Source organism: Burkholderia sp. Ax-1719 (assembly GCF_011753055.1).
Taxonomy (GTDB): Bacteria; Pseudomonadota; Gammaproteobacteria; order Burkholderiales; family Burkholderiaceae; genus Paraburkholderia.
On sequence record NZ_VWWJ01000029.1, the window covers coordinates 1 to 56806 of the forward strand.

Sequence of the window (56806 nt, forward strand, 5' to 3'; positions counted from 1 at the left end):
CGCCGGCTCGCCGCCGAGCGCCGCGGCGAAGGCCGCTTCGAGCTCGGCGCGCGGCGTGCGCGCGAGAACCGCCATCCAGGCGCGGCGCGCGGCGGAAGCGGCGGCGGTGGACGGGGCGGAGGATGCGTTCATCGGAGTTCCTGTGTCGTGAACGGAATTGAACTGCGGATAAAACAGGGGCGAAGCGGATGAAACAGTTGCCGGATTGCGCACATCGCAAGGCGTCGCGACGTCGGGACATTGGAGCATCTATTCATCTAAACGTCTAGACGTTTCATGTTACAGTGAACCCGCACCGGCACTGGAGACGTTTTCATATTTCCATCACGCCCTGGCCACTACAATGCGCAAAACGCTATTGAAACCGAGGGGAATGACAGCACCATGACATCGAACGACGACGCGCAACACAGCACGCTCGAACGCGGCGCAGGGCTGGCGGTGTGGCGGCAGATCGAGCAGATCCTCGCAGCCGAGATCGCCGCGAAGGGTTTCGGCGACGACGGCCGCCTGCCGAGCGAAGGCGAACTGGCGAAGCGCTTCGACGTGAACCGCCATACGGTGCGGCGCGCGATGCTGGGTCTCGCGGCGCAGGGTCTCGTGAGCGTCGAGCAGGGGCGCGGCACGTTCGTGCAGCCCGGCGCGATCGACTACAGCATCGGCAAGCGCACGCGTTTTACGGAAAACCTGCAGCGCCATCAGCATTCGGCGGTGGGCAAGCTGCTGGCGTCGTCGCGCGTGAAGGCAGATCCGGCGGTCGCCAAGGCGCTGGGGCTGCGCGCGGGCGCATTGGTCTATCGGCTGGAAACGCTGCACGAGTCGGACGGCGTGCCGCTCACCTATGCGCGCAGCTGGTATCCGGCCGCGCGTTTTGCTGATCTCCCCGCGGTGATGGAGCGCGTCGACAGCACCTCGAAGGCGCTCGCCGAATTCGGCGTGAGCGACTATCTGCGTAAATGGAGCCGTATCGGCAGTGTGCTGCCCGAGCCGGAAGTGGCGCGGCGGCTCAACATCAACCGGCAGCAGCCGGTGCTATGGGTCGAAAACGTCGACGTCGATCTGGAAGGCGTGGCGATCAAATATGGCGTGACGCACTTCGCGGCGGACCGCGTGCAATTGATGGTGGAGCACGAAATATGACGACCTCGATGACCACCGCGATGACCACCGCGATGAGCGTCGCGCACGACGGCTGGGGCGCGGCGACGCGCTTCGCGCTCTATTACGCGCCGCCGCGCGAGAGCGCCTGGTGGCGCGCCGGTTGCGAGTGGCTTGGCCGCGATCCGGAAAGCGGCGCGACGCTTGCGCCGCCGCAGCCCGCAGAACTTGAAAAGCCGCTAGCGGCGCTGAGTGTCGCGCCCGCTCGATATGGCTGGCACGGCACGCTCGTGCCGCCGTTTCGTCTCGCCGATGGCGTGACGCCGCAGGCGCTGGTGGCCGCCGCGCAGGCGTGGGCCGCACGGCGCGCGCGCTTCGAGGTAGCGGCGCAGGCGGCCACACTGGGCCGCTTCGTCGCGGTTAAGGCAAGCGACGACGCAGGCGCGCAGGCGCTCCAGGATCTGGCCGCGGACGCCTTGCGCACCCTCGGCTCGCTGCGCGCGGCGCAGACGGCCGCCGAACTGGCGAAACGCCTGGACGCGCCGCTGACGCCGCGCCAGCGCGATTACGTCGAAACCTGGGGCTATCCGTATGTGTTCGACGAGTTCCGTTTTCATATGACGCTTTCCGATTCGCTCGACGATGCGCCCACGCGCGCCGCGCTGATGCACGCCTGGAACGCGCAGATGCACGACGCGGGTCCGCTGCCCGTGCACGGCGCGGCGATCTACGTCGAGCCGCAGCCTGGCGCGCCCTTCGTGCTTTGGAAGCGCGTGAATTTCTCGCAGCAGCAGGAGATAGCGGCATGACGGCCCGACTGATCTACGTAATGGGCCCGTCGGGCGCGGGCAAGGACACGTTGCTTGGCTACGCGCGCAAGCGGCTTGCGGCGGAAGGCGTGGTATTCGCGCATCGCTACATCACGCGCGAGGAAGGTGGCGGCGAAAACCATATCGCGCTCACCGATACCGAATTCGAAGCGCGTGCGCGACTGGGCCTGTTCGCGCTGCAATGGCGTAGCCACGCGCTGCGTTATGGGATCGGCGTGGAAGTCGAGCAGTGGCTCAAGCTGGGCTGCACCGTCGTGGTGAACGGCTCGCGCGCCTACGTGAGCGAGGCGCTGGCGCGCTTTCCGCGTATGACGCTCGTGCATGTGAACGCGGCGCAACACGTGCTGGCCGCGCGGCTGGCTTCGCGTGCGCGCGAGACGCCCGAGCAGGTCGCGGAACGACTGGCGCGGCGCGCGCCGTTCGAAGTGCCCGAGGGCGCGACGTTCGTGCAGATCGACAATTCCGGACGGATCGAGGATGCGGGCGCGGCCTTCGTCGCGGCGGTTCAGCGGGTGGCGCTGAAGGGCTGAGACGGCCGGTGCACCATGCGCCGCGCCGGGGCCCGGGTATTTTTGGTCGCGCGATGGGCTCATGAGAAGATGACGCCGAGTCGCAGGTCGCTACAAAATACCGCCACAAAACCTCAACGAGACCGCCCTTGGACCGCTTCCAGGAGATGCAGATTTTCACGCGCATCGTCGACCGCCGCAGTTTCACGCAGGCGGCCGAAGACCTGAACCTGCCGCGCGCCACCGTCACCAATTCGATCAAGCGTCTGGAGACGCGCCTGGGCGTGCGCCTGCTGGAGCGCACCACGCGCCAGGTGAAGCCCACGCCCGACGGCGACGCCTACTATCAGCGCTGCACGCGTTTGCTGGCCGATCTCGAGGAAACCGAAGAAGCCTTCCGCGACACCGACCCGCACGGCCGCCTGCGCGTGAACATGCAGGGCACGCTCGCGCAGTATTTCGTGATGCCGCGCCTGCCGCAATTTCTCGCGCGCTATCCGCGCATCGAACTCTTCATTGGCTCGGGCGACCATTTCGTCGATCTGGTGCGCGAGGGCATCGACTGCGTGCTGCGCGCGGGCGAACTCAGCGATTCGTCGATGATTGCGCGGCGCGTCGCGCTGCTCGAACAGGTGACGGTCGCGAGTCCCGCGTATCTCGAACGGCACGGCGACCCCGCTTCGATCGACGCGCTGCTGGACGGGCACCGCGCCGTCAACTACCTCTCGCCCGCTACGGGCCGCGCCCATCCGCTCGAATTCGCGCTGCCCGACGGCGTGCGCAATGTCACGCTGCCCGGCCCGGTGGGCGTGAATGGCGCCGAGCTGTACACGGCGGGCGCGATCGCGGGTCTCGGGCTGGTGCAGGTGCCGCGCTATCGCGTGCGCGAGCAACTGGCCAACGGCGAGCTGTGCGTCGTGCTGGCCGATCAGCCGCCGCCGCCGATGCCGGTGTCCGTGATGTTTCCGCAGGCGCGCCAGCTTTCGCTACGCGTGCGCACTTTTACGGACTGGCTCGTTCAGGTCTTCGCGGACGTCGGCTAAAACGACGGCGCGCGCCAGGCGCGGCGCGGTCAAGCGGCGTCTTTGGCCGCCTGGATCAGCTTCCAGCCATTCCCGGCTGGGTCGCGAAAGCCCGCATCGACACTGCCGAAGCGTTCCACCGGCTCCTGGGTGAACTCGACGCCTTTGGCTTTCCATTCGGCGTAGCGCGCGCGGCAATCGGCGACGGTGAGCACGAGCGGCGGCATCGCGCCTTTGGCGACCATCGCGCGCAGCGTCTGGGCGGTCGCTTCGTCGTGGACCGGCGGCCCCGGCGTGAATACGCCGAGCTGGAACGACGGTTGATCCGGATGCTGGATCGTCAGCCAGCGATAGGCGCCGTTGCGCACATCGGTATGGACCTTGAAGCCCAGTTTATCGACGTAAAACGCCAGCGCCGCGTCCTGATCGTCGACATAGATGCCTGCCACATTGATCCCTTCGTTCATGGTTCCTCCCTCTCTGGTTTGTCAGATCGATTTGATCGACTTGATCGATGTGATCGGGTCGATGGCTGGACTGTAGCCTTCGCCTCGCGGCGGCGCTTCTCCAAAACTGCGCTTGTGAGGTCGGGGCGTTGCGCGGCTTTGAGCACGCAGGCTGGCACGCGGTCGAGCTGGGCGGTGTCGGCGTGCGCCTGGGCTTCGCGGCGGGCGTCGCTGGGGCTCAGGCCCGTGATGTCGCGGAACGTGCGGCCAAAGGTGCCGAGGCTCTCCCAGCCGGTCGCGAAGGCGATTTCGGTGATGCTCAGCGCGGAGTCGCGCAGGAGCGTGGTGGCCTGTTCGATGCGGCGCGTCAGCAGATAGCGGTGCGGCGGGATGCCGAACGCGCGCTTGAAGGCGCGCGCGAAATGGGCTTCGGAAACGCCGCTGACTTCGGCCAGACGGCTGACCGGCCAGGCTTCGTGCGAGGCCGCGTCGATGCGGTCTTTGGCGCGCAGCAGGCGGCGCAGGAGGGCGGGGTCCTGAGGGGCCTGGCTGTCTGTCATGCGTACCTGGGGCGGAGGGACTGGGCTGAAGGGGGCTGACGCAGCCGGGCGCTTGACTTAGAGTGCACTCGAAGTCCTAACCTGAGATCCGTCATGTCAAAAGCCCTGACTATTGGTCAGGTGGCCGCGGCCACCGGCGTCACGACCCATACGCTACGTTATTACGAGCAGGCCGGCCTGCTGCGCGCCATCGGACGCACGCAGGCCGGGCATCGGCTGTATTCGCCGGCGGATATGGACTGGCTGCAGTTCGTCATGCGTCTGAAAGCGACCGGCATGCCGATCGCGTCGATCCAGGCGTTTTCCGGACTGCGCTCGCAAGGCGACGCGACCTACGACGCCCGCCGCGAGATGCTGGCTGCGCACCGCAACGAGGTGCTGGCGCGCATCGAGGACCTGCAGGCCAATCTTGCCGCGATCACGGACAAGATCGCCTGGTACGAAACGGCGGCGCGCAAGGTGACGCGCGAGGCGGCGCGACATGACGAAGACGCTCAAACCCATCGACAGGAAGAGGATTCGCCATGGATACCGGAAACAACGCAGCGCTCCAGAAGCGCGACCGCTATGCGCAAGGCTGGCAAAAACTGAAAGAGATCGACGGGGCGGCGGGCGAGAAAGTCGTCGCGGCACTCGCGCCGATCGCGCCGGATTTTGGCCGCTTGCTGATCGAGTTCGGCTTCGGCGACATCTATAGCCGGCCTCAACTCGATCTGCGCGCCCGCGAAATCGCCACGATTGCTGCGCTGGCCGCGCTCGGCAACGCGCAACCGCAGCTCAAGATCCATATCGAGGCCGCGCTGAATGTGGGCTGCACCCGCGATGAGATCGTCGAGGTGTTCATGCAGATGGCGCTTTATGCGGGCTTCCCGGCGGCGCTTAATGCATTGTTCGCCGCGCGGGAGGTGTTTGAGGCGAGCGAGGCGGTGGCGGCAGCCGACTGACCTGGCCTGAGCGATGCGCGCCGACGCCATCCCTTAAGTGCGCCGCGAAACCATCCCCGACACGCGCTGGGCCGCTTGCTGCAGCGGCTCCAGGAAGGTCTTGACCATCTGCTTCGCCGAGGTGCGCTGTGCATTGCCGCTGATGTTCATCGCGGCGATCACGCGCCCCTGACGGTTGCGGATGGGCGCGGAGATCGAGATCAGCCCGCCCTCCAGTTCCTGATCGACGATGGCCCAGCCCTGCTGGCGGACCTGGGCGATGATCTTCTTGAGTTCTTCCTTGTCCGTCACGGTGCGCGGCGTGTGCGCATAGAGCGGCGACGCGCCCAGTGTGGCGTCGAGCGCGTCCTCGTCGAGCGCGGACAACAGCACGCGCCCCATGGAAGTGCAATAGGCGGGCAGGCGGCTGCCGATCGACAGATTGATCGTCATGATCTTGTGCGTGGGCACGCGCAGCACGTAGACGATCTCGGTGCGATCCAGCACGGCCGCCGAGCAGCTTTCGTGCACCTCACCGGAAAGGGCTTCCATCACCGGCTCGGCCAGATTCCAGAACGGCATCGACGTCAGATAGGCGAAGCCGAGGTCGAGAATCTTGGGCGTGAGGCGGAACAGCCGCCCTTCGGCTTCGACGTAGCCCAGCGTTTGCAGCGTGAGCAGGATGCGCCGCGCGCCCGCGCGCGTGAGGCCGGTGGCGGCGGCAACGTCGGTGAGCGTCTGCTCGGGGTGCTCGGCGTTGAACGCGCGGATCACGGAAAGCCCGCGCGCGAACGACTGCACATAGGAGTCGCCCGGCTTTTCGGGAATGTCCGTCTGCTCGTCGGAAGGGGCGGGCGGAACGCGGTTAGCGGGGTTCATGGCGTCGTGGCGTCGGATCAAGGGCTGGAGGCGGCGCGAAAGGAACCCATGACGATAGCGCAAGCGCTTTGTTTCGCCAACCGGCGCGCGGCGGTGTTGTGGCGCATCGGCGCGAATAATGCAAGCGGGACGTGTCGTTTCTCCGAACAGGTCATTTGATTTTTCGCAAGCAAATTGCGGGGTAATCGAATTGACGCTTCGATTGAATATCGATAATGCGCATTAATTTATTTATTTGCGTCGTGATTAATTAAAAAGACCCGCTCGGTCATCACGGGTGCCGGTCATTTTCTGCTTTCTACGCTAATCACAACCTTTCGCCACATTCACGCGATTCTTCGCCTGGCAAGCAGTTGCAACGGCCTGCGGCGCCTTGTCGCGCTGGCGGCTGCGGCGGTGCGAAAGATAAATGAAAGATATGTGTGTCGTTCCGTCGCGTTGGGGGCTATACGCTTTAAGGCCTCAATAAACCTTAGCCTAAATCAAATTTCTGAATAAGTCGTTTCCGTAGAATTTCGCTAAAAACGGTACGGGTGCATTTTGCATGGCGGGTTTTGCAATGCGGATGCGTGACAGCGTTCAAAGTGATTAAACGGAAAAGCAGGCAAACATGAAGAGAAAAGCCTTCAAAAGGTGGTTAATCCCCCTCGGCGGCGGGCTCATCGCCACGCTCGCGGGATGTAGCGGCAACCTCACAGTGCTTGACCCCAAAGGCAGCGTTGGCGTGGCCGAAAAATCCCTCATCGCCACGGCCACATGGGCCATGTTGCTGGTGGTGGTGCCGGTGATCCTGCTCACGCTCTATTTCGCCTGGCGCTACCGCGCGTCCAACCGCAACGCCACCTACGCGCCCAAATGGGCGCATTCCACGGCAATCGAAGTCGTCGTCTGGACCATTCCGGCCATCATCATCCTGTTCCTCGCGGTGCTCACCTGGAAGACCACGCACGAGCTCGATCCCTACAAGCCGCTCGAATCGAACGTGAAGCCCATCAATGTCGAGGTTGTCGCGCTCGACTGGAAGTGGCTTTTCATCTATCCGGATCTCGGCATTGCCACGGTGAACCAGCTTGCTGTGCCGGTGGGTACGCCGGTCAACTTCCGCATCACCTCGGATTCGGTGATGAATTCGTTCTTCATCCCGCAACTGGGCACCCAGGTCTACGCGATGGCGGGCATGCAGACGCGCCTGCATCTCGTCGCCGACGAAGCCGGCAACTACGAAGGCATTTCAGCCAACTACAGCGGCAAAGGCTTCTCCGACATGAAGTTCCGCACGCTCGCCACCAGCCAGCAGGATTTCGACGCGTGGGTGCAAAAGGTCAAGGCCTCGCACGACGGTTTGTCGATGGACCAGTACGCGGGCGTCGCCCAGCCGACCGAGAAGGCGCCGGTGCAGTACTTCTCGACCGTCGACCCGAAGCTCTTCAACAACATCATCGCGAAGTACAACAACGGCCACGTCACGGACTTCAATGACCCGTCGTGCGTGACCAAGGGGTAAGCAGTCATGTTCGGAAAACTCACCTTAGAGGCGATCCCGTTCGATCAGCCGATCATCATGGGCGCCGCGGCGTTCATGGCGCTGATCGTGGTCGCCGTGCTCGGTCTCGTGACCTGGGCCGGCAAGTGGCAATACATCTGGTCCGAATGGCTCACGAGCGTGGACCACAAGCGCATCGGCCTGATGTACATCATCGTGGCGGTGCTGATGCTCGTGCGCGGCTTTGCCGACGCCGTCATGATGCGCATCCAGCAGGCCATCGCCTTCGACGCGCCAGGCTATCTGCCGCCGCATCACTATGACCAGATCTTCTCGGCGCACGGCGTCATCATGATCTTCTTCATGGCGATGGCGCTCATGGTTGGCCTGTTCAACCTCGTGGTGCCGCTGCAGATCGGCGCGCGCGACGTGGCGTTCCCGTTCCTGAACTCGCTGTCGTTCTGGATGACGGCAATCAGCGCGATCCTCATCAACCTGTCGCTGGTGGTCGGCGAGTTCGCGCAAACGGGCTGGCTCGCGTATCCGCCGCTGTCGGAATTGCAGTTCAGTCCGGGCGTGGGCGTCGACTACTACATCTGGTCGCTGCAGCTTTCGGGTGTGGGCACGCTCATTACCGGCATCAACTTCTTCGTCACCATCCTGAAGATGCGCGCGCCGGGCATGAGCCTCATGAAGATGCCGGTGTTCACGTGGACCGCGCTGTGCTCGAACGTGCTAATCATGGCCACGTTCCCGATCCTCACGATCGCGCTCGCTCTGCTGGGCTTCGACCGTTACGTCGGCACGCACTTCTTCACGAATGACGGCGGCGGCAACGTCATGCTGTATCTGAACCTGATCTGGGCCTGGGGCCACCCCGAGGTGTACATCCTCGTGCTGCCTGCGTTCGGCATCTATTCGGAAGTCATGGCCACGTTCTCGAAGAAGCCGCTGTTCGGTTACAAGACCATGGTGTATGCCTCGTGCGCCATCATGATCCTGGCTTTCCTCGTGTGGCTGCACCACTTCTTCACGATGGGCTCGGGCGCCGACGTCAACGCGTTCTTCGGCATCATGACGATGGTGATCGCGATTCCTACGGGCGTGAAAATCTTCAACTGGCTGTTCACGATGTATCGCGGCCGCATCCAGTTCACCGCACCGGTGCTGTGGACGATCGGCTTCATGGTGACGTTCTCGATCGGTGGCATGACCGGCGTGATGATGGCGATCCCGGGCGCGGATTTCGTGCTGCACAACTCGCTGTTCCTGATCGCTCACTTCCATAACGCCATCATCGGCGGCGTGGTGTTCGGCTACCTCGCGGGCCTGCACTACTGGTTCCCGAAGGTGTTCGGCCTCAAGCCGAACGAAAAGCTCGGCAAGGCGTCGTTCTGGTGCTGGTTCGTCGGCTTCTACGTCGCCTTCGTGCCGCTCTACGTACTGGGCTTCATGGGCGCCACCCGCCGTCTGAACCATTACGACAATCCCGCCTGGCAGCCGTATTTCGTCGTCGCAGCAATCGGCGCGGCGATCATTGCGCTGGGCGTGGTGTTCCAGGTGCTGCAGTGGGTGATGGCGTTCGTCAATCGCAACAAGGCGGAATGCCAGGACGTCACCGGCGATCCGTGGGATGGCCGCACGCTCGAATGGGCGACTTCGTCGCCGCCGCCGGTCTATAACTTCGCGGTCATTCCGCAGGTGCAGGAAATCGATGCGTTCGCCCATATGAAGGAAACGGGCCGCGGTCTGGGCCTGGCGGCGAAGTACAGCGATATCCATATGCCGTCGAATACGTCGGCGGGCTTTTTCGTCGGCATGTTCAGCCTGGTGCTGGGTTTTGCAGGCGTGTGGCACATCGTCTGGCTCGCCGTGCTGGCGTTCGTCGCCATCGTCGTGACGATCGCCGCGCGCAGTTTCAGCGACGACGACGGCTATTACATTCCGGCCGCGAAGGTTCGCGAGATCGAAGAGAAGCGCCATCGCGCGACGGTTGCCGTCGAGCGCGATCTGGCGGCAGTGGAGGCCTAAGCCATGCTACAGAAAACCAATGCGACAACGCTCGCCGAATTCGATCATCACGATCATCCGCCGTCGAACTCGGTGTTCGGCTTCTGGATCTACCTGATGACGGACTGCGTGCTGTTCGCCTCGCTGTTCGCGACGTTTGGCGTGCTCGCACACCAGTACGCCGGCGGCCCGACGGGCAAGGATCTGTTCGACGTCACCGGCGTGGCGATCGAAACCGCCGTGCTGCTGCTGTCGAGCATCACCTACGGTTTCGCGATGCTCGGCGCGCAGCAGCGCAAGAGTGGCGCGGTGCTGGGCTGGCTCGCCGTCACCTTCATTCTGGGTGCGACGTTCCTCGTGCTCGAACTGCGCGAGTTCTCGCACCTGATCGCCGATGGCGCCGGTCCGCAGCGCAGCGCGTTTCTCTCGTCGTTCTTCGTGCTGGTCAGCACGCACGGTCTGCACGTGTTCTTCGGTCTCGTCTGGATGGCCGTGCTGATGATCCAGGTCCTGCGCCGTCCGCAACTGGACGAGCGCGAAGTGCGTCGCCTGACGTGTCTGAGTCTCTTCTGGCACTTCCTGGATGTGGTGTGGATCTGCGTGTTTACTTTTGTCTATCTCGGGAGCGTGCTCTAAATGGCCCATTCTCATAGCGAAGCCCATGGCACCTTCGGCAGCTACGCGGCGGGCTTTATCCTCTCGGTGCTGCTGACCGCCGGTGCATTTGGCATTGTTCTGCACGGCGGCTTTGCGCCGGGCACCGGTCTCGGCATTCTTGCGGTGCTGGCCTTTGTGCAGGTGATCGTCCATCTGGTGTTTTTCCTGCACCTGAATGCGTCGCCGGGACAAGGCTGGAACGTGCTGTCGCTGGCTTACACGGTGCTGGCCGCAGCGTTCCTGATTTTCGGCACGATCTGGGTCATGCATAACGTTAGTATGAATATGATGTCGCGATAAGTTGCTCGGGTCTGGGAGCCTTGGTGTAGGAGGCGACTAGACCACTCTCCGGCAACGCGCCACCTCAAGCTTGCGATTCATCAATCCCGCTGGTTTACAGCGCAGTTAGTCTCGGCTAAGATTTTTTCGAGTCGAGAGTACTGACCGATGACGTTTTGCAGTGCGTTGGGCAATTGACCCACTCGGCTTACCGATTCCCTGGGCCACCTTCGGGTGGCCTTTTCATTGGTGCTACGGAAGCTGTATGTATCTCGCATACCTGGACGATTCCGGTTCCCCTGATGACCCCAATAGCCAGTTCTTCGTATTGGGTGGAATCATGTTGTTCGAGCGCCAGACGCATTGGCTGGAGTCGCGGATCAATCCAATCGCCGCTCGCTTCGAGGTAGACGGAAAGTATCGAGAGTTGCACGCCGGTCCCATGCGCGCAGCGAAAGACGGTTGGGACAAGTTTTCACCCGCTGAGAGGGCTCAGGCTGCCGCCGATGTTTTGCGTCTGCTGGAAAATAAGCAGTCCAAAGTCAGTGTTGTTGCCGCTGTTGTTGAAAAGTCGATGATGAAGCCGGCTGAAATCTTGCCGTACTGCTACGAGCTGCTGGCAAAGTGCTTCGATGATTGGCTCGCGTATCGCTATCAAAAGTATGGCGAGCCGGCACGCGGCATTTTCATTCTGGATCGCTCGAAATCTGCCGTCGAACAGAACGTGCAGACGCTACATCGCGTGTTCAAGCACACAGGGCACGGCAGCGGCAAGCTCAGGAACTTCGCAGAAGTCCCGATGTTCCTTGATTCAAAAGCTTCCCGGCTTATCCAGATGGCCGACAACGTCGCGTACTGGATCTATCGCCGGTATCAGTCGCTGGACAATCGAGGATTTGAAATCATCGAGCCGCACTTTTTCAAAACGGGTGCCGGACGGACGTCTTTGCACGAGTTGGTTACGCACGCTACGCGCGAAAGACTGAAAGACCTGCCCGCGCCGAAACATCCCTTTCCCGCGCCCCGCATGGCTGCCGCGCAAACGCAGACTGCTGCCCGACACGACTCGTTTCTGCAATTGAGCGAAATCGCCTGAACGAGGGCATTTGGCGATTCGCCATGCCCAAGTCCCCGGCCGCGCGAGACTTCCGTCTCGCGCGGCCTTCGTCGTTTTTGCGGCTGTAATCTTCTGGTATGGCCACCGCGACCTGCGGATACCCCTGCTTGACACTCGCGCGCCGCGACGCCTATCATGGGCGCCAAATGTTCGATTATCGACCATGAGTTCGTAGGTCGAACAAAACGCACGAGGACGTGCGCGTTCGATACCTCATTCTTCGCCCGCGCAGTCCGTCGATCCCAACTGGTTTTGCATGGGATTGCGTCCGACGCTCACATCGCGCGCGCAATCGACAGGAGACTCTTATGACGGAAGCATTCATCTGCGACGCAATTCGCACGCCGATCGGCCGCTACGCGGGCGCCCTTGCACAGGTTCGCGCTGACGATCTGGGCGCGGTGCCGCTCAAGGCGCTCATGGAGCGCAACAAGGAAGTCGACTGGGCGGCGATCGACGATGTGATCTACGGTTGCGCAAACCAGGCTGGCGAAGACAACCGCAACGTCGCGCGCATGTCGTCGCTGCTGGCGGGCTTGCCGCAGGCGGTGCCGGGTTCGACCGTCAACCGTCTGTGCGGTTCGGGCATGGATGCCGTGGGGATCGCCGCGCGCGCGCTCAAGTCGGGCGAAACCGGCCTGATGATCGCCGGCGGCGTGGAAAGCATGAGCCGCGCCCCGTTCGTGATGGGCAAGGCGAACACCGCCTTCGCGCGCGATGCTGCGATCTACGACACGACCATCGGCTGGCGTTTCGTCAACAAGCTGATGAAGCAGCAATATGGTGTCGATTCGATGCCGGAAACGGCTGAGAACGTCGCCGTCGATTTCAACGTGAGCCGCGCCGATCAGGACGCGTTCGCGGTGCGCAGCCAGCAGAAGGCCGCGCGCGCTATCGCCGACGGCACGCTGGCGCAGGAAATCGTCTCGGTCAGCATCGCGCAGAAGAAGGGCGATCCGCTGGTGGTGTCGCGCGACGAGCATCCGCGCGAGACTTCGCTCGAAGCGCTGGCGAAGCTCAAGGGCGTGGTGGGTCCGGACGGTTCGGTGACGGCAGGCAATGCCTCGGGCGTGAACGACGGCGCGTGCGCGCTGTTGCTCGCCAACGAAGAAAACGCGAAGCGCTTTGGCCTGATCCCGCGTGCGCGCGTGATCGGCATGGCGACGGCAGGGGTCGCGCCGCGCGTCATGGGCATTGGCCCGGGCCCGGCGACGCAGAAGCTACTCGCGCGTCTCGGCATGACGATCGATCAGTTCGACGTGATCGAGCTGAACGAAGCGTTTGCTTCGCAAGGTCTGGCGGTGCTGCGCATGCTGGGTGTCGCGGACGACGATCCTCGCGTCAATCCGAATGGCGGCGCGATTGCGCTGGGTCATCCGCTGGGTATGAGCGGCGCGCGTCTCGTGACGACGGCGATGTATCAACTGCATCGCACCGGCGGTCGCTACGCGCTGTGCACGATGTGTATCGGCGTCGGTCAAGGCATTGCGATTGCGATCGAGCGCGTGTAATTTGCCGCGTTGGATTCGCTTTTAGTTCGTCACTAATTCGGATCAATCGGCTCAACAAAGCCGCGAGTCTTTCAGGACTCGCGGCTTTTTGCTTTTCTGCTTTCGATATTCTTAAAATTCAACAATGAGCAACAATTGCCGTGAGAATTTCATTGGCGGTCGCCAAACATTTTCAAACAAAACACCTCAAATTAGCGGCGAATAATCTCGATCAACGCCGGTGCATTCAGCGGCCCGCGTTTTGGGCTCCCGCGTAGAATCGCTCGCACATCGGCCCAGCGCCAACGCGCCGGTCAGGCGAATGAATTCACCGTAAAGAGGAGAACGACAATGAAAAACGCATTGGTTTTGATAGCAGCACTAATGATGGACGTAGGCCTGTCGCAGGCGGCGTTTGCGCAAGACGCGCAGCCCGCATCGGCGCCGCAGCAATCGGCGCTGGCTGCGCAGGCGCAATCGGTTCTCGCCAATGCCGAACCGGTTCACGTCCAGGCCAAAATCGTCGGCATCGATCGCGGTGCGCGCATCGTCACACTGCGCGGTCCGCGCGGTAACGATCTCGATATCGGATTGAGCAAGCAGGTCAGCAATTTCGATCAACTCAACGTCGGCGATACGGTCGACGTGCTTTACAAGAACGCGCTGCTCGTGACGGCGGAGAAGGTGACGGGCAAGGACAAGGGCATCCGCAAGCGCGTCGATACCAACGTCTATCTGCCGGCGTCGTCGGGTTACGACGCGGCGCGCCAGGTCGAGGTGCAGGCGACGGTCAAGCACATCAACGCAAAGAAACGCGAGGTCACGCTGCGGGGTGCGTATCAGACCGTGACGGTGCAGGCGACGCCGGATGTCGACCTCAAGACGCTCAAGGTCGGCGACACGATTCACGCCGTTTTTGTTTCGGCCTACGCCACGCAGATTACGCCGGTCGGCGCGACGCAATAAGCCGTGCGCAAAAGCAAAACCGGCGCGCAGCGAACAGATCGCCACGCGCCGGTTTATCGACTTCTACAAGCACGGGCGCCTGTTATGGCGCCCGTTGTGCATCGGACGACGGCTTACATGCCGGCCATGCACAGGTACTTGATGACGACATAGTCGTCGATACCGTAGTGCGAACCTTCGCGGCCCAGACCCGATTGCTTCACGCCGCCGAACGGTGCGACTTCGTTCGAGATCAGGCCGGTGTTGATGCCCACCATGCCGTATTCGAGCGCTTCCGCCACGCGCCAGACGCGGCCGATGTCGCGGCTGTAGAAGTAGGCGGCCAGACCGAATTCCGTGTCGTTGGCCATCTTGATCACTTCTTCATCCGACGAGAAGCGGAACAGCGGCGCGAGCGGGCCGAAAGTTTCGTCGCGCGCAACCTTCATCGCGGGCGTGACGCCCGTGAGGATGGTCGGCTCGAAGAAGCCGTGGCCGAGCGCGTGGCGCTTGCCGCCCGTCAGCACCTGCGCACCCTTGCCGAGCGCGTCTTCGATGTGCGATTCCACCTTGAGCACGGCCGCTTCGTTGATGAGCGGGCCTTGCGTCACGCCGGCTTCCGTGCCCAGACCCACCTTGAGCTTTTCCACCGCATCGCGCAGTTTGGCGGCGAACGCGTCGTAGACGGCGTCATGCACGTAGAAGCGGTTCGTGCACACGCAGGTCTGGCCGCTGTTGCGATACTTCGAGGCGATGGCGCCTGCGACTGCGGCGTCCAGATCGGCGTCGTCGAAGACGATGAACGGCGCGTTGCCGCCCAGTTCGAGCGAGACCTTCTTGACGGTCGCGGCGCACTGGCTCATCAGCAGACGGCCCACCGGCGTCGAGCCCGTGAACGAGAGCTTGCGCACGATCGGGTTGCTGGTGAGTTCGCCGCCGATCGCCTTCGGGTCGCCCGTGACGACGCTGAACACGCCTGCCGGCACGCCTGCGCGTTCGGCCAGCACGGCCAGCGCGAGCGCCGAAAACGGCGTGGCTTCAGCGGGCTTGAGCACGATCGGGCAGCCGGCCGCGAGTGCGGGGCCGACCTTGCGCGTGATCATCGCGGCGGGGAAATTCCACGGCGTGATCGCGGCGCACACGCCGATGGCTTCCTTCGTCACGACAATGCGCTTGTCGTTGGCGGGCGTCGGAATAGTGTCACCGTAGACGCGCTTGCCTTCTTCCGCGAACCATTCGAGGAACGAGGCGGCGTAACCGATTTCGCCCTTGGCTTCGGCGATCGGCTTGCCTTGCTCGGTGGTGAGGATCAGCGCGAGGTCGTCGGCGTTTTCGATCATCAGATCGTGCCACTTGCGCAGGATGACGCTGCGCTCCTTCGCGGTCTTGGCGCGCCATGCGGGCCAGGCGGCGTTGGCGGTGGAGATCGCGCGGCGCGTTTCGGCGGCGCCCATGCGCGGCACCGTGCCGATCAGCGCGCCGGTGGCGGGATTGACCACGTCGAGCGTGGCGCCGTCTTCGGCGCCTTGCCATTCGCCGTTGATATAGGCGGCGTTCTTGAGCAGCGATGCGTCTTTCAGGTTCATCAGTGAACTCCGGACAATGCGTCTATTCGATTCGAAACGGTTAAGCGAAAACGGCACAGCGGCCAGCGCCGGTGTGCCGTTTTCGGGACTAGAGCCTAAAAGCTGTCAGGCAGAGGCTTACGCCGGCACGCCCACGGCTTCCTTGATCGACTCTTCGAGGATCGCGAGGGCTTCGTCGAACACGTTTTCCTGGATCGTCAGCGGGAACAGGAAGCGCACGACGTTCGAGTACACGCCGCACACGAGCAGCAGCAGGCCGCGGTTCAGCGCGGCGGTTTGCACGCGCTTGGTGAAGTCGGCGTCGGCTTCGTTGGTGCCCGGCTTGCAGAACTCGACGGCGTTCATCGCGCCCGGACCGCGCACGTCGGCGATCTGCGGGACTTCAGCCTTCATCGAGGTGAGCTTGGCCTTGATCTTGTCGCCCAGCTTGGTGGCGCGCTCACACAGCTTTTCTTCTTCGATGATCTCGATGACCGCGTGTGCCGAAGCGACAGCCAGCGGGTTACCGGCATACGTGCCGCCAAGGCCGCCAGGCGCTGCCGCATCCATGACTTCTGCGCGGCCGACCACGCCCGACAGCGGCATGCCGCCGGCCAGGCTCTTGGCGATCGTCATCAGGTCCGGTGCGACGTCGTAGTGTTCCATCGCGAACAGCTTGCCGGTACGGGCGAAGCCGGTTTGCACTTCGTCGGCGATCAGCAGGATGCCGTGCGTGTCGCAGATCTTGCGCAGGCCGCGCACGAAGTCCGCCGGCGCCTGGTAGAAGCCGCCTTCGCCCTGAACCGGTTCGAAGATGATCGCGGCGACGCGCTTCGGATCGATATCGGCCTTGAACAGCATCTCGATGTGCTTGAGCGAGTCAGCCGTGCTGATACCGTGGACCGAGTTGGGGTACGGAGCGTGGTAGACGTCAGCCGGGAACGGGCCGAAGTTCAGCTTGTACGGTGCGACCTTGCCGGTGAGCGCCATGCCCATCATCGTGCGACCGTGGAAACCGCCTGCGAAGGCGATCACGCCCGGACGGCCCGTCGAGGCGCGAGCGATCTTGACGGCGTTTTCGACGGCTTCAGCGCCGGTCGTGAAGAACGCGGCCTTCTTGGCGAAGCTGCCCGGAGCGCGTTGCGCGACCTTTTCGGCCAGCGAGACATACGACTCGTAGGGAACGATCTGGTAAGCGGTGTGCGTGAACTGGTCGAGCTGCGCCTTGATGGCGGCGACGATCTTCGGATGACGGTGACCCGTGTTGCAGACGGCGATACCGGCTGCGAAGTCGATGAAGCGGCGGCCTTCGACGTCCCACAGTTCCGCGTTTTCAGCGCGCTCGGCGTAGAAGTCACACATCACGCCCACGCCACGCGGGGTAATGGCGTTCTTGCGGCTCTGCAGATCGGCGTTCTTGCTCACGTTCATCTCCTTCAATGCTTTCGGTTCTGAGGTTGGTTGGTGGACCGCGTTGCCGACTCAATCGGTCGCCAGCAGTCCATGCCGCGACTATACTCAGGTTTGGCTCTAAAATTCAGAGCCATTCAGTGCAATATTTAGGAGCCAATTTCATGCGAGCGAGCGTCCTGTCCGACTGGTTGGCCCAGCGCCTTGAGCGTGGCGGCGCGCAGCCGGTGTACCGGCAACTGCACCGCTTGCTGCAGCAGGCGATCCTCTCGCGCGAACTGCCGGCGGGTGCGCGAGTCCCGTCCTCCCGGCTTCTGGCGGCGGAGTTGGGGATTGCGCGCAATACGGTGACGCAGGTTTACGAGCAATTGGTGCTCGAAGGCTATGTCACCTCGGCGACGGGGCGCGGCACGTTTGTGGCCGATACTTCGCCCGATGAGATCGTCGGCGCGGCGGAAATTGGCTCTACCGGATTGGTGAAAACCCCGAGTAAAACAGGCTCCATTTCGAACGACCAACCACGGGGCGTCGCAACTAACAGCCAATCGGCGGAGGCGCTTGCGGCATTGCCCCCGGCTGTGGGCGTGATTCAACAGCCGTCCCAGACCGCGCAGCCTCACCGACCGGCGGCTCGCGCATTGTCCGCGCGGGGAGCGCGCCTGATTGCTGGCGCGGGCGTCTCCAAGCGCCAGGGCGGTGCGTTCATGCCGGGCGTGCCGGACGTCTCGCGCTTTCCGGCGCGCATCTGGACGCGTCTGCACAACAAATACTGGCGCACGCTGCGGCCCGATCTGCTGACCTACGCGCCGGGCGGCGGCCTCGCGCTGCTGCGCCACGTGCTGGCCGATTATCTGCGCACCTCGCGATCGGTGCGCTGCTCGCCCGAGCAGATCATCATCACGACGGGAATCCACCAGTCCGTCGATCTGGCCGTGCGACTGCTGTCCGACCCGGGTGACACCATCTGGACCGAGGATCCGTGTTATTGGGGCGTGCGCAGCGTGCTGCACGTATCGGGGCTGAAGCCGCGTCCGATTGCCGTCGACAGCGAGGGCATCAATCCGTCGGCCGCCGATTTCGCAGCGCCGCCCCCTAAGCTGATCCTCGTAACGCCTTCGCACCAGTATCCGCTTGGCATGGTGATGAGTCTGGCGCGTCGGCGCACGCTGCTCGAATACGCGCGGCAGCATCAGTGCTGGATCATCGAAGACGATTACGACAGTGAATTCCGCTATGGGAGCCGGCCGCTTGCGTCGTTGCAGGGGTTGGATACGGCGGGGCAGGTGATTTACGTGGGGAGCTTTGGGAAGACACTGTTTCCGGGCTTGCGTGTGGGTTATCTGGTTGCGCCGGAGCCGCTCGCCGAGAGTTTCGCTACCGCGAGCGCCGAGCTTTATCGTGAGGGGCAGTTGTTGCAGCAGGCGGTGCTGGCCGAGTTTATTGCCGAAGGGCATTTCACGTCGCATATTCGCAAGATGCGGGCGCTTTATGGGCAGCGGCGGCAGGCAGTGCTGGATGTCGCTGCGCGGCGTTATGGGGATGCGTTGCCGGCGATGGGGGGCGATGCTGGGTTGCACGTTGTGATGCAGTTGCCTGAGGGTAGTGATGATCGCGCGGTGGCTGAGGCTGCGCTTGCACGCAATATCGTTGTGAGGCCGCTTTCAGGGTATTACTCGGAGCGCGAGCGTGCGGCTTCTGGGTTGTTGATTGGGTATGCTTGTGTGCCTGATGAGGAAATTGTGCCGGCTTTTGAATCGCTGAGTGAGGCTATTGATTTGAGTTTGCCTTTGGCTTGATGTTGGCATTTCCTTGTGTTCGTGTCGGTCTATTAGCGTCGCCCCTGTGCGGGGCGGCACCTACTTTTCTTTGCCGCGGCAAAGAAAAGTAGGCAAAAGAAAGCCGCTCAAACCGCTAATGCTTCGCGGTACACCTACAGCCTATAAAACAAAGTGGTGCCCGGGCAGCGCCCGCATCACTGGCCTAGTAACAGAGTGGTGCCATCCGCACATCCGGGGACGCTGCGCGCCCCGTGGGGTATATTTAAAACCGATGGTTTGCACTTTCCTTCGCATACCGAACCGTTGCGAGCGCAGCGAGCAACGGGATGAATGAGTCCTTTGTCACTTCGTTTTATGGCGCGAGGTGCGAGCAATGCCCAGTCACCACTCCGCTGAACGGTTAGTGGTGGACTGCGTCAAATTAGCGGTGTGAGCGGCTTTCTTTTGCTTACTTTTCTTTGCCGCGGCAAAGAAAAGTAAGTGCCGCCCCGCACAGGGGCAACGCTTGCATACCGACAACAAATCAAGGAAACGCCCGAATTCGTGCATTGCGTTTGAATCGGCGGCAAGTATCAGATCACCCGCGCCCGCAGCCGCGCCGAAACAAGATCAATTGCCGTCACCACAGCAATCACCATAATGAGCACCGCGCACGTCTGCGCATAATCGAACGAGCGAATTTCCTCGTAAAGCACCACGCCAATACCGCCAGCGCCCACCATCCCCACCACCATCGCGGAACGCACGTTAGACTCGAATCGATAGAGCGCATAAGAGATCCACAGCGGCATCACCTGCGGCAGCACGCCATAAATGATCTCGTCGAGCGGCGTCGCGCCCGTCGCGCGCACACCTTCGGCGGGACGCGGGTCGATGGCTTCGACGGCTTCGGCGAAGAGTTTGGCCAGCACGCCAGTCGTATGCACCCACAGCGCCAGCACGCCCGCAAACGGCCCAAGTCCCACCGCGACGATGAACAGCATCGCGAACACCATCTCGTTGATGGCGCGGCACGCGTCCATCAAACGGCGCATGGGATGCAACACCCACGCCGGCGCGAGGTTGTGCGCGGACATCAGCCCGCACGGCACCGCGCAGACGATCGCGAGCACCGTGCCCCACAGCGCCACGGCCACCGTCACCCACATTTCATGAGCGTAAGTGCGCCATTCGGTGAAGTCGGGCGGGAAGAAACCGCGCGCGAAGGTGCCCATGTTCGACGAGTCGGCGAGCAGGTCGAGCGGGCGCATATCTGCGCCCTGCCACGCCGCCCCAAGCAGCATGAACACGAACGCCCAAAGCACGATCGACGACCAGCTACGCTTGCCTCGCGCCGAAGCCGCTGCCGCGGACTCAGCAAGAGAAGGGGCCGTTTTTGCCTCGAAGTCCATCGAACTCATCACTGTTTGGCGGCTGCGTTGAGCGCGCCGATCTTCGCGTCGATGGCCGCGATCTGGCTCTTGCGGTCGTCGTCGGAGAGATGCGTGTCGGCCGTGATTTTCTGCTTCTGCTGGAACAGGGCGACCTGGCGGATCGGCAGCAGTTGCGCATCGGTGGCCGGTGCGAAGCCTGCGTAACCGGTGATCGAGGCCATCACGGCTTTTTCGCGCGGATCGGTCTTGGCGTAGTGATAGAAGAAGTCGCGCAGTTTCTGCTTGGTGGCTTCAGGCAGGTCCTTGCGCCACACCAGCGGGTCGGACGCGATCAGCGGCGAGGTCCACAGCACGCGCACCTGGGCAAAGCGGTCCGGATGCTTCTTTTGCAGGGTGGAAAGCTCGATGGTGTTGTTGGTCGCAATATCGACCTTGTTGTTGACCACGGCTAGCAGGTTCGCTTCGTGGCTCGACGGCAGCACCGTCTTGAAGGTCGTCGCATTCACGGAGAGGCCATGCTGCGCGAACAGGTAATAGCCGGGAATCAGCGTGCCCGAAGTCGAATTCGGATCGCCCCAGCCCAACGTCAGATCATTAGGATGCTTGAAGACGTCGTCGATCGTCTTCACCGGGCTGTTAACGTTGGTGATGAGCACCGATTTGTAGCCGGCGTCGCCGTTCGCGTAGAGCACCTTGGCGAAGATTTCGCCGTTCGAGCGGTCTACCGCCTCCATCGCCGAGGCGTTGCCGAAATAGCCGATCTGCACCTTGTTGAAGCGCATCGCTTCGATGATGCCCGAGTAGTCGGTGGCGAAGAAAGCATTGATGTGCAGACCGGTCTGACGGTTCAGATCGTCGATAAACGGTTGCCAGCGCTGTTTGAGCACCGCCGACGAATCGGTCGAGATGATGCCGAAGTTCAGGTCTTCCGCGTGGGCGGCCGTAGCGCCGAGCGAGGCGAAAGCAACGGCGCTGGCGGCGCACCAGGACAGCATGGAACGGAGCAGTTTCATGTGAGAGGCAATCCGGTTCGTGGGAAAAGAAAACGTTTGCTGGAGCGGAACAAAGAATGCGGGTGTTCAGGCGGTCTTGAGCTGGGCGCCAAAGCGTTGCGTCATCGCGTGGGCGGCGTCCGGTTCGAGCAGTTCGCGCGCGGCGCTGCCGTAGAGCTGCTGCAAAAGCGCGGGCGTGAGCGCAGCCGACGGGCCGTCGTACACCACGCGGCCATCGCGCAGCGCGACCGTGCGCGGGCAGTACTGCATGGCGATATCCACTTGATGCAGCGATACGACCACCGTCAGGCCGTGATTGCGGTTAAGCATGCGCAGCATGTCCATCACGCGGCGCGAAGATTCGGGGTCGAGTGAGGCGATCGGTTCGTCGGCGAGAATCAGGCGCGCACGCTGCACCAGCGCACGGGCGAGCGCGGCACGCTGCTGCTGGCCGCCCGAAAGATTGGCGGCGCGCTCCGCGGCCTTGTCGCCGATGCCCACTTCAGTGAGCGCAGCGGCGGACAGTTCTCGCTCGCTGCGCGGAAAGCAGCGGGTCAGACGCCGCCACAAGGGCAGGCGCGCCAGCGCGCCAATCAGCACGTTGGATTCGACGGTCAGGCGATGCACGAGATTGAACTGCTGGAATACGAAGCCGATGTCGCGGCGAATGCGCCGCACTTCGCGCACGATGCGCCCGTTCTGCTGGATAGGGCGGCCCAATATTTCGATCTGCGAAGGTTGTGGGTCGGAAGCCACGAAGCCTGCGATATGGCGCAACAGCGTGGACTTGCCTGAGCCCGATGCGCCGATCAGCGCGACCATTTCGCCGCTGCCTACGCGCAGGTTGATTTCGTCGAGCGCCTTGCGGCCTGCTGCAGATGTGCCCCCGTTAAAAGTCTTCGAGAGGCGTTCGATACGTATCGCGTCCATCGTGGCGTCCATTCCGATTCGTCATATGAGTCGGGCGTTAAGCCGCGAGTCACGGTTGAGTCGATGCCATTCTAGGAAGCGACTGTGACGGTTGAGTGAAGCTGTAGCGACGTCTAGACGACTAAACAGGTTGAGTGCTTTTCGGGGCGCGGAAAACCGTCATTGAACTAACAGAAAAATGTCGTTGCGATGACACCTTTCCTTTCGGGCGCGTGACATCTGTGTGACTCCGCACACGTGTCACGCTCAATGCACAGCGAACCGGATATATTGTGGAGCTGACGCGCAACAAAACACTCACGAACCGCGCCGCCATGCAGGCACTGAGCTTCCTACCCGACAGCTTTGCGGAATACGAGGACCTGAAAACGCTCCTCGATGCCGGCGCGCGCTGGTTCGACATTCGCAGCGCTGGCGAGGTCGAAGTGCGTGGCCGGCCGTTCTCGCTCTATGTGGCGTCGGTGGGCTCGCGTGATCCGGCCGCGCCCGCGATTGGCTTCTTCGGCGGCATTCACGGGCTTGAGCGCATCGGCTCGCAGCTCGTGCTCGATTACATGCGCGCGCTGGTGGGGCGTCTCGCCTGGGACGAACTGCTGATGCGCCAGCTCGAATCGGTGCGGCTCGTGATGATGCCCATTGTCAATCCGGGCGGCATGTGGCTTGCTACCCGCGCCAACCCGAACGGCGTCGACCTCATGCGCAACGCTCCGCAGGACGCCGATGAACGCGTGCCGTTTCTGGCGGGCGGCCAGCGGGTCGGCTCGTGGCTGCCGTGGTATCGCGGGCGGCGCGGCGCGGCGATGGAATGCGAGGCGAGCGCGTTGCTCAAGATCGTCGACCAGGAACTCGCGCATCGGCCGCTCGCGTTCGCGCTCGATTGCCACTCGGGCTATGGCTGGCGCGACAGCATCTGGTTCCCCTACGCGCGTACGCGCCAGCTCATGCGCCATCTGCCGGAGATGTACGTGCTCAAGACCATGTTCGAGCGCGCGCATCCGCATCATGGCTACGCCTTCGAGCCGCAGAGCCATCAATACCTGCTGCACGGCGATCTCTGGGATTGCGCCTACGACCGCGCGCCCCCTGAAAACGTGTTCCTGCCGCTTACGCTCGAACTCGGTTCGTGGCTGTGGATCAAGAAGAATCCGCGGCAGCTGTTTTCGCGCCAGGGCATGTTCAATCCGGTGATGCAGCATCGCACGGCGCGCGTGCTGCGTCGCCACGCGAATCTGTTCGATTTCCTCACGCGCGCGGCGTTTTCTTCGGCGCGCTGGCTGCCCGAGGGCGTGGCGCGCCAGCAGGTGCTGCAAAGCGCGATCGGCCATTGGTATCAGAATCCTCGCGCGCCCGGCTCATGAGCGCACCCTGGATCCTGCTGCGCGGCCTCACGCGCGAGTCGCGCCACTGGGGCGCGTTTGCGCCGCTGCTGGCCGAGCGTTGCGGCCCGGTGCTGGCGGTCGATCTGCCGGGCAACGGTACGTTCTCGCATGTTCGCTCGCCGCTGGCCGTCGAAGATTACGTCGATGCCGTGCGCGCCGAAGTGCAGCGCCTGGGCGTGCGCGCGCCCTGCAAGGTACTGGCGATGTCGCTGGGCGGCATGGTCGCGACCGCGTGGGCGCAGCGTTATCCCGACGAGATCGCGCAACTCGTGCTCATCAACACCAGCATGCGGCCCTATAGCCGCTTCTACGAGCGACTGCGCCCCGGCGCGTGGCCCGCGCTGCTGCACGCGGCGTGGCATTGGCGCGCGAGCGGTGGCGACTGTTTCGCGGAGACGGCAATCCATGACCGTACCTGCTCGCGCCTCGACACGCTCGCCGCCGATCTGGACGTCTGGCGCGCGATCCGCGCGAGTGCGCCAGTGAGCCGCGCCAATGCCGTGCGGCAGTTGCTGGCGGCGGCGCGTTATACGGCAAGCGGCGTGCCGCGCTGTCCGACGCTCGTGCTGTCTTCCCAGGCCGACCGTCTGGTCGATCCGGCCTGCTCGGCGCGGCTTGCGCGCGCGTGGGGCGCGGAGCAGCGCGAACATCCGTGGGCCGGACACGATCTTCCGCACGACGACCCGCAATGGCTGGCCGATGCGGTTTGCGCCGCGTTCCCCCGTTCGCCGTGAGCGGCGCTGCCCGCCCGCCCGGCCTGACGCGCCGCCCGCGCAAGGCTCGCTGGGCGATTGCTCCATAATAGGGGACGACTTTTCCGCCTCTTCTGGAGCCCCCCGCATATGACCGATCAAGAACGCCAGGCGTCGCCCCAGTCCGCCACGGCTGCGCCGCGCCTCACGAGCCTTTCGCACGGCGGCGGCTGCGGCTGCAAGATCGCGCCGGGCGTGCTCTCCGCGCTGCTCGCGCGCAGCACGCCGCTCACCGCCGCTTTTCCCAACCTGCTGGTGGGCACCGAAACCGCCGACGACGCCGCCGTCTATAAGCTCAACGACGAGCAGGCCATCGTTGCGACCACCGACTTCTTCATGCCGATCGTCGACGATCCCTACGACTTCGGCCGCATCGCCGCCACCAATGCGCTCTCGGACGTCTACGCGATGGGCGGCAAGCCGATCCTCGCGCTTGCGCTCGTCGGCATGCCGATCAACGTGCTGCCGCATGAGGTCATCGCGCAGGTGCTGCGCGGCGGCGAAGACGTCTGCGCGGCGGCGGGCATCCCCGTCGCGGGCGGCCACTCGATCGATTCGGTCGAGCCGATTTACGGCCTGGCGGCCCTGGGCGTGGTGCATCCTGAGCGGGTCAAGCGCAACGCGTCAGCGCGCGCGGGCGACGTGCTGGTGCTCGGCAAGCCGTTGGGTGTGGGCGTGCTCTCTGCCGCGCTCAAGAAAGACCTGCTGGACGCCGAGGGTTACAAGGCGATGGTCGATGCCGCCACCATGCTCAACAAGCCGGGCGCGCCGCTTGCCGAACGCGAAGGCGTACACGCGATGACCGACGTGACCGGTTTCGGCCTGCTCGGCCATACGCTGGAAATCGCGCGCGGCGCGGGTCTCACGGCGCGCCTGCGTTATGCCGATCTGCCATGGCTGCCGGGCGTGGAAGCCTTCGTCGCGCAGGGCGTTTATACGGGGGCTTCTGGCCGCAACTGGGCTTCGTACGGCGATGGCGTCACGCTCGCGGCGCATCTGCCCGAAACCGCGCGCACGCTGCTGACCGACCCGCAGACTTCGGGCGGCCTGCTGGTCGCCTGCGCGCCGGAAGAGGTCGACGCAGTGCTTGCGTTGTTCCATGCCGACGGGTTTGCCTCGGCATGTGTGATTGGCGAAATGAGCGAAGGTTTGGCGCGCGTCGAGGTCGTATGAGCGGCGAGTCCCCCAAAGCCATTTTTTACGCGCTGGCCGCCAACGCCGGGATTGCTGTCTGCAAGTTCGGCGCGGCGGCTTTCACGGGCTCGGGCTCGATGTTCGCCGAGGCGATCCACTCCACCGCCGATTGCGGCAATCAGCTTTTGCTGCTGTTCGGCCTGCGCCAGTCGCGCGAGGCGCCCACGCCGCTGCACCCGATGGGCACCGGCCGAGCGATCAATTTTTATTCGCTGCTGGTGGCGCTGCTGCTGTTTTTCGTGGGCGGCGCATTCTCGGTGTACGAAGGCGTGCATCGGCTGATTCTGCGCGAGCCACTGCAATACGTGTATGTCGCGCTGGGCGTGCTGGGCATTTCGGTCGTGCTCGAAGCGTTCTCGCTCTACGGCGCAATGAAGGAAATCCGCAAAGGCTCGCCCACCAAATCGCTTTGGCGCTGGGCGCGCGAAACGCGCGATTCCGATCTGCTGGTGGTGGCGGGCGAAGATATTGCCGCGCTGGCGGGTCTGGCGATCGCTTTTATTGCGGTGCTGCTCACGGTCATCACGGGCAATCCGGTGTGGGACGCGTGTGGATCGATAGCGATTGGCGTGCTGCTGATGTTGATCGCGTGGTTCATCGCACGCGAAGTGAAGTCGATGATCGTGGGTGAATCCGCGAGCCCGGAAATGCGCCGCGATATTGAGACCTATCTGCGCGCGCGGCCCGAGATTCAAAGCATCATCAGCCTGATTACCCTGCAATGGGGTAAGGAAGTCATGGTGGCGGTGCAATGCGAGATGCTCGACTACGAGCACAGCCGCACCATGGTCGAAGCGATCAACGAGATCGAGGCGGATCTGCAGGCGCGCTTCCCGGTGGTGCGCTGGGTGTTTTTTGAGCCGGATTTCGTCAAGCGTTGAAGTAGCGCTAAACGAAGCACAAAAAAGGAAGCACGAAAAAGCCCAACACACGTTGGGCTTTTTGCTTTTGCAATGCTTAATGACGGAACGGCGTCCACACGGGCGTGGTGTTGTCCCAGTTGTCGAGTTCAGACGATTGCGGAATCATGATTCGGTATCCTTATCGAAAATAATGGATCAATGTGACCAGGCAGCGTGATGTTTATTCGCCGGCGCGTGCGACGCGGGTCGTATCGTTCGTGTGGCTTTCCTGCAGCGCGATACGTTGTGCCTGCGTGCGGCCAATCAGGCTTTGATCGGGGTAGCTCGTCTTGTTTAGCGCGGGCAGCGTGCCGTCGCGATACGCTTCGACGATTTCCGCCTTCACCTGCGCACGGGTCTTCGGTGCGCTGTTATCGACGGTTTGCACCTGTTCGACTTGCGCCGTGGTTTGCGTGGCCGGCTGCGTATCGCCTTGCGGACCGTACGTTCCTGCGCGGCCAATGCCGCCTGCGAATGCCGATGCGCTGGCTGCCAGCGTAACGATAAGCGTGGCGCCGAGGGTGGTTGCGAGAGTGCGTTTCATGATCTGCTCCTGTTATGGGTGCCTTGAGCGCTGATCTCTGAAACGGAAGCGCTGCGGCGACAGGTGCAAATGTAGGCAAATCGGCGCGTGCGATAAACGGCACGAACGCGAAAGCAATTGTCGAAATTCCGGAACAATCGGCTTTGAAGTCGATTTAATACCGCTGCGCAAATGTAATCGCACGCCGGCGAAACCTTGCACGGCGCGCGATTCAGCGGGGACAGAACCCCGGTTGAGTGCCTGAAAACAGAGGCAAAAGAACTTAAGCCGCCCACTCCGTAATCACCGGCGTTTCCAGATTCGGTGCCGATTCACGTTCTTCCAGCGTGCGCAGCGTGCAGGTCTTGTCGAGCGAAGCACGCCCCGAAAGCAGCGGGCAACGGTCGAATACTTCCGCGATCCAGTCCACGAATACGCGCACCTTCGGCGAAAGATGGCGGCTATGTGGATAGACCGCCGAGATCGGCATGGGCAGCGGTTTGAAGTCGGGCAGCACTTCGACGAGCTGGCCCGATTTCATATGCGGCAGCACCATGTAGCGCGGCGCCTGGATCAGGCCGAAGCCTTCGATGCCGCACGTCACGTAGGCGTCCGCATCATTTACGGACACCATGCTCTTGAGCTTGACTTCGACTTCCTTGCCGTCGACCAGAAACGCCCAGTCGATCACGCGGCCCGTGCGGCTCGAAAAATAATTCACGGCGCGGTGCTCGGCCAGTTCTTCGAGCGTGTTTGGCGTGCCGTGGCGCTCCAGATACGCGGGCGCGGCGCATGACACCCCTTCGAACAGGCCGATGCGACGCGCGACCAGCGACGAATCCTGCAGCGCGCCCACGCGCACCACGCAATCCACGCCTTCCTGCAGCAGGTCGACGGGGCGGTCGGTCAAGCCCAGTTGCAGATCGATATCCGGGTAGCGCGTATGGAATTCGCAGAGCGACGGAATCACGATCAGCCGACCGATCGAGCCCGGCATATCGATGCGCAATTTGCCGTGCGGTTTGCGATTGCGGTCCTGGAATGTGGTCTCGGTTTCTTCGACGTCCGCAAGAATGCGCACACAGCGCTCGTAATACGCCGCGCCATCCGGCGTGAGCGAAAGGCGACGCGTGGTGCGATGCATAAGGCGCACGCCGAGAAACGCTTCGAGATTCTGGATGATCGTCGTGACCGAGGCGCGCGGCATGTCGAGCGTTTCGGCGGCGCGGGTGAAGCTGTTGGTGTCCACGACGCGGGTGAATACCTGCATGGCCTGAAGGCGGTCCATTACCACTCTCCAAAAGTCATCGGACGCACGTCCCGCGGCGCTCAATGATGCGCGGCGGGCGACTAAAGGAAACACATTGTTCAGGTGCGCCGAATTGTGTTGCCGGATTATAGGCATTTATTTGCAAGTCTGCCGAACCCACAATTCGCACCATTCGAATTTACTTTCGCGCTTTGCGCCGTTTCGACATGGATGCTTTTAAACGCTCGACGCCGTGGACGATTGCCGATCAGGCTGAGAATGACGTGGCCCCGGAGGTCGTGCCTGTCGCGCCCGCCGCCCCTGTCGCGCGCCATCTGTCCGCCGCGCCCGCGCCAAAAGGCCGTGGCGCAGCCGCGATCGACGTGAGCGAAGTGACGATCGCCGGTCACGCGCAGGATATCGTGCTGCGGCTGTATCGACCGCAGGGCGCGAGCAATCTGCCGGTGCTGCTTTATTTTCATGGCGGCGGTTTTGTACGCGGCACGCTCGACGACGCCGAAGCAGCAAGCCGCTTTTTCGCAAAGCACTTACCGGCGCTGGTGGTTTCGGTGGGCTATTCGCTCGCGCCGCAATTTCCGTTTCCCGCTGCGCCTGAAGATGCGCACCGCGCCGCACTGTGGGTGCTCACGCGTGCGCGCGCGTTTGGCGGCAGCGCGAAACGCATTGTCGCGGCAGGGCACGACGCGGGCGGTCAGATCGCCAACGTACTCGCTTTTATCGGACGAGATCGCGGCGACGTGAAACTCGCGGCGCAAGCATTATTCGCGCCGATGCTCGATCCCAGTCTCACGCGTCTGGGCGACGAAGCACGCCTTGCCTCCGATATTTCCGCGAGCGAATGCGCGGCCTGTTACCGCGCTTACTTGCCCGAAGCGGCGCAGCGCATGCACCCGTATGCCGCACCGTTGGAGTGCACGCGGCTGGCCGGATTGCCGCCGACTTTCATCGTCACTGCACAAAACGACGTACTGCATATCGAAGCGGAAAAATACGCCGCGCGCCTGATCGAAGCGGGCGTGCGCACGCACGTGATGCGTTATCCGAGCGTCTCCCATGCGCAAATTGGTGCGCATCAGGATGCGCTCGCCGAAGCGGTGCGGTTTTTCCGCTGCTGTTTCGAGGCCGGCACGCCTTCATAGCACGCGCCTTTATTCGCGGCAGTTTCGCGCGCCGAAGATCGAATTCAACGAACAAAAACCACTCACTATTCTGGAGCCCGCCATGTCACTCAACTCGCATTCCCGTACGCGCATCGCGCTCGCGGTGGTCGCCGTTCTCGTCGTCGCGGGACTCGGCACCCTGGGCGCCATGCGTCTGAACACGCATACCGCTGTTGCCGCCGAAGCACCGCCCGCGCCTGAAGTGGACGTCGCCGCCGTGGTCAAGCGCAATATCACCGACTGGCAGACCTATTCGGGCCGTCTGGCGGCTATCGAGAAGGTCGATGTGCGTCCGCAGGTGTCGGGCACGATCGTCTCGGTGAACTTCCGTGATGGCGCGCTCGTGAAGAAGGGCGACACGCTGTTCGTGATCGATCCGCGTCCGTATCAGGCCGCGGTCGATCAGGCCGCCGCGCAGGTTGCCGCCGCGCAGGCGCGCACGGGTTACGCGCAGAGCGACTGGGAGCGTGCGCAACGCCTGATCGGCGATAACGCCATCGCGAAGCGCGATTACGACGAGAAGCAGAACGCCGCGCGCGAAGCGAGCGCGAATCTGAAGGCCGCACAGGCGGCGCTCGAAGCCGCACAGATCAATCTGGGCTTCACGCATATCGTCGCGCCGGTGTCGGGCCGCGTCTCGCGCGCGGAAATCACCGTGGGCAACGTGGTATCGGCCGGAGCGAGCGCGCCGCCGCTGACGACGCTGGTGTCCGTTTCGCCGATTTACGCCGAATTCGACGCGGACGAGCAGACCTACCTCGACTACATCGGACATATGAAAGATGGCTCGAAGGTGCCGGTGGATCTGGGTCTGGCCAACGAAACGGGTTATTCGCGCTCGGGCACGATCGAATCGATCGATAACCGTCTCGATACCTCGTCGGGCACGATCCGCGTGCGCGCACGCTTCGACAACGCCGACGGCGCGCTTGTGCCGGGCCTTTACGCACGCATCAAGGTGAGCGGCAGCGCCCCGCATCCGGCGCTGCTGGTGGACGAAGCCGCCATCGGCACCGACCAGGACAAGAAGTACGTCTACGTGGTCGATGGCGCGGGCAAGGTGGCCTATCGCAATGTGCAGATCGCTGGACAGCAAGGCAATCTGCGCGTGATCGTGGATGGCCTGAAAGCGGGCGACAACGTGGTGGTGAACGGCACGCAGCGTGTGCGGCCGGGCGAGGCCGTGCGCTCGCACATGGTGCCGATGAATGGCGACCCCGACGGCGACGCCGCTTCCGCCATGGCGACGCCTTCCCAGGCAAAGGACGCAAAGGCTTCCTGACGCGCGGCAACCCGCGGGCAGCGTAGTCGTAGTCGATGTGCGCTGCCTGCGCGATCCTCGCATCCAGTTAGTCATCCGAATCAAAAGAGCGACCCATGAACATATCGAAATTCTTCATCGACCGGCCGATCTTCGCGGGCGTGCTGTCCGTGCTGATCCTGCTGGCCGGCGTGATCGCGCTGTTCCAGTTGCCGATCTCCGAATACCCCGAGGTCGTGCCGCCCTCGGTGGTGGTCCACGCGCAGTACCCGGGCGCCAACCCGAAAGTGATCGCCGAAGCGGTGGCCGCGCCGCTCGAAGAGCAGATCAACGGCGTCGAGAACATGCTGTACATGCAGTCGCAGGCGAATAGCGACGGCAATCTCACGCTCACCGTCACGTTCCGTCTGGGCACCGATCCGGACAAGGCCACGCAACTGGTGCAGAACCGCGTGAATCAGGCGCTGCCGCGCCTGCCGGAAGACGTGCAGCGTCTGGGCATCACGACCATCAAAAGCTCGCCGACGCTCACGATGGTGGTCCACCTGATCTCGCCGAACAACCAGTACGACATGACGTATCTGCGCAACTACGCGCTGCTCAACGTCAAGGATCGGCTCTCGAACATTCAGGGCGTGGGCGAAGTGCAGCTGTGGGGTTCGGGCGACTACGCGATGCGCGTATGGCTTGATCCGCAGAAGGTGGCGCAGCGCAATCTGACCGCGCAGGACGTGGTCAATGCGATCCGCGAGCAGAACGTGCAGGTGGCCGCTGGTGTGATCGGCGCATCGCCTAGCGTCCCTGGCACGCCGTTGCAGCTGAACGTGAACGCGCGCGGCCGTCTGCGCACCGAAAGCGAATTCGGCGACATCATCGTCAAGACCAATCCCGATGGCGGCGTGACCTATCTGCGCGATATCGCGCGCATCGAACTCGCGGCTTCGGAATATGGCCTGCGTTCGCTGCTGGACAACAAGCCGGCTGTTGCGCTCGCAATCAATCAGGCGCCGGGTGCGAATTCGCTCGCGATTTCCGAGCAGGTGCGCGCGGCGATGAAGGACATCAAGCAGGACATGCCCGCAGGCGTGGACTACAAGATCGTCTATGACCCGACGCAGTTCGTGCGCTCCAGTATCGAGGCGGTGATTCACACGCTGCTGGAAGCCATTGCGCTGGTCGTGATCGTGGTGATCGTGTTCCTGCAGACCTGGCGTGCTTCGATCATTCCGCTGATCGCCGTGCCGGTGTCGATCGTCGGGACGTTCTCGCTGTTGCTGGCGTTCGGTTTCTCGATCAACGCGCTCTCACTGTTCGGCATGGTGCTGGCCATCGGTATCGTGGTGGACGATGCGATCGTGGTGGTGGAGAACGTCGAGCGCAATATCGCAAGCGGCTTATCGGCGCGCGATGCGACGTATAAGGCCATGCAGGAAGTGAGCGGGCCGATTATCGCCATTGCGCTGACGCTGGTAGCCGTGTTTGTGCCGCTGGCGTTCATGAGCGGTCTCACCGGCCAGTTCTACAAGCAGTTTGCGATGACCATCGCCATTTCGACGGTGATCTCGGCGTTCAACTCGCTCACGCTGTCGCCTGCGCTTTCCGCGCTGCTGCTGCGTGGTCACGATGCCAAGGAAGACTGGCTCACGCGTGCGATGAATCGCGTGCTGGGCGGTTTCTTCGCGCGCTTCAACAAGGTCTTCCATCGCGGCTCGGAAAGCTATGGCCGCGGCGTCAATGGCGTGCTGCGCCGTAAAGGCGCGATGCTGGTGGTGTATGTGGTGTTGCTGGGCGCGACCGTGCTGATGGCGCGCATCGTGCCGGGCGGCTTCGTGCCTGCGCAGGACAAGGAATATCTGATCGCCTTCACGCAGTTGCCGAACGGCGCATCGCTCGACCGCACGGAAAACGTGATCCGCGAGATGAGTGCGATTGCGCTCAAGCAGCCCGGCGTGGAAAGCGCGGTGGCGTTCCCGGGTCTTTCGGTGAACGGTTTCACCAATAGTTCGAGCGCGGGCATCGTGTTCGTGACGCTCAAGCCGTTCAAAGAGCGCAAGGGCAAGGCATTGTCGGCGGGCGCCATTGCGGGCGCGCTGAACCAGCAATATGGCGCGATCAAGGACTCGTTCATCGCCGTGTTCCCGCCGCCGCCGGTGTTGGGCCTGGGGACGTTGGGCGGCTTCAAGTTGCAACTGGAGGATCACGGTGCGCTGGGTTATGAAGCGCTCAACCGCGCGACCCAGGACTTCGTGAAGCGTGCATCGCAGACGAAGGAACTGGGCCCGACGTTCTCGAACTATCAGATCAACGTGCCGCAACTGAACGTCGATCTCGACCGCACCAAAGCCAAGCAACTTGGCGTGCCGGTGACGGATGTATTCGACACGATGCAGATCTACCTGGGCTCGCTGTATGTGAACGACTTCAACCGCTTCGGACGCGTCTATCAGGTGCGTGTGCAGGCCGATGCGCCGTTCCGCCAGAAGGCCGACGACATCCTGCAACTGAAGACGCGTAACGCTGCCGGCGATATGGTGCCGCTCTCGTCGCTGGTGACGGTGTCGCCCACGTACGGCCCCGAAATGGTGGTGCGTTACAACGGCTACACCGCCGCCGACATCAACGGCGGCCCGGCTCCGGGTTATTCGTCGGGGCAGGCGCAGGCGGCGGCTGAACGCATCGCCGCGGAAGTGCTGCCGCGCGGCGTGAAGTTCGAATGGACCGATCTCACGTATCAGCAGGTGCTGGCGGGCAACGCTGGCGTGTGGGTGTTCCCGATCAGCGTGCTGCTGGTGTTCCTTGTGCTGGCTGCGCTGTACGAAAGCCTGACGCTGCCGCTCGCCGTGATCCTGATCGTGCCGATGAGCGTGTTGTGTGCGCTGACCGGCGTGTGGCTCACGCAAGGCGACAACAACATCTTCACGCAGATCGGCTTGATGGTGCTGGTGGGGCTGGCGTCGAAGAACGCGATTCTGATCGTGGAATTCGCACGCGAGCTGGAGCATGACGGCCATACGCCGCTGTCTGCGGCCATCGAGGCGAGCCGTCTGCGTCTGCGCCCGATTCTGATGACGTCGATCGCGTTCATCATGGGTGTGGTGCCGCTCGTGCTGTCTTCGGGCGCTGGTTCGGAAATGCGTCATGCGATGGGTATTGCGGTGTTCTTCGGCATGCTGGGCGTGACGGCGTTCGGCCTGCTGCTCACGCCGGTGTTCTACGTGGTGCTGCGTACGCTCGCGGGCGGCAAGATCCACGTCGCGCAGAAGGACAATGCGCGCCATTCGCCGAGCACGGTGGACGCGTAAGAGGGAATCATCAAGATGACTAACTATTCATTCTCGAAAAGCATCAACGGTCCGTTGTGGCGGCGTACGCGTCTCGCGCTGGGCGTGGCGCTGTTTGCCTGGCTTGCGGCCTGCTCGGTCGAGCCGACCTACAAGGTGCCCGACGCGGGCGTGCCGAAGGCTTATAAGGAAGCGCCGCTCCAGACTGACCAGGCGCAGCAGCAACAGCAGCAACCGCTCGGCCCGCACGACACCGGTTCGTGGACGCCCGCACAACCCGCCGACGACGCGCATCGCGGCCAGTGGTGGACCGTGTTCGGCGACCCGACGCTCAATCAGCTCGAAGAGCAGGCGCAGGACGCCAATCAGGACCTGAAGGCGGCCGCCGCACGCGTGCAGCAGGCGCGGGCGGTGACGCAGGCGGCACGCGCGTCGTGGTTCCCGTCGATCGACGCGGGGTTCGGGCCGACTTACGAGCACGCCTCGCCAGCCTCGCAGTATCTGCCGCAGAACACCCAGGTGCCGACGCAGACGCTCTGGCGCGCGCAAGGTACGGCGAGCTATGAAGCGGATCTGTTCGGCCGCGTCAGCTCGAACGTGAACGCGGCGCGCTCGGACGCGCAGCAAAGCGAGGCGCTGTTCCGCTCGGTGCAGCTTTCGCTTCAGGCCGATGTCGCGCAGAACTATTTCCAGCTGCGCCAGTTCGATTCCGATGTCGATCTGTATCGCCGCACCGTGACGCTGCGTGAAGACGCGCTCAAGCTGGTCGAGCGCCGCTTCAAGGAAGGCGATATCAGCGAGCTGGACGTTTCGCAGGCACGCAATGAGCTTGCGAGCGCGCGCGCCGATGCGGTGGGCGTGGCGCGCCAGCGGGCGGCGTCGGAGCATAGCCTCGCGATTCTGCTTGGCAAGGCGCCCGCCGACTTCACGTTCACCGAAACGCCGCTCGTGCCGGTGACGGCGCGCGTACCGGCAGGTTTGCCGTCGACGCTGCTCGAACGCCGCCCCGACATCGCCGCTGCCGAGCGTGCGATGGCCGCTGCCAACGCACGCGTCGGTCTGGCGAAATCGGCGTTCTTCCCGAAGCTCGATATCACGGGCGCGTTCGGCTATGAATCGACCACGCTCGGCGATCTGTTCATGTGGTCGAGCCGCGCGTTCTTCCTCGGGCCGCTCGCGGGCACGGCGCTCACGGTGCCGCTGTTCGACGGCGGCCGCCGCAAGGCCAATCTGGCCCAGGCCCGCGCGAAGTATGACGAGGATGTCGCGCAGTATCGCCAGCAGGTGCTGGTGGCGTTCCGCGAGGTCGAAGACAACCTCTCCGATCTGCGCTTGCTCGACGACCAGATCCGCGAGCAGAACGACGCTGTGAACGCGTCGCAGCGCGCCGCGCATCTGTCGCGCACGCAGTACGAGGAGGGCGAGGTGAGCTACTTGAACGTGATCGATAGCGAACGTTCGGTGCTGGTCTCGCAGCTTCAGGCGAGCCATCTGGAGGGCTCGCAGGCCGTGGCGACCGTCAACCTGATCCGCGCGCTGGGCGGCGGCTGGGGCGATGCGAAGCCCGCTGCGCAGCCCGATGGCGCGCCGCCGCCCGCGCCGCTCGCGTCGCGCTAATCGCTGCCTTGCTGTGCTTTCGCGGCTGGCCGATATGCCTGTGCATATCGCCAGCCGCGATTTCATTTGCGTAAACGATTCGTAGCCTGCCCGGACGCGCGCCACTATCATCGTTCGATCGAAGCTGGAGCGGATGGCGCGCTGACGTGCGTGGCGTCCCCGTGACGGCCCGCGCAACTCATTCGGGAACCTCAGGTATGAACGATCCACGGCCGCCGCAGACGCACCCGGCGCAATCCCAGCACGACGCACGACTCGCCGCGCTGATCGAGACCTTGCGCGCGAGCGCCGCGCGCCGCGATCTGGCGGGCGGTCACGCCGCCGCCGAAAAGCAGTTGATCGCCGATGCGGGGCTGCTCGCACTCGCGGTGCCGCATGAATCCGGCGGTCGATTCGGGCGTGACGGCACACGCTGGGGCACGCTCTACGACACCCTTCGCACGATCGCGCGCGTGGATAGCGCGCTGGCGCATCTGCTCGGCTTCCAGTTCCTGCAGGTGGCGACCGTCGATTTGTGGGGCAACGCCGCGCAGCGCGCGAACTGGCTGCAAGGCACGGTCGAGCATCGCTGGTGGTGGGGCAATGCGGTGAATCCGCTCGATACGCGCTTGATCGCTCAAACCGATGGCGCTGGCGGCTGGCGTCTACACGGCAAGAAAGGTTTCTGTTCCGGCACCACGGGCTCGCAGATGATGACCGTGAGCGGCCACGATCCGGCCACCGGCAACCCCGTGTTCGCGGTGGTGCCGACTACGCGCGCGGGCATCACCGTGCACGACGACTGGGACCCGATCGGCCAGCGCCAGACCGATAGCGGCACCGTTTCGTTCGACGCCGTCGAGGTGCGCGCTGCCGAAGTGCTGCATCGGCCCGATACGCCGCGCGCATCGCTGCGCACGCTGGTGTCGCAACTGGTGCTGACCAATCTGTTCGTCGGTATTGCGCAAGGAGCGCTGGAAGAGGCGCGCGACTATGTGCTGGCCAATGGCCGTCCGTGGGTCAACTCGGGCGTTCAGCGCGCCGCGGACGACCCCTATCTCCAGCAGCGTTTCGGCGAGATGCGCATCAAGGCGCTATCCGCCGCCGTGCTGGCCGATCGCGCCGCCGCCATTCTCGACGCCGCATGGGAGCAGGGCGACGCGCTGGAGGCCGCGACGCGCGCCGAAGTTTCGCTGGCGGTCTCGGAGGCGAAGATCGTCGCCCATCGCGCGGCGCTCGATGCGGGCGAGCAACTGTTCGACGCCTGCGGCGCGCGCGCCACCAACGCAGCGCTTGCGCTCGACCGCTTCTGGCGCAACGCGCGCGTGCACACGCTGCACGATCCGCTCGACTACCGTCTGCGCGACGTGGGGCGCTACACGCTCTTGAGAGAGCTGCCGGAGCCGACGCTGTACACTTGAGGGACCGATCGCGCGCCTTGAATTGCAGTACGAAAACACATCAGTCGCGCGCACTTCACCCCTTCGAGGATCGCACCGTTGGAGTTCAGATTACCGACCACGGCGACGGCGCCGTTTTGTCCTTCCGAAGTACAAGGCAGCGTGGCGGTTTCGCCGGGCGCGCCGTTCTGGAAGAAGCTCCTGCAATTCGCGGGGCCCGGCTTGCTGGTGTCGATCGGCTATATGGACCCCGGCAACTGGGCCACCGATATCGAGGCCGGCTCGAAATACGGTTACAACCTGCTGTTCGTCGTGGTGCTTTCCAGCCTCGCGGCGATGGCGCTGCAATGCCTGGCGATGCGTCTGGGCATCGTCACTGGCCGCGATCTTGCCGAACTGTCGCGCGAGCGCTACAGCAAACCCATCGTGCTGGGCCAATGGGCGCTGGCGGAACTGGCGATCATCGCCTGCGATCTCGCCGAAGTGCTGGGCGGCGCGCTCGCCTTCCATCTGCTGCTGGGCTGCTCGCTGATGTGGGGCATCGTGCTCACCGCCTTCGACACGATTATCGTGCTCGGCCTGAAGGGCAAGAACTTCCGCACGCTCGAAGCGATCATGGCGGGCCTGATCGCGACCATCGGGCTGGGCTATGTGATCGAGCTGGCGCTCGTGAAGCCGCACTGGCCCTCGGTGTTTGCGGGCGCGGTGCCGTCGTGGCACGCGATCGCCTCGCAGGAGCCGCTATACCTCGCCATCGGCATTCTGGGCGCGACGGTGATGCCGCATAACCTCTATCTGCATTCGTCGATCGTGCAGACGCGCGCCGTCAAACGCGACGACGCCGGCATCGGTCAGGCCATCGGCCTGTCACGCATCGATACGATTGTTTCGCTGGTGCTCGCGCTGCTCATCAACGCGGCGATCCTGATTCTCGCAGCCGCGGCGTTTCACGCCACGGGCCACACCGGCGTGACCGAAATCGAAGACGCCTACAAGCTGCTCGCGCCAATCGTCGGCAGCGGCGCGGCTGCCGTGCTGTTCGCGGTGACGCTGCTGGCTTCGGGGCAAAGCTCGACGTTCACGGGCACGGTGGCGGGGCAGGTCATCATGGAAGGCTTCCTGCGGATGAAGATCCCCTGCTATCAGCGGCGGCTCATCACGCGCGTACTGGCGCTGATTCCGGCCTTTGTCGGCGTGTGGTGGCTGGGCAACGGCGCGGTGGGCAAGCTGCTGGTGGCAAGCCAGGTGGTGCTGAGTCTGCAGCTGCCGTTTGCGCTCTGGCCGCTCATTCGCATGACAAACGATCGTGCCTTGATGGGCAAGTTCGCGAACCGGCTGCCGACGCGGCTGATCGCATGGCTGCTCTTCGCCGTGATTACGGCGGCGAACCTGTGGCTGGTCTGGGAGACCTTCGCGGGGAATTGAAACAGGAGGGAAGGGCGGCGGAATGCGCTTCGCCGTCCGGCACGCTGTGGCGCACCGGACGGCATCGCGTCTAGTCTTTACTGCTGCTGCGTCCGGTTTAACCGGATCTTGGCTCTCCTACGCTTATGCAGCCTCGGCAATGCCGTCCGGCGTTTCCACCGGAAGGTTGCGCTCGGTCTGCTCTGCGCCCCGTCGCGCTGCAGCCGCCTTCTTCGTCTTGCCGGCGCGCGAAGGCGGCTGGCATGCACCACACACGACGTTGTGCTGCAGGTCGTGTTTGTGCGCGACGAACTTACCGCCACAACGGCAGCAAGGCGTCATCTGCAGAATATCGGCATCAAAAAACCGCACCAGGGTCCACGCACGCGTGAGATCGAGCACCGGCTCGGTCCCGCTGTGGCGGCAGTGTTCCAGATACAGCCGGAACCCCTTGGTCAGCGCGTCGAGATGCGAGCAACGCGCTTCGTTCTTGAGGAACAGGTACGTGTTGTAGAACAACGAGGCGTGGATGTTGGCCAGCCACGTCATGTACCAGTCCGCCGAGAACGGCAACATACCCTTGGGCGGCGACACGCCGCGGATCTCGCGGTACAGACGGATCATGCGGTCGCGGGACAGCGAAAGTTCGCTTTCCAGCACCTGCATCCGTGCACCCAGCTCGATCAGCGCGATCGCGCGAAAAACTTCCTGCGCGTCTTCGGTGAGGCTGCGGCGGTTCGTCGTCATGACCCGTCCCTCAGGCGAATTGCACAGCCGGCTGACCTGCAAGCAGGATCGCCGCGTGAGTGGCCGCTACGTCGGCATGCCGCGTGGTCTGCGTAAGCGCAGTCAACATGGCATGGTCGTCAAAGCGGAAAAGACAAAGAAGCTGGTCGGAAGCGGCTAGCTTGACGATCTGTGCGAGCGACAGACCGGCGAGCAGATCAGCCAGTTCCGACGACAGACCCAGTCGGAACATACCGACCGGTTTGTCCTCGCGCAGCATGCGCTGTGCGAGCATCAGGTACGACAAATTAATTTCGCGGATTGAATCCAGCGTCTCGCTGCTGCGGTCCATTTCTCTCTTTTCCGAAGCCCCGATTAACCCCCCGGCATTTGCTGCCGTTGTAACTTTTTTGGCTCTAGCGTCGGTCCACTCATTCACGGTGGCGCCTGACTCTTTGATACAACGTGTTACAACTCGTAACACGTTGGAGCGAATTGTATGAGGACTAATCTCAGAAATCAATCCCTCTGCAAAAAAATAATCCGGCTGTTACAAATAATTTCGGTAACTTTTTCTGCAGATTGAAGACACTTCTGTGACAGTCGCCAGCAAAGCCTTATGGGGTGGGGCAGTAAGCTGAAAAGCCCATAAAATAAGGGTTTTCAGGGTGTTGTCGATGCATGCGCAACGAATCGGAAAAGACTGCTGCGCCGGATATGCCGAATAAACGCTTTGAAAGGAATTACGTTGACAGGTAAGAAGTACCCAGTGTTTTGTTAATACATATGAGGATTAATCTGTAACTAGTGTTTCGACCCTGTGTAACTGGCTTTGTCAAGTTGTGACAGAGCAGATACAACTGCGGCTCGTTGACGCGCTTTTTACCGGTGCTGGTTTACGCGTATATGTAATTGGCATGAAAACAACAGTTTTGTCATGGCAGTCCGTCGCTAAAACGGGCGGTGTTTTGTGTCATGACGTGAGGTAAACCGTGCGGGAGCCGCGTCGCCGTTGAAAGGCGCGCTTCAGGCGCGTGCAGGCAGGCGTCAGCGCAAAGCTGTTACAGATTGAAGGCAGGTTTCCTGCGGCTGCGGGCGCTTTGTAACGGCGAATGCCACAGCGCCGGGGCCATATGCACCTTTTATTTCGCTTTTTTAAATCCTGATTTAAATGCTTTTATTGCGCAGGGCTTCGGCGGTTCGCGCATCGGCGGGGAAGAAGGCTTCGATGGCCAGTTCGGACAGCGTGATGTCGACGGGCGTGCCAAATACCGTCGTGGCGCTGTAGAACGACAGCTCGCCGAGCGCACTCCGCACGCGCAGCGGCACGGCGATCAGGTGCTGGATGGGTTCGCTGCTGGCGGGCGCCGCGCCGGGCGGCGTGGGATACGCGGCGAGTTCGTCGTGAAGTTTGACGAGGACATCATCGGCGCTTGCCTCGATTTGCCGTTGCAGTCTCGCAAGCAGATGCGCGCGCCACGCGTGCCAGTTGAGGATGCGCGGCGCGATGCCTTCGGGATGCAGCGAAAGGCGCAGCGCGTTGATGGGCGCGGCAAGCAGCGCGGGCGACGCATCGCCGATCAGCGGCGCGAGCGCGCCGTTGGACGCCACGATATTCCAGTGTCGGTCCACCGCAAGCGCGGGGTAAGGTTCGTGGCCGCGCAACACGAGTTCCACCGCGTCGCGTGCCGCCGCCAAATGCGGATCGTCGAGCGGACGCTCGCGATACATCGGCGCGTAGCCTGCCGCGACCAGCAGCGCATTGCGCTCGCGCAGCGGCACGTCAAGCTGCTCGGCGAGATGCATCACCATTTCCCGGCTGGGCGTCGCGCGTCCCGATTCCACGAAGCTCAGATGGCGCGTCGATATTTCGGCCTCGGTGGCGAGCAGAAGCTGACTCATGCGGCGGCGCACGCGCCATTCGCGCAGCAGCTCGCCCACACTGCGGCGGCCAGCGCCTGAGGACAGCGCCGGAACTACGAACGGCGTGGGAACGAGTGTGCTCATGCTGCCGATCCTAACGAAACGATGCACGTCATCCATTACCTCAGAGGTCATGTGCGCTGCACCACAGACGACTTGAGGCCGCCGTTTTACCTTCCCGCAGCGCGCGATTCGGGTGGGCTATCGCGCCATAAGTACGATATAAGAAAACCGTACGAAAGAACGCGCGCGGCGATCGCTCAAGACGCTTACCGGTCGACTTTTGATCGCCTAGAATCTAATCCTCACACTCTGTCTGGCGGCTTGGCGAAGGAGACGGCCATGAGGGAAACGGTTGCTGCTTATCTGCTGGGACCGGCCGTGATGGTGCTGGTGTGCGCGGCGTCATGGGTGATTTCGCGCCGCAGCCGGGGCGCGATCGAACAGCGTGTGACCCGCTGGCTCGACGGACGCCGTCCGCACGGTGGTATGCGACACAGGCACTGAGCGTGCCTGCGTTCCGGTTTTGGCTTCGGCTTTTCCTTTTGCTTTCGCTCTGAAAGACCGCTGACGCGGGTAAACGCGCAGCGAAAGCATCGTCACATCGATCGCTCAAGTCCGCTCTATATGTATCGGAGTACGAATCAATCATCACGTGCCCGATGCTGCGATCTCGTGGTGTGCTCCTTCCTCCTCGCTATTCTTCCATTCAGGTAATCCACTACTCCGGGGAACTGTAGGGCGCGACCACGGTCATTGCGTAATTGCAAACCGGAGCCCTCCATGACCCGTCCCGCCGATTCCCTCATCATCTTCATCGCCCGACTTGCGCTCGCGATCCTGTTTCTCTGGGGCGGCGCGATGAAGCTACTGGGGTACGCGGGGTTCGTCGGCTATCTGCACGGGCATAACGTGCCCTACGCGCAGTTCACAGCGCCCGTTGCAGTCGCCATCGAACTGCTGGGCGGCCTTGCGATCGTATTTGGCGTACGCACGCGCTTCGTCGCTTTCGTGCTGGCCGTGTACGCTATCGTTACGGCCATACTCGGGCACGATTTCTGGAATGTCACCCAGGCCGCGTTGCAGCAGGATGCCGTCGTGCACTTCTGGAAAAATGTGGCCATTGCCGGAGGTTTCCTGCTGTTGACGGTAACGGGCGCGGGACGTGCTTCCATAGATGGTCTGCGCGCGCCGCGCGGCGGATTTGGCGGCTGAAACGCTGTGGCGTCGCGCAGGTCGATCACGGACACGATCCATTAATCCACACGAAAAAGGGAGCCGGCTTTGATACAAAATTTCGACTTCAACGTGGGCGGCAAGACGGGGCAGTTCTGCGCGAGTCTCGCCGACGACGGCACGCGCCGCGTGCTGATCAGCACCGCCGATACGGCGACCACACTGGTGATCCTCGATGCCTCGGGCCTGCTCGGCGCGCTCAAGGCGGAGCTTGAGGAGCCGGCGCAACTGATCGCTCACGCGATCAAGAAGGCGCAGAACGACGGACTCATCGAACGAGCCCTGAGCACGGGCGCGATCCAGGAGACGTCGCTTTAAACGCGCGCTGCGTCGTGCGGCAGGTCAAAAAGGCTCCGCGAGGAGCCTTTTTCGTTTAGCGCGACGTCTTCATGCGCGGTTCAGCCGTTGCGGCTGGGGCGCAATGAGGCGAATCGGCGCGCATCGTCCAGGCCAGGCATGCTGCGACCAACAACAGCGCGGCGGAAATGCCCGCGTCGGCATGCAGACCGCCCGTGATTTCGGCCGCCGCGCCGCCGCCCGTCAGGGCGCCGAACGCCGCCACGCCCACCGCGCCGCCCGCCTGGCGCGCCGTGTTCAACAACGCCGATGCCGTACCGGCGCGCGCCGGCTCGACCGAACTCAGCACCGTCGTCGTCATGGCCGGGACGGCGAGCCCCATGCCGCTGGGGATCAGCAGGAAGGCGGCCAGCAAGGCGACAAGCGGCGTGCCCGCATCGACGGGAATCAGCAGCGCATAGCCGAGCCCCGCCACCAGCGCGCCGCCGATCATCGGCAAGCGCGTGCCAAAGCGCGACACGACATGCCCGCTGGCGATATTGGAAATCAGGAAGCCGCCCGTCAGTGGGATAAAGGTGAGCCCTGCCTGTAGCGGCGTCTGACCGCGTGCATGCTGGAGAAACAGCGCCAGCACGAATACGGTGCCGTAGTAGGTGAGATTCACGCAGATGCCGAATAAGACGGCCGCGCTGAAGGTGCGATTGCGCAGCATCGCCAGCGGCAGCATGGGGTCCGCCGTGCGCGCCTCCTGGGCGACGAAGGCCACGCCCGCCACCACGGCGAGCAGCAGGCCGCCCCAGATCGCCCAATGCGCGAAGCCGAGCGGACGCCACTCAATCACCGCGCCCGTGAAGGCCGTGAGCGCGACGACGGCGAGCAGTTGGCCGCGCACGTCCAGACTGCGTGGGCGTTGCGGGGCAGCGGCGGGTGTATCGGCGTCGGCATTGGCATTGGCATTGGCATTGCGGGGCTTCGCCGGAATCCAGGCGAGTGTGGCAGCCAGCCCCGCCGCGCACAGCGGCAGATTCACCAGGAAGATGCTGCGCCAGCCGAACGCCGCGATCAGGAGGCCGCCGGCAACCGGGCCGGCGGCGATCGAGATCGCGCCCGCCGCGGTCCAGAAGCCCACGGCGCGGGCGCGCAGCGAGCGCTCGTGGCGGCAGGCCTCGTTGAGCAGCGCGAGCGAATTCGGCAGCATGGCGGCGGCTCCCGCGCCTTGCAGCGCGCGGGCAGCGATCAGCAGGGCCGGATTGGGCGCGAGACCGCAGGCGAGCGAGGCCAGCGCGAACACCACGAGGCCGACCATGTACATACGGCGCGCGCCATAGCGGTCGCCGAGCACGCCGCCCGAGAGCATCAGCACCGCGAAAGCGAGCGTATAGGCATCGACGATCCATTGGAGGCGCGCAACGTTCGCGTGCAGATCGGCGGCGATGCGCGCGAGCGCGATATTGACGATGGTGACGTCGAGCTGGGTGACGACGAAGCCCACGCTGACCGTCCCCACGATGCGCAGGAGCGCAGGCGTGAAGCGGACATGAGGGGTGGCTGGCGGAGTGGCGTGTGTGGGTTTCATGCGTCCAATGTTAGGACGCGGCCAGCGACGACGTTTCGGGCTGACGTGAAAGGTCGAAATAAAAACGGCGCCGGATCATGATCGGGCGCCGTTTTTTGACCGCTTCAAATGCTTGCGACGAGGGATGGGCTCAATCGCCTCGCACCGGGTCCTTGAAGAACAGTGTGGTCAGCGCGCCCAGCACGCAGATTGCGGCGACGTAGTACGTGGGCGCAAGCGGCTGCGACTTCATCAGCAAGGCCACGACGATGGGCGTGAGACCGCCGAACACCGCATACGCGACGTTGTACGAGAACGAGATGCCCGAGAAGCGCACCACCGGCGGGAACGCATTGACCAGCACGAAGGGCACCGCGCCAATCGTGCCCACCAGCAGACCGGCCACCGCATAGAGCGGCATCAGCATGGAACTATCGACGGACATCTGACGGAAAAGCGTGTAGTACGAGAGCGCCAGCGCGATGCCGCCAATCGACAGCACGCGGCGCGCGCCGAAGCGGTCGGCGAGCGCGCCCGCGCTGATACAGCCGATGGTCAGGAACACCGTGGCGACGCAGTTGGCGAGCAGTGACGTGGTGGCGTCCAGATGGAACTGCTTTTGCAGCAGCGGCGGCGTCATCAGGATCACGACCACGATGGCGGCCGAGAGCATCCACGTCAGCAGCATCGAGACGATCACGGCGCGGCCGTGGTCGCGCAGCACGGCCTTGAGCGGGATTTCGTCGGCGAGCGACTTGCGCGCCTGCATTTCCGCGAATACCGGCGTTTCGTGCAACCAGCGGCGCAAATACACCGAAAACAGGCCAAAAACGCCGCCAATCAGGAAAGGTATGCGCCAAGCATAGGAGGCGATTTCCGTGGGCGCGAAGCGATGATTGACCGCCGCCGCGATCAGCGAACCCAGCAGGATGCCGAAGGTGAGACCCGCTGTCAGCGTGCCGCAGGCGTAGCCGGTATGACGGCGCGGCACGTGCTCGGAGACGAACACCCATGCGCCCGGCACCTCGCCGCCCACGGCCGCGCCTTGCAGCACGCGCAGGGCGAGCAGCAGCACGGGCGCGAGCGCGCCGATCGTCGCATAGGTGGGCAGGCAGCCCATCGCGAGCGTGGGCAGCGCCATCAGCAGCACCGAGAGCGTGAACATGCGCTTGCGGCCGAGCAGGTCGCCGAAGTGCGCCATGACGATGCCGCCGAGCGGACGCGCCAGATAGCCCGCCGCGAAGATGCCGAAGGTCTGCAACTGGCGCAGCCAGTCGGGAATCGCCGCCGGAAAGAACAACTGGCCAATCGCCGGGGCGAAAAACACGAAGATGATGAAGTCGTAGAACTCAAGCGCACCGCCGAGAGCGGCGAGGCCGAGCGTCTTGTAGTCGCTGCGCGTGAGCGCGCGCGCCGGGACGCTTGCGCGAGCGTCCAGATCCGTTGCCTGCATTTCCGAAATGTCCAGATACCGTGAAATTGTTATCGATGTCGACGGGAGGTCGATTTGTAGCCGGTTTTGAGCCGATTTGAAGCCGATTTGGCGTCACGCCGGCGTACGCGCGGATGGCGCGTCGGGCGGCGGCGGTCGGAAGGCGGGCGCGGGTGGGCACGGGGAACGGCGCGCGCGGGGCCGGGTAGGCCAGGGTAGGGGGCGCGCGTCGACGACTTCTAGCCAGCCGGCGATTTTACAGGAAGCCGACGATGCGCCTGGCATGGCAGGCGTGAGCACGGTGAATGACGGCGCGTTGATGCACATGCGCAAACCTGACGCGCCGCGCCGCAATTCAGACTCCTCTTATGGGCGGCCTGTGCACTTCTCCACAGAATTGCACTCTCCGAATTTGAGAGGTTTCCTTATGCGTATCGCGATTCTTCAACGCGACGCCACCCAGCGCGGCCAGATCGAGCGCGCGCTCACGCAGAGCGGACACGCCTGCCTGCCGTTCAGCGACGGCATCATGCTGGCCAGGGCGCTGGCTGCATCCACCGTCGACATGCTGGTGCTCGACTGGCAGGGCACGCGGTTTTCGGGCACGGATCTCTTGAAGACGGTGCGCGCGGTGAACGGCAACCAGATCCCGGTGCTGTTCGCCTCCGAAGACGCTTCGGACGACAGCGTGGTGCGCGCGTTTGCCGTGGGTGCCGACGACTACGTGAGCCTGCCTGTGTGCGCATCGGTGTTGCGCGCGCGCGTGAATGCGCTGCTGCGGCGCGCTTTCCCCGAGCGTTACGAAATGCCGATGCTCGACGCCGGGCCTTATCACTTCGACATGCGCCGTCAGCTCGTCACGGTGCATGGCAATGCCGTCGAGCTGTCGACCACGCAGTATCGGCTGGCTTCGCTGTTCTTTGCCAACGTCGGCCGGGTGCTGTCGCGCGACCACATCTACGCGATGGTCTGGGGGCGCGAGTTGCACACGCTCACGCGCACGATCGACAGCCATGTTTCACGCCTGCGCGTGCTGCTCGACATCGAGGAACACAACGGCTTTCGGTTGCAGCCGGTCTATAAGAGCGGCTACCGGTTGCTGCGATTGCAGGATGAAGCGCCGTTCGAGCGTGCTGCGGCTTGAGGGTGGCGTGAGAGCGGCGGACGCTCGACCACACTCACAACCACTTTCTCTTGGGTTCATGTTGCAGCGTGTGTAGAATTACACACGCTGCAGACGGAGGCGCGATGAACTCATCAAAGCTTATCCGGATGCTGGAAGAGGATGGCTGGTACCTCGTACGCGTTACGGGCAGCCATCATCACTTTAAACACGCCCGGAAGCCGGGTCTTGTGACGGTGCCTCACCCGAAAAAAGACCTGCCGACTGGAACAACGTCGAGCATCCTGAAAGCCGCTGGCCTCAAGCAGTAAGTAGTCGTTTGCATCTGCACGAGGCGTACTCCGGCAATCGGTAGCAAGAGACGAAGACGAGGTCAGAAATGGAGTTTCCCATCGCGATCCATAAGGACGATGGGAGCGTCTATGGAGTTACGGTTCCGGATATTCCGGGCGTGCACTCCTGGGGCGACACCATCGACGAGGCGTTAAAGAACGCCAAAGAAGCGATCACCGGTCACGTCGTGACATTGATCGAACTCGGCGAAGAGATGAGTTTCACGAGTTCCGCGATAGAGCACCTGGCGGCGAAGCCTGAGTACGCCGGAGCGATCTGGGCGCTGGTAGACATCGACTTGACGAAGTTGGACAGCAAGCCTGAGAGAATCAACATCAGCCTTCCTCGCTTTGTCTTGCATAAGATCGATGCCTATGTGGCGCAACGCCATGAAACGCGAAGCGGGTTTCTTGCGCGGGCTGCCCTGGAAGCGCTTGCACACGATTGATCCGTTGTAGCCACAAAGAAGTTGCAGGATAAAAAAACGGCGGCACGCTTATGCGTGCCGCCGTTTTGCTATTCATCGTGACTGAGCGCGCCGACCGTGGATCATCCACTCGTCGCGATGCCTCATCAACGTGCGAGGCCGAGTCCCTGCAGGACCGCATTGCCTTCGGGCGTCAGCCGGATCTGCGTGGCGCCTGCGGCGACATCGCCGGGCACCTGTTCGACCAGACCCGCTTCCTGGAGCGACGAGATCTCGGGCTTCGCGTGCGCGTCGATGGGCGCATGCAGCAGCACCAGCAACGTGGCCAGTTCGTGATGGCTCAGGAGGCGGCGCAGGATCGTGCGCTTGCCAGCCTTGGTCGGCTTGGCGTCCTGCTCGCTGCTTGCTGTCTTTGTTGCCGTTTGCTTCGAACCTGTCCAGTACACGGGCACCTCCTGCTGCGTTTCTTATGGGTGACGCGATGATGCGGACGAAGTCTTAAACGATTCTTAAAACCCGCCCGCGAAAATGTGTCGCCATACTACATGCCGTTACGGCGCGTAAGCCGATGTCACAGGGCTTGCGCCGCGTGTCTTTCACGTGACGCAAATCCCTGTTTACAGAAGACAAACGCGACAAGCGGCTGGGTGAGGGAGGCGCGCGATCAAGGCGCGCAAGTCTTGCTCGCGCCCTCGATCCAGAGGTTCGATGCGTGGCGCTTGCCGGCGTAGAAGCGATAGGTCGTGGTGCCGTTGTCGGCGCGCACCTTGATGACGTTCGAGTCGCCGAAGTCGAGCATTTCGCCCTGGGGCAACGAAGTCGTGCTGAAGCTGGAGTTATGCCGGGTGGCTTCCACCGTCAGACACGAAATCACATCGCGAACCGAACGGTTGGTCGTCGAATCGATCACGGGCTGGCCGGAATCCGGATTGCTTTGAAACCAGGCGCAAGCGCCGAGCGTGAGCGAAAAGGCAAGGGGCACGACTAGCTTCTTCATATTGCTCCTGATGCATGGGCCGCAGGCGGCCGGGGGACCGAAGATTATATCGGCAGCACGTCGCATGCCGGCGTGGGCTCGCGCACATTGATGGGGCGGTGAAAACACTGATGTGGCGGCCAAAGGCGTGGAGATGGCGTGCAGATGGCGGATTGCGGTGCGAGCCTCGGGAATCGCGCGGGCACGCCTGTTGCGGGCATGCGACTCTTGTATTCGACACGCGTTACGAGCGCACACGAACGCACCGGGCGAGATAGACTATCTTCCAGAGGTGTACTCCGCGATCTGACGCGACGTCAGGGAGAATAACCATGAGCCGCCCGTCGGTCCGTTTTCCTGTTCGCGCCACCGGTGCCGGTTCGATCTGGCGGTGGGTCAAATGGGGTTTCATCGTCGCGTTTCTGGCTGCCATAGTCATATTGGCGCGCATCGTCCAGATCGAGATCGATACCTCCCGGCTTCAGGCGCGCTATCTCTCCGAACTCACACGCGACATCGGCTTCACAGTCGAAAGCGGGCCGAGTCACAACGTTCAATTCCCCACTACCAACGGCCCCTACGACGTGCGGCTGGGTTACGCGCAGTTGCCGTCGTTCACCGAGCGGCTTACGCAGCGCGGTTTCACCATCGCGGCGCAGGCGCGTGATTCAGAACGCATGATCCAGCTCGCGCAGGATGGTCTTTTCCTGCCCTTCGAGGAAAAGGATCAGGCCGGCATCGTGCTGCGCGACGCCAATGGCGGGACGCTGTTTCACACGCGCTATCCACAGCGCGCATACGAGAGCTTCGACGCCGTGCCGCCGCTCGTGCGCGACTCGCTGCTCTTTATCGAAGACAAATATCTGCTGGCGGCCGACCAGCCGAACCGCAATCCTGCTATCGACTGGGGACGCTTTAGCCGCGCGCTGGTCGATCAGGGCGCGCGCATCGTCAATCGTCATCAGCAGACGCCTGGCGGCAGTACGCTTGCCACGCAGATCGAGAAGTTCCGCCACTCGGCGGGCGGACGCACCGCCACGCCGCCCGAGAAGCTGCGCCAGATTGCGTCGGCTTCCGTGCGCGCGTACCTCGACGGCCCGCAGACGATGCCGGCGCGCCAGCAGATTCTGGTTCACTACCTGAATTCCGTGCCGCTTTCGGCGAAGGCGGGCATCGGCGAGGTGAGCGGTATCGGCGATGGTCTTGCCGCCTGGTACGGGCGCGATTTCCGCGACGTGAACCGCATCCTGCGCGAGCCGGTGTCGAGCACGACGCTCGACGAGCAGGCGCTGGCCTTCCGCCAGGTGCTTTCGCTGCTGATTGCGCAGCGCGCGCCGTCGTATTTCCTGCAGAAGAACAACGACGCGCTTGCCAGGCTGACGGATAGTTATCTGCGCCTGCTCGCCAGCGGCGGCGTGATCTCGCCCGCGCTGCGCGACGCCGCGCTCGCCACGCAGCTTACGCTCGACCGTTCGAAACCTGCGCCGCGGCCGCCGGCGTCGTATGTGGATCGCAAGGCGGTGCTGACGTTGCGTACGCAGTTGATGCAGGCGCTCGGTCTGAAGACGCTCTACGATCTGGACCGTCTCGACCTCACCGCCACCGCGACGCTCGACGACGCCGTGCAGCAGGCCGTGAGCGACCGTCTCGCCGATGCCGCGACCAAGGACGGCGCGCGCGAAGCGGGCCTCGTAGGCTTCGAGATGCTGAAGCCCTCCGACGATCCGTCGAAGATCGCCTATAGCTTTACGCTGTTCGAGCGCAGCAACGGCGAAAACCTCGTGCGCGTGCAGACCGACAGCGTGAATCAGCCCTTCGACATCAATTCGGGCGCGCGTCTGAATCTGGGTTCGACGGCCAAGCTGCGCACGATCATCACGTATCTGCAGATCGTCACCGCGTTGCATGACAAGTACGCGAACGAAGATGCGAAGACGCTGCGCGCCATGCTCCCGCAGGTCGATCCGAGCGATGCACTTACGCGCTGGGCGATCGACTATCTGTCGAAGACGCAGGACCGTTCCCTCGACGCGATGCTCGAAGAAGCGGTGCAGCGCAAGTATTCGGCGAATCCGGGCGAAACTTTTTATACCGGTGGCGGCGCGCAGAGCTTCAACAATTTCGAATCGAGCGATAACGCGCAGATTCTCACGGTGCAGCGCGCCTTCCAGCATTCGGTGAATCTCGTGTTCGTGCGCCTGATGCGCGATATCGTGCACTACGAAATGATTCAGACGTCGGGTCCGCCTTCGGTGTGGCTTGACGATCCTGTGGCGCGCAACCGCTATCTCACGCAATTCGTCGATGGCGAAAGCCAGGTGTATATGAAGCGCTTCTATATGCGCTATCAAGGCAAGAGCAGCGACGACGCGCTGGCGCTGCTGCTGCAACACACCCGTAAAGGACCGGCGCGCATCGCCACCGTGCTGCGCAGCGTGAACCCGGACGGCAAGCAGGACTGGTTCAACGCGCAGATGCGCGCGCAGCTCAAGAACACCAAGTTCCAGTGGCTGGACGACGAAGATCTCGCGAAGTATTACGACAAGTACCAGATCGACAAATTCAACCTCAACGATCGCGGTTATATCGCGGGCATCCATCCGCTCGAATTGTGGCTGCTCAACTATCAGCGCGCGCATCCGGATGCAACGCTCGCGCAGGTCCAGCAGCAAAGCCGCGATGTGCGTCTCTATACGTACAAGTGGCTGTTCAAGACGCGCTATCACGCGACGCAGGACCGCCGTATCCGCCGCATGATCGAATTGCAGGCCTATGATGCGATCGGCAAATCGTGGCGCGCGCTGGGCTATCCGTTCGACAGCATCACGCCGTCTTATGGCGCGGCGATTGGCGCATCGGGCGACCGTCCGGCGGCGCTGGCCTATCTGATCGGCCTCGTGTCGAGCGATGGCGAAAAGCTGCCGACGCATAGCTTCGAATCGCTCGACTTCGCGCGCGGCACGCCGTATGAAACGCGCTTCGTGCATGCGTCCACGCCGCCGCAGCCCTTGATTTCGCCGCAGATCGCCAAGGTGACGCGCGAGCTGCTGAGCTCGGTGGTGGAAGGCGGCACGGCCAAACGTCTCGCCGACGGCATGCCGATGCCCGACGGCAAGATGCTGCCGGTCTACGGCAAGACGGGCACGGGCGACCAGCGCTTCAACGTCTATGCGCCGGGTGCGCGTCTGATCGAATCGCGTAAGGTGAACCGCAGCGCAACCTTCGTATTTGTGATTGGCGACCGCTTCTACGGCACGCTGACGGCGTGGGTGCATGAGCCGTATGCAGCGCGCTACAGCTTCACCAGCGCGCTCTCCGTGCAATTGCTGAAATCGCTGGCGCCGGTGCTGCAACCGCTGCTGGAGGACAAGAGCGCGCCGAAGGACGGTAAGCTCAAGACCGCGACCCAGCCGCCGCAAGTGACGCTGATCGACACCGAAACGGGCGCGACGCAGCAGGTCAGCTGGACGCAGCTCACGCGCGCATCGAATCCCGGCTGGAGCAGCACGATGCCTGGTTTCTATTCGGAAGCCGAAACGTCGTTGAAGGCATCGGCGGGAGATTGATGGCGGTTTGAGCGGGCGCGATGCCGCAATGAAAAAGGCCTGAACGTCTGACGGCGTTCAGGCCTTTCGCATTAGTAAGCGCCCGCGGGCGGCGGGGGCGCGGAGCCCGGCGGCGGAGGCGGTAGATAACGCTGTTGCGGCTGATAGGTCTGATACGGTTGCTGCGTCTGCATGCGGCCCGCGACCGGAATGCGGTTGCCGTTCGCGTACATGCACTGCAGGTAGGCGTAGTCATAGCGGCGCTGCACGTCCCACGCGGAACCCTGTGCGTTGCCCATGCCCACTGCGCTGCCAGCCAGCAGACCCGCGCCTGCGCCAATCGCCGCGCCCTGGCCGCCGCCGAACGCAGCGCCGGCGGCCGCGCCGAGCGCCGTGCCCACCACGGCGCTGCCCACCGCCGAGTTGGTCGCCGCCTGGTTGGTGGAAACGCCGCCGGTTTGCTGGAAGGCGAACTGGCGGCAGTTGTAGTCGTCGTTGCGGAACTGGTCGAAGCTCTTGCCGGTGCCCGGCAGAGCCATCACGCTCGGGCCGGTTGGCACCACGGCGCACGCGCTCAGGAGGCCAGCCGCGGCGAGCAGCGCGAAATAAGTCGGTTTCATGTGCGGTTCGATCTCGTCAGTCAGTTCGACGGCGCAGGTTGGGCCGGCACCGAGCGCCAGCCCGACGAGCACTGCTTCACGTACGGGTAGTAGGTTTTGGACGCGTCGCAGTAGTACCAGGTGTCGCTGTTGTCGCTCGCGTTGGGCGAATCGGCCGGGCCTTGCTGGTAGTTACCTTGGTAGTTACCTTGATAATTGCCCGCAGAGGTTTGCGGCTGACCCTGCTCGACATAGTCCGGCGCTTCGGGCGGCGGCGCGACGATCACGGGCGGCGGCGGTCCCCAGTAGTACGGCACGGGCGCAACCGGATAGTAATAAGGCACACCGCCGCCAATAAAGACGCCGACGCGCGCCGCCTGCGCCGCGCCACTCGCACAGGCGATGGCAGCAACCGCGGCCCCAAGTATCAATTTCGACCTTCTCACAACGTTCTCCAGAACGGATGGGTTCGGGCAATCGGGCTGGCGGACGGTGTCCCGCACGGTCGTGCCCTTGCATCTTTCAACGCTAAGTCATCGTAGGGCGCAAGGCAATTACGGGAGTTGCGCTGTTTTTTCGAGTTGTTACAACGGAAAGACAAGCGGGCCGCGACGGCCTGGCGTTGCGCGCCGAACGGCGTGCAAGCTGCGGCTTCGTGGCCCGATCCATCGGCTTCGTACGACTGGATGCGCGAACAGGGCCGAATTCGTGCGGCAGCGTCTTGTAATAATTGGACATGGTGTTGTCCATCGCGGTGCAGCGTTCCGGCAACGCGCTTCCCCGATTTGCGATCTGCATATTCGCGTTCGGTAAGCCCGAACGGCCCATTGGGTTTTTTATGGTCGAAATAGAGAATTTGCGCTTAATCGGCGAGTGATTTTATTGAAACTACGGCTTGCGAATTTCAATGCCAACATAAAAAAATTGCGGCGCGAGCGATTTTGTGACCCTATATATTCATCGTGTGCCATTTTCTGGAAAGGATTTGAAAGAGAATAAAAATCGCTCCATGTCGAGGCCCGAAAATACGGGAAAGATAACGTTTGCATTAGAGAAAACCCCTGGTCAAGCCCTATACTAAGCGGGCCGTTATAGCGCTGGTAGGGAAAGCCAATTTATTGGCGTTGGATTCTATGTCTTAAAACGATTCGGCCAGGTCGAACAAATCGATCGGCCAGGCCGAACGGCAATAAACACATTACAAAATGCACTGAGAGAGCGCCTGCAATGAAAGCAATGGCTTGCAGGCCTTACGCGTGACTTCGCCCAGATAGCGACAGCTCGCGAACCACAAAACTACGAGGGAAACGATGGAACATTCGACGCCGGACCGTGAGCTCGAACTGGTCGAACTGAGCGCGGTGAGCGCCGCACTGAACCGGGTGCAGGCAGTGATCGAATTCGATCTGCAGGGCATCATCCTGCACGCCAACGACAACTTTCTGAAGACGCTCGGCTACACGCTGGAAGAAGTGCGCGGCAAGCACCACCGGATGTTCTGTGATCCTGAATATGCCTGCAGCGAAACCTATCGCCTGTTCTGGGAGCGTCTGGGACGCGGCGAATTCGACCGCGGCGAATACCGGCGCATGGCGCGCGACGGCCGCGAGATCTGGATCAACGCCTCGTATAACCCGGTGATGGACAAGGAAGGCCGCCCGTACAAGGTCATCAAGTTCGCCACCGACATCACCCAGGCCAAGCAGGAGCACGCCGAATCCGCCGGACGTCTGCGCGCGATCGACAAGGCGCAGGCCGTGATCGAATTCGATACGACCGGCATCGTGCTGCAGGCGAACCAGAATTTCCTCGACACCCTGGGCTATCGTCTCGACGAAATCCAGGGCAAGCACCACCGCATGTTCTGCGAAGAAACCTACGCAGCCACGCCCGAATACCGCGAGTTCTGGGCCAAACTCAATCGTGGCGAATACGATATGGGCCGCTACAAGCGCATCGGCAAGGGCGGCCGCGTGGTGTGGATCCAGGCGACCTACAACCCGATCTTCGACGTCAACGGCCGTCTCTACAAGGTCGTGAAGTTCGCTAACGACGTGACCGCGCAGGTCGAACTGGAAGAAAGCGTCAAGCGTCGTGCCGAAGACGACCAGCGCAAAGTCGAAAAGCTGCTCGAAACCGTGCGCAAGGCCGCAGCAGGCGATCTGAGCGGCGAAGTGGACGTGCAGGGCGACGAACCGATCGACCAGCTCGCCGCCGGCATCAAGAGCATGATGAGCGACCTCGCGGGCGTGATCGGCAAGGTGGTGGAGTCGGCGGGCACGTTCAAGGACTCGTCGCAGGACATCGCGGCGCGTGCGGATACCGTCGCGGGCGGCGCACAGTTGCTGGGCGCGACCGTCGAGGAAATGAACGCGTCCATTGAGGAGCTGACCGCATCGATCAATTCGATCGCCGATAACTCGCGCGGCGCCGACCAGCTCGCCAAGGACACGCAGCAGGAAGCGGAGCGCGGCTCGAAGGCCGTCACGCGCTCGATCGAAGCGATGGAGCTGATCAACCGCTCGTCGGAAGACATCGGCGAAATCATCAAGGTAATTGGCGAGATCGCCAGCCAGACCAATCTGCTCGCTTTCAATGCCGCAATCGAAGCCGCGCGCGCGGGCGAGCACGGCTTGGGCTTCTCGGTGGTTGCCGATGAAGTGCGCAAGCTCGCAGAACGCTCCTCGCAGGCAACCAAGGAAATCTCCAAGCTCATCAACGAGTCGGTCAAGCGCGTGGCGCAAGGCAGCGAAATTTCGAAGCAGGCCGGCGAAGCGTTCGAGCGCATCCTGAGCGGCGTGAGCCGAACCACCCAGGCGATCTCCGAAATCTCCTGCGGCGCGGACGAGCAACTGATCGCCGCGCGCGAAGTGGCCGCGGCGATCCAGCAGGTGGCCGAGGAGACGGAGAAGTCGGCCGGCGCCTGCGACACCATTGCCCGTGCGGCTGCCACCCTCAAGGGCGGCGCCGAAGGCCTCGACAAGACCGTCGCGCGTTTCGTCGTCTGACGGCGCGGGGAGCACGGCAATGGATATCGATAAGGATGTCGAAGCATCAGTGCAGCGCGCACTGATCGAACAGGTGCGCCGTCATACTGGCATTGCGATGAACGAGCGCAAGTGGACCATGCTCAAGGGCCGCTTGCGCCGGCGCGTGATGGCGCTCGGTCTGCCGGACTATCGCGACTACCTTCAGGTGCTCGACACGAGCAGCGAGGAAGTGCGCGATTTTATCGACCTCGTGACGACCAACGAGACTTCGTTCTTTCGTACGCCGCGCATCTGGGAATACCTGGCGCAGACCTATCTGCCGCAGTGGTACGCGACGCATGAGGGTACGCCGCTGCGCGTGTGGTCGGCGGCGGCGTCGAGCGGCGAGGAAGCCTGGACCACCGCCATGCTGTGCGAAGAGTTCCGCGCGAGCGAGGCGGCGTTTCGCTATGCCATCGTCGGCACGGATATTTCGGACGGCATTCTGGCCAGTGCGCGGGCAGGCAGCTATCAGGGGCGCAGTATCGAAGGCCTGCGCGCCAGCCATCCCGCGCTGTTGCAGAAGTGGTTTCGCAGCGAGGGCGCGCAGGCTACCGTTAACGACGCGCTGCGTACGCACGTCTCGTTTCGTCAGCACAATCTCTATAGCGTGCCGCGCGATCTGGGCCAGTTCGATCTGGTTCTGCTGCGCAACGTGCTGATCTATTTCGATCTCGACGGGCAGCAGGCGGTGCTTGCCAATGTGCGCCGGGCGATGAAGCCCGATGCCATTCTGATCGTCGGCGAGTCGGAGTCGCTTAGCCGCGTCTCGACGGGCTTTACGTTCGAGCAGCCGCTGATTTATCGCAACAGCGATCACCGTGAGGAGCGCGACCATGAGCACGCGTGACCTGCAGGTGAAGATGTGCGAGATCGCGGTGAGCAGCGGCAGCGATGCACGCGTGCTGCGCGCGACGCTGGGATCGTGCGTGGGCATCGGGCTGTTGTGGCGTGCGCGCAATACCTACGGCCTGGCACACTGCCTCTTGCCGCAGCCGGTTGGACACTCGCGCTACGCGGTACCCGGCGCGCAACTCGGCAACGGCGCCAAATACGTGGTCGATGCGTTGCCCGCGCTGATTTCGATGATGGGCGCAGAAAGCGCGCCCGACGGTGAAATCGAAGCCGTGCTGGCGGGCGGGGCCAACATGATGCAGCACCGCACTACGCTGCATGAGCCAATTGGC

Annotated in this window: 52 protein-coding genes and 1 pseudogene (1 of these 53 cut by a window edge); 34 read left to right on the plus strand and 19 right to left on the minus strand. The window is 63.1% G+C overall.

Going from position 1 to position 56806, the window contains the following annotated elements; translation table 11 throughout:
- Nucleotides 1-384 precede the first annotated feature (384 nt).
- From phnF to F3J17_RS31440, 4 genes are all read left to right on the plus strand, one after another.
- Nucleotides 385-1140, plus strand: coding sequence for a phosphonate metabolism transcriptional regulator PhnF (phnF, locus tag F3J17_RS31425; RefSeq protein ID WP_167068856.1), 756 nt, complete (start codon nucleotides 385-387; stop codon nucleotides 1138-1140).
- A 32-nt stretch (nucleotides 1141-1172) separates the two neighbouring features.
- Nucleotides 1173-1907, plus strand: a complete 735-nt coding sequence (locus F3J17_RS31430; protein ID WP_167069076.1) for a DUF1045 domain-containing protein — start codon at nucleotides 1173-1175, stop codon at nucleotides 1905-1907.
- Entirely contained in the window at nucleotides 1904-2458 is a 555-nt protein-coding gene (gene phnN, locus F3J17_RS31435) for a phosphonate metabolism protein/1,5-bisphosphokinase (PRPP-forming) PhnN (RefSeq protein WP_167068859.1), read from the plus strand. Before F3J17_RS31430 ends, phnN begins: the two co-directional genes overlap by 4 nt.
- A gap of 128 nt (nucleotides 2459-2586) precedes the next feature.
- On the plus strand, nucleotides 2587-3480 hold the full coding sequence (locus F3J17_RS31440; protein WP_167068862.1) for a LysR family transcriptional regulator: 894 nt from the start codon (nucleotides 2587-2589) through the stop codon (nucleotides 3478-3480).
- Between the two features lie 29 nt (nucleotides 3481-3509).
- On the opposite strand, the gene F3J17_RS31445 is transcribed toward F3J17_RS31440, so the two are convergent.
- The gene (locus tag F3J17_RS31445) at nucleotides 3510-3926 is read right to left on the minus strand and encodes a VOC family protein (RefSeq protein ID WP_167068865.1); all 417 of its coding nucleotides are present in this window, start codon (nucleotides 3924-3926) and stop codon (nucleotides 3510-3512) included.
- Complete coding sequence (locus F3J17_RS31450) at nucleotides 3923-4465, minus strand: AraC family transcriptional regulator (RefSeq protein ID WP_167068868.1); 543 nt, start codon at nucleotides 4463-4465, stop codon at nucleotides 3923-3925. Before F3J17_RS31450 ends, F3J17_RS31445 begins: the two co-directional genes overlap by 4 nt.
- 93 nt (nucleotides 4466-4558) lie before the next feature.
- Here F3J17_RS31450 and F3J17_RS31455 point away from each other — a divergent pair, with 93 nt between their 5' ends.
- Both F3J17_RS31455 and F3J17_RS31460 read left to right on the plus strand, forming a co-directional pair.
- The gene (locus F3J17_RS31455; RefSeq protein WP_167068871.1) at nucleotides 4559-5056 is read left to right on the plus strand and encodes a MerR family transcriptional regulator; all 498 of its coding nucleotides are present in this window, start codon (nucleotides 4559-4561) and stop codon (nucleotides 5054-5056) included.
- A complete protein-coding gene (locus tag F3J17_RS31460; protein WP_167068874.1) occupies nucleotides 4990-5409 on the plus strand; it encodes a carboxymuconolactone decarboxylase family protein in 420 nt (139 codons plus the stop codon). The genes F3J17_RS31455 and F3J17_RS31460 overlap by 67 nt, the downstream gene beginning before the upstream one ends.
- Before the next feature lie 33 nt (nucleotides 5410-5442).
- Here F3J17_RS31460 and F3J17_RS31465 read toward each other — a convergent pair whose 3' ends face one another.
- A complete protein-coding gene (locus F3J17_RS31465) occupies nucleotides 5443-6267 on the minus strand; it encodes an IclR family transcriptional regulator (protein ID WP_167068877.1) in 825 nt (274 codons plus the stop codon).
- A gap of 610 nt (nucleotides 6268-6877) precedes the next feature.
- Here F3J17_RS31465 and cyoA point away from each other — a divergent pair.
- From cyoA to F3J17_RS31500, 7 genes are all read left to right on the plus strand, one after another.
- The gene (gene cyoA / locus F3J17_RS31470; RefSeq protein ID WP_167068880.1) at nucleotides 6878-7771 is read left to right on the plus strand and encodes a ubiquinol oxidase subunit II; all 894 of its coding nucleotides are present in this window, start codon (nucleotides 6878-6880) and stop codon (nucleotides 7769-7771) included.
- A gap of 6 nt (nucleotides 7772-7777) precedes the next feature.
- Nucleotides 7778-9781 carry a cytochrome o ubiquinol oxidase subunit I gene (cyoB, locus tag F3J17_RS31475; protein WP_167068883.1) on the plus strand — a complete coding sequence of 668 codons (2004 nt, stop codon included), beginning with the start codon at nucleotides 7778-7780 and terminating at the stop codon, nucleotides 9779-9781.
- 3 nt (nucleotides 9782-9784) lie between these two features.
- Nucleotides 9785-10396 carry a cytochrome o ubiquinol oxidase subunit III gene (gene cyoC / locus F3J17_RS31480; RefSeq protein ID WP_167068886.1) on the plus strand — a complete coding sequence of 204 codons (612 nt, stop codon included), beginning with the start codon at nucleotides 9785-9787 and terminating at the stop codon, nucleotides 10394-10396.
- Complete coding sequence (gene cyoD / locus F3J17_RS31485) at nucleotides 10397-10717, plus strand: cytochrome o ubiquinol oxidase subunit IV (RefSeq protein WP_167068889.1); 321 nt, start codon at nucleotides 10397-10399, stop codon at nucleotides 10715-10717.
- A 244-nt stretch (nucleotides 10718-10961) separates the two neighbouring features.
- Nucleotides 10962-11792 carry a DUF3800 domain-containing protein gene (locus F3J17_RS31490; protein ID WP_167068892.1) on the plus strand — a complete coding sequence of 277 codons (831 nt, stop codon included), beginning with the start codon at nucleotides 10962-10964 and terminating at the stop codon, nucleotides 11790-11792.
- A gap of 329 nt (nucleotides 11793-12121) precedes the next feature.
- On the plus strand, nucleotides 12122-13324 hold the full coding sequence (pcaF, locus tag F3J17_RS31495; protein WP_167068895.1) for a 3-oxoadipyl-CoA thiolase: 1203 nt from the start codon (nucleotides 12122-12124) through the stop codon (nucleotides 13322-13324).
- 363 nt (nucleotides 13325-13687) lie between these two features.
- A complete protein-coding gene (locus F3J17_RS31500) occupies nucleotides 13688-14269 on the plus strand; it encodes a hypothetical protein (RefSeq protein WP_167069079.1) in 582 nt (193 codons plus the stop codon).
- Nucleotides 14270-14382: 113 nt separating this feature from the next.
- Here the strand turns inward: F3J17_RS31500 and gabD are convergent, their stop codons facing one another.
- Together gabD and gabT are read right to left on the minus strand one after the other, a co-directional pair.
- Nucleotides 14383-15834 (minus strand): NADP-dependent succinate-semialdehyde dehydrogenase, encoded by a 1452-nt coding sequence (gene gabD, locus F3J17_RS31505; protein WP_167068898.1) that lies wholly within the window; start codon nucleotides 15832-15834, stop codon nucleotides 14383-14385.
- Between the two features lie 117 nt (nucleotides 15835-15951).
- On the minus strand, nucleotides 15952-17244 hold the full coding sequence (gabT, locus tag F3J17_RS31510) for a 4-aminobutyrate--2-oxoglutarate transaminase (protein ID WP_167068901.1): 1293 nt from the start codon (nucleotides 17242-17244) through the stop codon (nucleotides 15952-15954).
- 143 nt (nucleotides 17245-17387) lie between these two features.
- On the opposite strand from gabT, the gene F3J17_RS31515 reads away from it, so the two are divergent.
- Nucleotides 17388-19019, plus strand: coding sequence for a PLP-dependent aminotransferase family protein (locus tag F3J17_RS31515; RefSeq protein WP_167068903.1), 1632 nt, complete (start codon nucleotides 17388-17390; stop codon nucleotides 19017-19019).
- Between the two features lie 554 nt (nucleotides 19020-19573).
- Here the strand turns inward: F3J17_RS31515 and phnE are convergent.
- From phnE to phnC, 3 genes are all read right to left on the minus strand, one after another.
- On the minus strand, nucleotides 19574-20392 hold the full coding sequence (gene phnE, locus F3J17_RS31520) for a phosphonate ABC transporter, permease protein PhnE (protein WP_240161233.1): 819 nt from the start codon (nucleotides 20390-20392) through the stop codon (nucleotides 19574-19576).
- An 8-nt stretch (nucleotides 20393-20400) separates the two neighbouring features.
- Complete coding sequence (phnD, locus tag F3J17_RS31525) at nucleotides 20401-21387, minus strand: phosphonate ABC transporter substrate-binding protein (RefSeq protein ID WP_167068909.1); 987 nt, start codon at nucleotides 21385-21387, stop codon at nucleotides 20401-20403.
- 66 nt (nucleotides 21388-21453) lie between these two features.
- The gene (gene phnC / locus F3J17_RS31530) at nucleotides 21454-22308 is read right to left on the minus strand and encodes a phosphonate ABC transporter ATP-binding protein (protein ID WP_205195054.1); all 855 of its coding nucleotides are present in this window, start codon (nucleotides 22306-22308) and stop codon (nucleotides 21454-21456) included.
- A 302-nt stretch (nucleotides 22309-22610) separates the two neighbouring features.
- On the opposite strand from phnC, the gene F3J17_RS31535 reads away from it, so the two are divergent.
- The 4 genes from F3J17_RS31535 (at nucleotide 22611) to F3J17_RS31550 (ending at nucleotide 26502) form a co-directional block, all read left to right on the plus strand.
- Nucleotides 22611-23654 (plus strand): M14 family zinc carboxypeptidase, encoded by a 1044-nt coding sequence (locus F3J17_RS31535; RefSeq protein ID WP_167068912.1) that lies wholly within the window; start codon nucleotides 22611-22613, stop codon nucleotides 23652-23654.
- Complete coding sequence (locus tag F3J17_RS31540; protein ID WP_167068914.1) at nucleotides 23651-24409, plus strand: alpha/beta hydrolase; 759 nt, start codon at nucleotides 23651-23653, stop codon at nucleotides 24407-24409. The genes F3J17_RS31535 and F3J17_RS31540 overlap by 4 nt, the downstream gene beginning before the upstream one ends.
- Nucleotides 24410-24517: 108 nt before the next feature.
- Nucleotides 24518-25600, plus strand: coding sequence for a selenide, water dikinase SelD (gene selD, locus F3J17_RS31545; RefSeq protein WP_167068917.1), 1083 nt, complete (start codon nucleotides 24518-24520; stop codon nucleotides 25598-25600).
- On the plus strand, nucleotides 25597-26502 hold the full coding sequence (locus F3J17_RS31550) for a cation diffusion facilitator family transporter (RefSeq protein WP_167068920.1): 906 nt from the start codon (nucleotides 25597-25599) through the stop codon (nucleotides 26500-26502). The genes selD and F3J17_RS31550 overlap by 4 nt, the downstream gene beginning before the upstream one ends.
- 202 nt (nucleotides 26503-26704) lie before the next feature.
- Here the strand turns inward: F3J17_RS31550 and F3J17_RS31555 are convergent, their stop codons facing one another.
- Nucleotides 26705-27067 (minus strand): DUF4148 domain-containing protein, encoded by a 363-nt coding sequence (locus tag F3J17_RS31555; RefSeq protein WP_167068923.1) that lies wholly within the window; start codon nucleotides 27065-27067, stop codon nucleotides 26705-26707.
- Nucleotides 27068-27329: 262 nt separating this feature from the next.
- Entirely contained in the window at nucleotides 27330-28334 is a 1005-nt protein-coding gene (locus F3J17_RS31560) for a LysR family transcriptional regulator (RefSeq protein ID WP_167068926.1), read from the minus strand.
- A gap of 188 nt (nucleotides 28335-28522) precedes the next feature.
- Here F3J17_RS31560 and F3J17_RS31565 point away from each other — a divergent pair, with 188 nt between their 5' ends.
- The 6 genes from F3J17_RS31565 (at nucleotide 28523) to F3J17_RS31590 (ending at nucleotide 38439) form a co-directional block, all read left to right on the plus strand.
- Nucleotides 28523-29455, plus strand: a complete 933-nt coding sequence (locus tag F3J17_RS31565) for an alpha/beta hydrolase (RefSeq protein WP_167068929.1) — start codon at nucleotides 28523-28525, stop codon at nucleotides 29453-29455.
- A gap of 82 nt (nucleotides 29456-29537) precedes the next feature.
- Nucleotides 29538-30758, plus strand: coding sequence for an efflux RND transporter periplasmic adaptor subunit (locus tag F3J17_RS31570; protein WP_167068932.1), 1221 nt, complete (start codon nucleotides 29538-29540; stop codon nucleotides 30756-30758).
- Nucleotides 30759-30853: 95 nt separating this feature from the next.
- Complete coding sequence (locus tag F3J17_RS31575; protein ID WP_167068935.1) at nucleotides 30854-34039, plus strand: efflux RND transporter permease subunit; 3186 nt, start codon at nucleotides 30854-30856, stop codon at nucleotides 34037-34039.
- Between the two features lie 15 nt (nucleotides 34040-34054).
- Nucleotides 34055-35635: an efflux transporter outer membrane subunit gene (locus F3J17_RS31580; RefSeq protein ID WP_167068939.1), complete on the plus strand. Its 1581-nt coding sequence runs from the start codon at nucleotides 34055-34057 to the stop codon at nucleotides 35633-35635.
- Nucleotides 35636-35832: 197 nt separating this feature from the next.
- Nucleotides 35833-37035, plus strand: coding sequence for an acyl-CoA dehydrogenase family protein (locus F3J17_RS31585; protein WP_167068942.1), 1203 nt, complete (start codon nucleotides 35833-35835; stop codon nucleotides 37033-37035).
- 78 nt (nucleotides 37036-37113) lie between these two features.
- Nucleotides 37114-38439: an Nramp family divalent metal transporter gene (locus tag F3J17_RS31590; protein WP_167068946.1), complete on the plus strand. Its 1326-nt coding sequence runs from the start codon at nucleotides 37114-37116 to the stop codon at nucleotides 38437-38439.
- A 123-nt stretch (nucleotides 38440-38562) separates the two neighbouring features.
- On the opposite strand, the gene flhC is transcribed toward F3J17_RS31590, so the two are convergent.
- From flhC to F3J17_RS31605, 3 genes are all read right to left on the minus strand, one after another.
- Complete coding sequence (gene flhC, locus F3J17_RS31595) at nucleotides 38563-39165, minus strand: flagellar transcriptional regulator FlhC (protein WP_103703088.1); 603 nt, start codon at nucleotides 39163-39165, stop codon at nucleotides 38563-38565.
- A gap of 10 nt (nucleotides 39166-39175) precedes the next feature.
- The gene (flhD, locus tag F3J17_RS31600; protein ID WP_167069085.1) at nucleotides 39176-39496 is read right to left on the minus strand and encodes a flagellar transcriptional regulator FlhD; all 321 of its coding nucleotides are present in this window, start codon (nucleotides 39494-39496) and stop codon (nucleotides 39176-39178) included.
- Between the two features lie 815 nt (nucleotides 39497-40311).
- Nucleotides 40312-41151, minus strand: a complete 840-nt coding sequence (locus F3J17_RS31605; protein WP_167068949.1) for a helix-turn-helix transcriptional regulator — start codon at nucleotides 41149-41151, stop codon at nucleotides 40312-40314.
- Between the two features lie 258 nt (nucleotides 41152-41409).
- Here F3J17_RS31605 and F3J17_RS31610 point away from each other — a divergent pair, with 258 nt between their 5' ends.
- The 3 genes from F3J17_RS31610 to F3J17_RS31620 all read left to right on the plus strand — a co-directional run bounded on the left by F3J17_RS31610 (nucleotide 41410) and on the right by F3J17_RS31620 (nucleotide 42621).
- Nucleotides 41410-41574: a hypothetical protein gene (locus F3J17_RS31610; protein WP_167068952.1), complete on the plus strand. Its 165-nt coding sequence runs from the start codon at nucleotides 41410-41412 to the stop codon at nucleotides 41572-41574.
- A gap of 276 nt (nucleotides 41575-41850) precedes the next feature.
- Complete coding sequence (locus tag F3J17_RS31615) at nucleotides 41851-42282, plus strand: DoxX family protein (RefSeq protein ID WP_167068955.1); 432 nt, start codon at nucleotides 41851-41853, stop codon at nucleotides 42280-42282.
- 69 nt (nucleotides 42283-42351) lie between these two features.
- Nucleotides 42352-42621: a hypothetical protein gene (locus F3J17_RS31620; RefSeq protein ID WP_167068958.1), complete on the plus strand. Its 270-nt coding sequence runs from the start codon at nucleotides 42352-42354 to the stop codon at nucleotides 42619-42621.
- 55 nt (nucleotides 42622-42676) lie between these two features.
- Here the strand turns inward: F3J17_RS31620 and F3J17_RS31625 are convergent, their stop codons facing one another.
- Together F3J17_RS31625 and F3J17_RS31630 are read right to left on the minus strand one after the other, a co-directional pair.
- Entirely contained in the window at nucleotides 42677-44176 is a 1500-nt protein-coding gene (locus F3J17_RS31625) for an MFS transporter (protein ID WP_167068961.1), read from the minus strand.
- 130 nt (nucleotides 44177-44306) lie between these two features.
- Complete coding sequence (locus F3J17_RS31630) at nucleotides 44307-45608, minus strand: MFS transporter (RefSeq protein WP_167068964.1); 1302 nt, start codon at nucleotides 45606-45608, stop codon at nucleotides 44307-44309.
- A 406-nt stretch (nucleotides 45609-46014) separates the two neighbouring features.
- Between F3J17_RS31630 and F3J17_RS31635 the strand changes: the two genes are divergently transcribed.
- The 3 genes from F3J17_RS31635 to F3J17_RS31645 all read left to right on the plus strand — a co-directional run bounded on the left by F3J17_RS31635 (nucleotide 46015) and on the right by F3J17_RS31645 (nucleotide 47491).
- Nucleotides 46015-46731: a response regulator transcription factor gene (locus F3J17_RS31635; RefSeq protein WP_167068967.1), complete on the plus strand. Its 717-nt coding sequence runs from the start codon at nucleotides 46015-46017 to the stop codon at nucleotides 46729-46731.
- 104 nt (nucleotides 46732-46835) lie between these two features.
- Nucleotides 46836-47021, plus strand: a complete 186-nt coding sequence (locus F3J17_RS31640) for a type II toxin-antitoxin system HicA family toxin (RefSeq protein WP_167068970.1) — start codon at nucleotides 46836-46838, stop codon at nucleotides 47019-47021.
- Between the two features lie 68 nt (nucleotides 47022-47089).
- A complete protein-coding gene (locus tag F3J17_RS31645; protein WP_167068973.1) occupies nucleotides 47090-47491 on the plus strand; it encodes a type II toxin-antitoxin system HicB family antitoxin in 402 nt (133 codons plus the stop codon).
- Nucleotides 47492-47616: 125 nt separating this feature from the next.
- Here the strand turns inward: F3J17_RS31645 and F3J17_RS31650 are convergent, their stop codons facing one another.
- Together F3J17_RS31650 and F3J17_RS31655 are read right to left on the minus strand one after the other, a co-directional pair.
- Nucleotides 47617-47829, minus strand: a complete 213-nt coding sequence (locus F3J17_RS31650; protein ID WP_167069088.1) for a hypothetical protein — start codon at nucleotides 47827-47829, stop codon at nucleotides 47617-47619.
- Between the two features lie 305 nt (nucleotides 47830-48134).
- Complete coding sequence (locus tag F3J17_RS31655; RefSeq protein WP_167068976.1) at nucleotides 48135-48467, minus strand: hypothetical protein; 333 nt, start codon at nucleotides 48465-48467, stop codon at nucleotides 48135-48137.
- A gap of 311 nt (nucleotides 48468-48778) precedes the next feature.
- Between F3J17_RS31655 and F3J17_RS31660 the strand changes: the two are divergent.
- A pseudogene (locus F3J17_RS31660) lies at nucleotides 48779-51811 on the plus strand (transglycosylase domain-containing protein); the annotation flags it as partial.
- A gap of 272 nt (nucleotides 51812-52083) precedes the next feature.
- Here the strand turns inward: F3J17_RS31660 and F3J17_RS31665 are convergent.
- Nucleotides 52084-52611 (minus strand): YMGG-like glycine zipper-containing protein, encoded by a 528-nt coding sequence (locus F3J17_RS31665; RefSeq protein WP_167068982.1) that lies wholly within the window; start codon nucleotides 52609-52611, stop codon nucleotides 52084-52086.
- 20 nt (nucleotides 52612-52631) lie between these two features.
- Nucleotides 52632-53036, minus strand: a complete 405-nt coding sequence (locus tag F3J17_RS31670) for a hypothetical protein (protein ID WP_167068985.1) — start codon at nucleotides 53034-53036, stop codon at nucleotides 52632-52634.
- A gap of 864 nt (nucleotides 53037-53900) precedes the next feature.
- Here F3J17_RS31670 and F3J17_RS31675 point away from each other — a divergent pair.
- The 3 genes in view from F3J17_RS31675 to F3J17_RS31685 are tightly spaced (at most 19 nt apart) and all read left to right on the plus strand, a layout consistent with a single transcriptional unit that may run on beyond the window.
- The gene (locus F3J17_RS31675; RefSeq protein WP_167068988.1) at nucleotides 53901-55598 is read left to right on the plus strand and encodes a methyl-accepting chemotaxis protein; all 1698 of its coding nucleotides are present in this window, start codon (nucleotides 53901-53903) and stop codon (nucleotides 55596-55598) included.
- A 19-nt stretch (nucleotides 55599-55617) separates the two neighbouring features.
- Nucleotides 55618-56469, plus strand: coding sequence for a protein-glutamate O-methyltransferase CheR (locus tag F3J17_RS31680; RefSeq protein ID WP_167068991.1), 852 nt, complete (start codon nucleotides 55618-55620; stop codon nucleotides 56467-56469).
- Nucleotides 56456-56806 carry the 5' portion of a chemotaxis protein CheD gene (locus F3J17_RS31685; RefSeq protein WP_167068994.1) on the plus strand. 150 nt of this gene lie beyond the right edge of the window, so the window shows 351 of its 501 coding nt (coding positions 1-351); the start codon lies at nucleotides 56456-56458; its stop codon lies beyond the right edge, outside the window. Before F3J17_RS31680 ends, F3J17_RS31685 begins: the two co-directional genes overlap by 14 nt.

Coding starts and splice junctions, on each gene's coding strand:
- flhC (WP_103703088.1), bottom strand. CDS start 39,165: ATGACGACGAACCGCCGCAGCCTCACCGAAGACGCGCAGGAAGTTTTT.
- F3J17_RS31625 (WP_167068961.1), bottom strand. CDS start 44,176: ATGAAACCCACACACGCCACTCCGCCAGCCACCCCTCATGTCCGCTTC.
- F3J17_RS31515 (WP_167068903.1), top strand. CDS start 17,388: ATGCGAGCGAGCGTCCTGTCCGACTGGTTGGCCCAGCGCCTTGAGCGT.
- selD (WP_167068917.1), top strand. CDS start 24,518: ATGACCGATCAAGAACGCCAGGCGTCGCCCCAGTCCGCCACGGCTGCG.
- F3J17_RS31550 (WP_167068920.1), top strand. CDS start 25,597: ATGAGCGGCGAGTCCCCCAAAGCCATTTTTTACGCGCTGGCCGCCAAC.
- flhD (WP_167069085.1), bottom strand. CDS start 39,496: ATGGACCGCAGCAGCGAGACGCTGGATTCAATCCGCGAAATTAATTTG.
- F3J17_RS31540 (WP_167068914.1), top strand. CDS start 23,651: ATGAGCGCACCCTGGATCCTGCTGCGCGGCCTCACGCGCGAGTCGCGC.
- F3J17_RS31560 (WP_167068926.1), bottom strand. CDS start 28,334: ATGGACCGCCTTCAGGCCATGCAGGTATTCACCCGCGTCGTGGACACC.
- F3J17_RS31490 (WP_167068892.1), top strand. CDS start 10,962: ATGTATCTCGCATACCTGGACGATTCCGGTTCCCCTGATGACCCCAAT.
- F3J17_RS31610 (WP_167068952.1), top strand. CDS start 41,410: ATGAGGGAAACGGTTGCTGCTTATCTGCTGGGACCGGCCGTGATGGTG.
- F3J17_RS31575 (WP_167068935.1), top strand. CDS start 30,854: ATGAACATATCGAAATTCTTCATCGACCGGCCGATCTTCGCGGGCGTG.
- cyoA (WP_167068880.1), top strand. CDS start 6,878: ATGAAGAGAAAAGCCTTCAAAAGGTGGTTAATCCCCCTCGGCGGCGGG.
- F3J17_RS31450 (WP_167068868.1), bottom strand. CDS start 4,465: ATGACAGACAGCCAGGCCCCTCAGGACCCCGCCCTCCTGCGCCGCCTG.
- F3J17_RS31500 (WP_167069079.1), top strand. CDS start 13,688: ATGATGGACGTAGGCCTGTCGCAGGCGGCGTTTGCGCAAGACGCGCAG.
- phnD (WP_167068909.1), bottom strand. CDS start 21,387: ATGAAACTGCTCCGTTCCATGCTGTCCTGGTGCGCCGCCAGCGCCGTT.
- gabD (WP_167068898.1), bottom strand. CDS start 15,834: ATGAACCTGAAAGACGCATCGCTGCTCAAGAACGCCGCCTATATCAAC.
- F3J17_RS31665 (WP_167068982.1), bottom strand. CDS start 52,611: ATGAAACCGACTTATTTCGCGCTGCTCGCCGCGGCTGGCCTCCTGAGC.
- cyoD (WP_167068889.1), top strand. CDS start 10,397: ATGGCCCATTCTCATAGCGAAGCCCATGGCACCTTCGGCAGCTACGCG.
- F3J17_RS31605 (WP_167068949.1), bottom strand. CDS start 41,151: ATGAGCACACTCGTTCCCACGCCGTTCGTAGTTCCGGCGCTGTCCTCA.
- cyoC (WP_167068886.1), top strand. CDS start 9,785: ATGCTACAGAAAACCAATGCGACAACGCTCGCCGAATTCGATCATCAC.
- phnN (WP_167068859.1), top strand. CDS start 1,904: ATGACGGCCCGACTGATCTACGTAATGGGCCCGTCGGGCGCGGGCAAG.
- F3J17_RS31630 (WP_167068964.1), bottom strand. CDS start 45,608: ATGCAGGCAACGGATCTGGACGCTCGCGCAAGCGTCCCGGCGCGCGCG.
- F3J17_RS31580 (WP_167068939.1), top strand. CDS start 34,055: ATGACTAACTATTCATTCTCGAAAAGCATCAACGGTCCGTTGTGGCGG.
- phnE (WP_240161233.1), bottom strand. CDS start 20,392: ATGGACTTCGAGGCAAAAACGGCCCCTTCTCTTGCTGAGTCCGCGGCA.
- F3J17_RS31565 (WP_167068929.1), top strand. CDS start 28,523: ATGGATGCTTTTAAACGCTCGACGCCGTGGACGATTGCCGATCAGGCT.
- F3J17_RS31430 (WP_167069076.1), top strand. CDS start 1,173: ATGAGCGTCGCGCACGACGGCTGGGGCGCGGCGACGCGCTTCGCGCTC.
- F3J17_RS31465 (WP_167068877.1), bottom strand. CDS start 6,267: ATGAACCCCGCTAACCGCGTTCCGCCCGCCCCTTCCGACGAGCAGACG.
- F3J17_RS31615 (WP_167068955.1), top strand. CDS start 41,851: ATGACCCGTCCCGCCGATTCCCTCATCATCTTCATCGCCCGACTTGCG.
- F3J17_RS31635 (WP_167068967.1), top strand. CDS start 46,015: ATGCGTATCGCGATTCTTCAACGCGACGCCACCCAGCGCGGCCAGATC.
- F3J17_RS31675 (WP_167068988.1), top strand. CDS start 53,901: ATGGAACATTCGACGCCGGACCGTGAGCTCGAACTGGTCGAACTGAGC.
- F3J17_RS31585 (WP_167068942.1), top strand. CDS start 35,833: ATGAACGATCCACGGCCGCCGCAGACGCACCCGGCGCAATCCCAGCAC.
- F3J17_RS31640 (WP_167068970.1), top strand. CDS start 46,836: ATGAACTCATCAAAGCTTATCCGGATGCTGGAAGAGGATGGCTGGTAC.
- F3J17_RS31655 (WP_167068976.1), bottom strand. CDS start 48,467: ATGAAGAAGCTAGTCGTGCCCCTTGCCTTTTCGCTCACGCTCGGCGCT.
- F3J17_RS31535 (WP_167068912.1), top strand. CDS start 22,611: ATGCAGGCACTGAGCTTCCTACCCGACAGCTTTGCGGAATACGAGGAC.
- F3J17_RS31455 (WP_167068871.1), top strand. CDS start 4,559: ATGTCAAAAGCCCTGACTATTGGTCAGGTGGCCGCGGCCACCGGCGTC.
- F3J17_RS31555 (WP_167068923.1), bottom strand. CDS start 27,067: ATGAAACGCACTCTCGCAACCACCCTCGGCGCCACGCTTATCGTTACG.
- pcaF (WP_167068895.1), top strand. CDS start 12,122: ATGACGGAAGCATTCATCTGCGACGCAATTCGCACGCCGATCGGCCGC.
- gabT (WP_167068901.1), bottom strand. CDS start 17,244: ATGAACGTGAGCAAGAACGCCGATCTGCAGAGCCGCAAGAACGCCATT.
- F3J17_RS31680 (WP_167068991.1), top strand. CDS start 55,618: ATGGATATCGATAAGGATGTCGAAGCATCAGTGCAGCGCGCACTGATC.
- F3J17_RS31460 (WP_167068874.1), top strand. CDS start 4,990: ATGGATACCGGAAACAACGCAGCGCTCCAGAAGCGCGACCGCTATGCG.
- phnC (WP_205195054.1), bottom strand. CDS start 22,308: ATGGACGCCACGATGGACGCGATACGTATCGAACGCCTCTCGAAGACT.
- F3J17_RS31445 (WP_167068865.1), bottom strand. CDS start 3,926: ATGAACGAAGGGATCAATGTGGCAGGCATCTATGTCGACGATCAGGAC.
- cyoB (WP_167068883.1), top strand. CDS start 7,778: ATGTTCGGAAAACTCACCTTAGAGGCGATCCCGTTCGATCAGCCGATC.
- F3J17_RS31570 (WP_167068932.1), top strand. CDS start 29,538: ATGTCACTCAACTCGCATTCCCGTACGCGCATCGCGCTCGCGGTGGTC.
- phnF (WP_167068856.1), top strand. CDS start 385: ATGACATCGAACGACGACGCGCAACACAGCACGCTCGAACGCGGCGCA.
- F3J17_RS31645 (WP_167068973.1), top strand. CDS start 47,090: ATGGAGTTTCCCATCGCGATCCATAAGGACGATGGGAGCGTCTATGGA.